This is a genomic window from Flavobacterium sp., assembly GCF_044339515.1.
GTDB lineage: Bacteria > Bacteroidota > Bacteroidia > Flavobacteriales > Flavobacteriaceae > Flavobacterium.
Map to the genome: position 1 here is coordinate 1 of NZ_JBIIVK010000015.1, position 57428 is coordinate 57428.

A 57428-nucleotide genomic window follows, 5' to 3' on the forward strand; every position below is an offset into this window, starting at 1 on the left:
TTAAAATGAAGTCTACAAGCTTCTTCACTTCCAAAATTTGCCGTAAAACTGAATAAATTCATCGCTTTTTTTTATCAAATATAAGGCTTTTTATTTAATTATGGGTAATTGCGGACAATCAATAAATAATTATATCATCACCAGCTTTTACACCATCTTTATTTACAACAAAACCTCTTGTGACACCAAATTTGGTCGGTAATAAATCTTGAAGTATATCGCATATAGCAAACTCAAATTCATCTCCTAACTCAAAGTTAAAATCAGTTTCTATTTCTTCAAGCCTTCGATTAAATTTTTCGGATAACTTTATAATGAAATTATCATATAAATATTTAGCCATTTGATAAGTTTAAAATTTCTGATAAATTATATACTAAGCCAACTGCTGAGCAATCACCTTATAAAAATTATCAGGATTAAAAGGCTTAGTGACCACATCGTTCATACCGTAGGAAAGTAACATTTCACGGTTTTCGTTCAGTGAAATAGCTGTTAAGGCTACAATGGGAAGTTCTTTGTTAAAAGTTCTAATTTGTTCGGTAGCAATCGTTCCGTTGATACCGGGAAGGTGAACATCCATCAAAACTAGGTCGTAGCCATTGTTGCGAATCATTTCAATAGCTTCTTCACCATTGTCAATCAGTTCACAAACAATTTCCTTGTTTTCCAACATTTTTTTGGTAATCATCTGGTTGATTTTATTGTCTTCTACAATCAATACTTTTTTGTTGGCAAAGACACTTTCGTCGTATTGTTTTTTAACTTCTACAAACGTTTGCTGACCCAGTTCAAAATCAACATCAAATGAAAAAGTAGAACCAATTCCTTCTGCACTGGTTAGCTTAATTTCGCCTCCCAGCAGGTTTACCAATCGTTTTACAATTGCCAATCCTAATCCTGTTCCGCCGTATTTACGGTTTATTTCAACAGAACCTTGTGAAAAACTTTCAAAAATTGTACCTTGTTTTTCCAACGGAATTCCAATTCCGGTATCCGCAATTTCAAAATGAACAGAGGAGATGTTATTTTCGTTTTTCAACATTTTAGCGGAAACATTTACTTTACCGTTTTTAGTAAACTTCAACGCATTATTAATCAAGTTGATGAAAATTTGTGAAAGTTTTGTCGGGTCACCGATTAAATTATCCGGAATCGTTTCGTCAAGTTCCAATTCAAAATCATTATTGTTTTTGCTGGCCAAATCTTTAAACGAATTGTGCAAATCACTCAATAACTGTTTCACATTCACATTAATGCTTTCAATTTCGATATTTTCACTTTCCACCCGGTTGATTTCTAAAATATCATTGATGAATGTCAGTAAATAATCTCCCGAGAATTTGAGTGAAGTGAGGTATTGCATTTGCGATTTCTTGGGACTTTCTTCAATCAACAAATGCGTAATTCCATTGATTGCATTCAATGGTGTTCGCAATTCATGACTTACGGTAGATAAAAATTCCGCTCTGGCTTTTGATGCTTTTTCTGCCTTTTCTTTGGCTAACAAAAGTTCTTGGTTTTTTTCCTGTAATAACTTGTTGGACTGACTGCGAATAATATTATTTTTATACAATGACAAACTCAATAACGAAAGAATTGAAATCAACGCAATACTTAAAATACTGATTAATTTTGAGAATTTATTGGCTCGTTGTTGCTCTTTGTTCTCACGGTCCATTTGTTCAATTGATTTTAAACGCTCGGCTTCTTTAAAACTCAAAAAATCTTCCGTTCCAATTCTCTTACTGTTTAATTCTTGTATGCTGTCTCTAATTCTCAAGTGCTGTTTCATGTACTTGAAAGAATTATTAACATCCATCATTTTTTCAGACACTTCACTGAGTGTGCGGGCCACTTTGGCTTTCAGTTCTAAATTTTTATTTTTAGAACTTAAATCGAGTGCTTTGTTCAGATAATTCAATGCAAGATTATAGCGGTTGTTTTCTGCTTCAATCAAACCAATTTGATATAATGCTTCTGCTTTGGTTCTGAAATGATCTTCTTCATCGGGATTGACAACGATTGTATTTAAAATGGATAACGCCAATTGACTTTCACCTTTGGCATGATAAACGATTCCTTTTTGTAAATTAATCATTTCGTTGGCCTCCGGAATATCAATCGTTTCGTAGATTTGTTCTGCTTCTTTAAAATAGAATTCTGCTTTGGAATATTCCTTTTTTTCAATAAAACACAAACCTAAATTATAGTAGGTGTATGCCTGATTTGACGAAGGTTTCTGTTTATTGTAGAGTGATATACTTTTATTGTAGGTTTGAATGGCGTCGGAATATTTTTTTAACTCAAAATAGACATTTCCTAAAAACGAGTAAGCATCAGCTTGTGCCTGATAATCTTTATTGGTTTCAGCAAATTCAATAGCCTTTTGAATGTAATCTTGTGAACTTCTGTAGTTGTTATTTTTTTTATGAAAATTGGCTAATTCAATAAAATAGTTAGTACTGTCTAAAGCTTCCACATTGGTTGTAGAAGGTTTCTTTTGCGAATAAACAGATATAGTTAGAAAAAGAATTACTAAAGTAAAATATTTCATACCAAAAAATGGTTGTTTTTAATGGCATAAAATTAACTATTTATTTGAAATATACCCAATTAAGTCGATAATTCTTGATGAATAACCAATTTCGTTGTCATACCACCCCACGACTTTTACCATTTTATCAATAACAGAAGTCAATTGGGCGTCAAAAAGACAGGAATTTGGATTGCCGATAATATCAACAGAAACAATCGGATCTTCCGTGTAGGAAAGGATTCCTTTGAGATTTGTTTGGGATGCTTTTAGAAAAGCGGCATTTATTTCTTCAATCGAAACCGCTCTGGAAACATAACAGGTAATATCGGTTAGAGAACCATCAGGAACCGGAACACGAATACCGCTTCCACCTAATTTGCCGTCTAATTTCGGGAAAATTTTAGTTAGTGCTTTGGCTGCTCCGGTGGTGGTTGGAACGATTGATTGAGCTGCCCCACGAGCTCTTCGTAAATCTTTGTGTGGTTGATCGTGCAAACTTTGGTCGGTGGTGTAGGAGTGAACGGTAGTGATGTAAGCTTGCTCAATGCCACATAATTCATCTATGATTTTAATCATTGGAGCCGCATTGTTGGTGGTGCAACTCGCGTTGGAAATAATCACCTCGGAACCGTCTAAAATGGAATCATTTACACCTAAAACTACTGTTTTTATTCGATCGTCTTCGGGCGGAGCAGACAGAATAACTTTTTTGGCTCCGGCAACAATATGTGGGTATGCTTCTTCGTAAGTTTTGAATTTTCCGGTTGATTCAATGACAACATCAACGGATTGCCAATTCAAATCGGATATATTTTTTTTTCTGAAAAAGGAAAAAGGTTTTCCATCCACAAAAATATGTTCTTCATCAAAAGTGACATCGTTAGGCAAAACACCATGAATACTATCATATTTTAATAAATGAGCCATTGTTCTTGTGTCGGCAATGTCGTTGACGGCTATCACTTCAATCGTGGGATGGTTGAGCAATAATCGGAATAAATTTCGTCCGATACGACCGAAACCGTTGATGGCGATTTTTGTTTTCAAGTTTGAAGTTTCAGGTTTCAGGTTTCAGGTTTTCGGGACTTAACTTGAAACCTGAAACTTGAAACAAATTTATTAAAGTATATGTTTTTGAGCATGATAAGAAGATCTCACCAACGCTCCACTTTCCACATGACGGAAACCAAGTTCTTTCCCGATTTCTTCGTATTTTTTAAATTGTTCCGGAGTGATGAATTCTTTTACCGGTAAATGTTTTTTAGTCGGTTGAAGGTATTGTCCAATTGTCACAATATCTACATTGACGGAGCGAAGGTCTTTCATAGTTTGAATCACTTCTTCCTCCGTTTCACCCAATCCTAACATGATTCCTGATTTAGTTCTACGAATACCTTTTTCTTTTAAATAACGCAAAACTTCTAAACTTCGGTCATATTTTGCTTGAATTCGCACTTCTCGTGTTAATCTGCGAACAGTTTCCATATTGTGTGAAACAACTTCAGGATTGGCTTCAATAATTCGGTCAATGTTTCGTTCTACACCTTGAAAATCAGGAATTAATGTTTCTAAGGTGGTTTCCGGATTCATTCTTCGGATGGCAAGAATGGTTTCATACCAAATGATGGAACCCATATCTTTTAAATCGTCGCGGTCCACACTAGTTACTACCGCATGTTTGATGTTCATGATTTTGATGGAACGGGCCACTTTTTCAGGTTCGTCCCAATCGACTGTTTCAGGACGACCGGTTTTTACTCCACAAAATCCACACGAACGCGTACAAATGTTTCCGAGAATCATAAACGTTGCGGTGCCTTCGCCCCAACATTCTCCCATATTAGGGCAACTTCCGGAGGTGCAAATGGTGTTCAATTTATATTTATCAACCAATCCTCTGAGTTCGGTATATTTTTGCCCGGTTGGCAATTTTACTCTCAGCCATTTCGGTTTTCCAACCGGTGGTTGAACATGGTCTAAAACAGTATTCATATCCTTTTTATTGAAGTACAAAGATAACAAAAAACGAAATGTAAACTCAAGAACTCAAAAATTAGGATTTCTTTATTATTTGTTGAATGAAGCGAACTTAATCAATAAAATCTAAATCGGAATTGTGCGTTTCTGCAATGGTTAACGTTGCATAAATTCCCAGTCCAAAAACAATTGCTCCAACAATAGCTGCGGACCAAATTACACCATAATCTACTTTGAAATAATCAAATCCGATGAGCATTACCGGTAATAAACCTCTCACCATATTGGGGACAGTGGTTGTGGCTGTGCTTCTAATATTTGTACCAAATTGCTCTGCCGCTACAGTTACAAACATGGCCCAATACCCGGTTCCTAATCCGAGCCAGCAGCAATAGAAATAATACATGTTTTCGGTTTTTTGACCACTAAACAAAAGGAGTAAAACACCAATAATGGTGAAAAGCATCATGTAGAATATGGCTTTTTTTCGTGAATGCAATGCATGTGAAATAAACCCACTGGCAAAATCTCCCGCAGAAATTCCGATATATGCCCACATGATCGCTTTTCCGGGTTGTATAGAATCAATTCCCATTACACCGGCAAATTGATTCGCCATGACAGCCAATATTCCAATGCAAAACCAAGTGGGTAAACCAATTGCAATGCATCGTAAGTATTTTTTAAATCTACTTTTATTGGTAAAAAAAGAGATAAAATTCCCTTTAGAAAGCTTGTTTTGATGTTGAATGTCTTTATAAATGCCACTTTCCACTACACCAATTCGTAGAAGTAAAAGTGCTAAGCCCATGGCTCCGCCAATAAAATAGGCAATTGTCCAACTTCCGGCTAGTTCAACCGTTAGTTGGGCTACAACTGCTCCTAACAAACCAAATCCCGCTACAATGGAAGTGCCAATAGCTCGTAATTCTTTTGGTAAACTTTCTGCTACTAAGGTGATACCGGCACCTAATTCACCCGCTAAACCCACTCCGGCTATAAAGCGTAAAACGGCATACAGCATGACTTTGTCTTCTATTGGAAATTGAGGTATAAATCCACACGCAATATTGGCCAATGAATACACCAAAATGGAACCGAATAAAACAGATAGTCTTCCTTTTTTGTCGCCAAGCACTCCCCAAAGAATACCGCCAACAAGCAAACCGGTCATTTGAAAATTTAGGATAGTCGTCCCATCTTGGTCAACATTCATCCCTAATTCAATAAGACTTGGTACTCGGACAATTCCGAAAAGTAATAAATCATAAATGTCCACAAAATAGCCTAAAGCAGCTACAATTACGGGAAGACTTAAAAGGTGTTTGAGTTTTTCAGTTCGGGTAAAAGTTGTCATTTTTTGTTTGTTGAGAAAAACAAAAATAACAAAATTGTATTATCGTTGTTGAATGATTTCAGCGAGTAATTTTTTTGCTCTAAGCAATTTCACTTTTACGTTGCTTAGCGGTTCATTTAACTGTTCGGCAATTTCCTGATAACTCATTTCTTGAAAGTACCGAAGTTGAATAACTTCCTGATAATGAGGTTTTAATTCCTTGATGTATTCTAACAAGCGAGATAAGTTTTGTTCGGTAATCAATTTATCCTCAGCAGATGGCGTAGTATCTGCAACGTTGTACGCTTGATGATCCTCTTCGTCTGTCATATCCACAAATAGCGAAATTTTCTTTTTGCGAAGCATATCAATATGTACATTTTTTGCAATCGCAATCAGCCACGTATTAAATTGAAATTCTGGATTGTAATGGGCTATTTTATCAAATGCTTTTGAAAAGGTTTCAATTGTAATGTCTTCGGCATCCGTTTCATTTTCTGTTCTTTTGAGCATAAAACCATAGACTTCGTTCCAATACATATCCAAGAGGGAAGTAAAGGCAACTTGGTCACCATTCGTGGCTTTTTCTATGATTTTTTTTATTTCCAATGCACAGGTTTTGAAAAAATATTGGTAAAAAACACATTCAAATGTGTAAAAATTAAGGTAATTTCCATTATTGGGAACCAATAGATAACGTCTTTTTCGTTCAATTTATTTGCTGCATAACCTAATGACGTCCAAGTAAATAGGTAACGAAATAAAACAATTGGCAACACAATCATCCATTGGTGTTGAAATGCCAACAAAATGATAGCAAGAATCAAAAATGATAGTTGTGAAAAGAAAAACAACGCCAATTGAAAACGGTCAAATGATTTGTAATAGGTTGCTGTGGAAACATGCCTTCTTTTTTGATCAAACCATTCTTTGAAACTGGTTTTGGGCATGGAATAGGTGAAACTTTCTTTAGAAAAACAAACGGTCGTATTTTCACCATTCGACGCTTGATTGACAAATAAATCATCATCACCGGAACGGAGTTTCATGTGGTCAATAAAGCCATTTACTCGAAAAAATTCATCTCTTTTATAAGCCAAATTGCGTCCGACACCCATGTAAGGTTTACCAATTTTTGCCCAACCAAAATATTGTGTGGCAGTTAATAAAGTTTCAAAACGGATAAGTTTGTTTAAAAAAGAGCCGGGTATTTTTTCATAGGCACCATAGCCAAGCACAATTGTTTTTTTGAGTGTAAAGTTTGAACTCATTTCTTTGATCCATTCTTTCGAAGTAGGGTAACAATCGGCATCAGTAAACAATAAATAATCGTTTTTAGCGGCCTTTATCCCCAAGGTCAATGCAAATTTCTTGTTGCCCCAAAAGGCTTCGTTGTTTTGCACTTTCACCAATTTGATGTTGGAATACTGTTTTTCAAATTCTTCAAAAAGATCTAAAGTATTATCGGAAGACGAATCATCGATTAACACAATTTCGAAATCAGGATAATTTTGTTCGACTAACAGCGGAACAAATTTTTGCACTTGTTCACCTTCGTTTTTGGCACAAACAATAACTGAAATAGGAATACGTTTTGGATTGCTTTTTTGAACTTTTGCAAACGAAAATTTTCCAAATACAATTACATAATACAGCAACTGAATGACCGTTACACCAATCAAAACATAAAACAATATGTCAAACATAATGTATCTTTAAATTTTTAAGAATGAGAAGGTTCTGAACAATCTTTCATTTGTTCAGGTGTTTTGCCACAAAAACTGCAGTTTTCTCCGTCTTTGTTTAAAAAAGGACTTTGGCTTGCACATGTTCCTGCAAATTTTCCGTCTTTTTTTGCCCAGATTTTAATGGCTATTCCGGCGAAAGCAATGGCTAGTAATCCGATAGTAAGGAGTATCAATTTCATCGTTCAATTGAATTTTTTTGTGCCACAAAGGTACAAAAAAGAGTTTGTTTAACAGTTTGAAATCGGATAATTTTAAATAATATTAACCTCTGCTTCAATTGCAATTCCGTAAGTTTCAAAAATCGTTTTTTGAATGTTTTTGGAAACTTCTAAAATTTCCTGACCGGTTGCATTACCATAATTTACTAAAACCAACGCTTGATGTTTGTGAATTCCGGCATCACCGAATCGTTTTCCTTTAAATCCGGCTTGCTCGATGAGCCATCCGGCAGGTACTTTCACTTCGGTTTCCGACACTACATAATGAGGCATGTCAGGAAATTTTTGTTGAATTTTTTCAAAATCACTTTTCAAAATCACAGGGTTTTTGAAGAAACTGCCGCTGTTACCTAGTTCTTTAGGATCTGGTAATTTACTTTGCCTGATGGCAATTACGGAATTACTAACATCTTTTAAGCTTGGGTTTTTGATGTGTTGTTTTTCCAATTCAGCCTCAATAGCTCCGTAAGAAGTGTTGAGTTTGTGGTTGCGTTTGGTTAATTTAAAAACAACGGATGTAATGATAAATTCGTCTTTTATTTCATTTTTAAAAACGCTTTCGCGGTAACCAAATTTGCATTTTTCATTTGTAAACACCAGCAATTCTTGTGTTTCAATATGAATGGCTTCGCATAAAACGAAAGTATCTTTGATTTCTACACCATACGCACCGATATTTTGAATAGGCGTTGTCCCCACATTTCCGGGAATGAGCGAAAGGTTTTCTAAACCACCAAAATTTTGATCGATGGTCCATAATACAAATTCATGCCAGTTTTCGCCGGCTTGACTTTCAACCCAGACAAAATCGTCGTTTTCATCGATAATTTTTTTCCCTTTTAAATCCAAATGAATCACCAAAGCATCAATATCTTGCGTAAGTAGCATGTTGCTTCCGCCACCTAAAATAAATTTTTTAGAGGTAGGGTGTTGTTGCAGAATTTCAATTAATTCGTCTGAAGAATGAACAGAAACAAATTCTTTTGCTTTGGCTTCTATACCAAAAGTATTGTAATTTTTTAACGAAAAATTAGTGTGGATTTGCATGACGGAAAGTTATTCAACAGTTTCTAAAGCTCTGTTTAAAAATTCATTTAAAGGTTTTAAGGCAATGAGTTTTTCGGTGATTTTTTTAGCAAAATCTTTATCGGTAAACAAATTATCGCTAATTTTTTGAGTGGCGGTAAAACTTTTTAATTTTAAAAATTCGATGGCGGGATGATTTGGATCATAATCTTTAGGTGCTTTTTTTAGCACATTGGTTTCGTCACGGTCTAAGGTTCCAAATTCTTTTTTGAAAGTGGCATTAGATGAAATTTTTTCCAAATCTTCGTAAAAAAAGGTGATTTCTTTACGCACTTTTTTCAACTCTTCTGCTTCCGGACAATACAATCCGCCGGCAATAAAACTGATTCCTTTTTCGTAGTGAATATAGTATCCGGGAGAATTTTTGTAATTTTTATTGGTCGAAAGCCAAATGCCCATATTGCTTTTGTAAGGCGATTTATCTTTAGAAAATCGAATGTCTCGATTAATTCTGAACGTACAGTTTTTTATTTCCAAATTGGCTAATGAGGCATCCAAAGGTTTCATTTCCTGAAGAATTTCGGCGATTAAATTTTGGTATTCTTTCTTAAAAAATTCATATCGTTTTTTATTTTCGTGAAACCATTCTTTGTTGTTATTGTTTTTTAAATCTTCAATAAATTGGAGTGCTTCTTTTCGTGCCATTTTATCTCTGTTTAGGTAATAGGTTATAACTTTTACAATAGTTTGGTAAAGATATTAATTTACAAATGAAAAAGTTTGTAACTCTGGTGGGTAGATTTTACAATTTTTTCAGTTCGTTCTGGATGCGTATCTGAAATGAATAATTGCCCGAATTCATCCTCATTCACCATTTCAACAATTTTGCCAACTCTGGTTTCGTCTAATTTGTCAAAAATATCATCTAATAATAAAATTGGTTTTTGTCCGCTTTCTTTTTTTAAGAATTCAAATTGAGCCAATTTTAAAGCGATTAAAAACGATTTTTGTTGGCCTTGCGAACCAAATTTTTTAATCGGATGACCGGAAATTTCAAAGGACAAATCGTCTTTGTGAATGCCAACGCTTGTATATTGCAACGCTCTGTCTTTAGCTAAATTTTCATCTAAAAGTGTTAGAAGATTTTTTTCGAAAAGATGACTTTCATACACCAATTGTACTTCTTCGGCAGAATTGGTAATGGTTTGATGATGTTTGTTGAAAATAGGCAAAAACTCTTCGATAAATTCTTTTCTTTTTTCAAAAATTGACTGACCCAACTCGTTTAATTGTTCATTATAAATTTGTAAAGTATCTTTTTCAAAAACCTTATTTAAAGCGAAATATTTTAACAAAGCATTGCGTTGTACAATTATTTTTTGGTAGTGAATCAATTGGTTCAAATAAACCGAATTCAATTGTGAAATTACGCTGTCCATGAATTTTCGGCGGGTTTCGCTTCCTTCAATAATCAAATCTGTATCAGCCGGTGAAATAATTACTAAAGGAATAAATCCAAGATGTTCGGAGAATTTATCATAGATTTTTCCGTTTCTTTTTAAAACTTTTTTTAGCCCTTTTTTTACACTGCAAACAATTTGCTCTGTTCGTTTGTTTTTTTCAAATTCGCCATCAATTACAAAAAAATCTTCGCCGTGCTTGATATTTTGAATCGCCGTTGGATTAAAATAACTTTTTCCATAGGCCAAATGATAGATTGCATCCAATACATTGGTTTTTCCTACGCCGTTTTTTCCCACAAAACAATTTATCTTACTGTCGAACTCAAATTGAGTTTCAGAAAAATTTTTATAATTAAAAAGTGAAATGTGTTTTAAAAACAAGGCGAATGGGTTTATACGTTTACGTAAATCTTATTTTAGCACTGCAAAAATAAACTGTTTTTAAGGAATAAATGCTGTTTAAATGTGAAGTGACAAAAATTATTCAAAAATATCCAAAAAAATGACTTTTATATATGAATAAAAATTTTATTTTTGCGGCTCATTAAATTAAATATAAATGGCAACATACAATAAAAGAGGCTTTAAAGCACCCAAACCAAAAGAGGTAGTAGATGATATTGAAGAGAATGTAGATATTGATGCAAAAGACAGTACTACGGCAGAAGTTTTCAATACATTAGACGTTGGAGCTTCTAAAGCAGAGGAGTGGGTGGTGAGAAATCAAAAGTATATTTTTGGTATTGTTGGTGCTATTGCTGTAGTTACAGTAAGTTTCCTATTATATCAAAAATTTATTGTTGAACCAAAACAATTGGAAGCTGCGGACGAAATGTTTGTGGCTCAACAAAATTTTCAAAAAGCGATTGATGCAACAACCGGTCAGGATAGTTTATTTAATTTGGCATTAAACGGTGCTGAGGGAAAATACGGTTTTGTTAAAATTGCTGAAGAATATTCAGGAACTGACGCCGGAAATTTAGCGAATTACTATGCCGGAATTGCTTATTTAAACACCGGAAAAAATACTGAAGCAATAACTTATTTGGATAAATTTTCTTCTGATGATATGATTTTAAGCACTTTAGCACAAGGAGCTATTGGTGATGCTTTTGCTCAAAAAAATCAATTGAAAGAAGCGTTGGATTATTACAAAAAAGCGGCTGAAATGAATGTAAACGATTTAACAACGCCACGATTTTTGTTGAAAGCAGGTCAAACGGCTTTCACATTAGGACAAAAAGCAGATGCGTTAAAATATTTTACAGAAATCAAAGAAAAATATGAATCGGCTCCAGAAGCTAGAAACATCGATGGATTAATCGGAATGGCTCAGTAAATTATGGCAACCGAAAATAAAAATTTATCACAATACGATAAAAATGCACTCCCAAACGTTAGTCAACTTTCGTTTGGGATTGTTGTTTCAGAGTGGAATGAAACGATAACCGAAGGTCTTTTTCAAGGAGCTTTAGACACACTTTTGGATTGCAACGTAAGACCTGAAAACATTATACGATGGAATGTTCCGGGAAGTTTTGAATTGATTTATGGTTGTAAAAAAATGATGGATAAATTTCCGAATTTAGCCGGAATTATTGCCATTGGAAGTGTGATTCAAGGTGAAACTAAACATTTTGATTTTGTTTGCGAAGGCGTTACACAAGGCATTAAAGATTTGAATATTTTAGGAAAAATGCCCGTGATTTTTTGTGTGCTCACCGATAATAACATGCAACAATCGCTTGATAGAAGTGGTGGAAAGCATGGCAACAAAGGCGTTGAAGCTGCGGTTGCTGCAATAAAAATGACAGGTTTGTAGAAAATATATTTTTTTATACTCTTAAGCCAAAGTCGTTTGATTTTGGCTTTTTTATAGTGAAAATTATAAATTGATGACATTTATACCTGACAGGTTTTTTAAACCTTTCAGGTATTGGGATAGCTAAATGATAAGCTTATCAACAATTGGAATTAAAAACTAACAAAACTTTCACACGGTTATATTTTCAAGTCATTTCAGAATTCATTAACTTTGAATGATAATAGTAAAAACATGATAAAAAGATCATTATTCAAATTGCCCAAAAACAAAACTTTTAATTATACTCCTCGTTATTACGAAGGAAAGGAGATGGGAAATTTATATGATTTTGATTCTAAGTTTAATAAAGCTCGCGAAACGATTAATTACAATGACTATCGTTCGCACTGGAATGAAGCAAGAAAAGAAAGTAGACACCGTGGAAATCGGGAAGTGAATTTCCGTTTAATTGCCATTGTGTTAGTGTTAGTACTTGTATTTTTGTTTATAATCGATTTCGATTTATCCATATTTAGAAGATAATGTCGAGCATTATTCAATTACTTCCCGATCACGTAGCCAATCAAATTGCCGCCGGTGAGGTCGTTCAGCGACCCGCTTCTGTAGTGAAAGAGCTATTGGAGAATGCTGTTGATGCTAAGGCAACCGATATTAAATTAATTGTAAAGGATGCCGGGCGTTCACTTATTCAAGTAATTGATAACGGTCTGGGTATGAATGTAATCGATGCCAGAATGTGTTTTGAACGGCACGCCACTTCTAAAATTCGTCATGCTGAAGATTTGTTTTCGCTTTATACGAAAGGGTTTAGGGGAGAAGCATTGGCTTCTATTGCGGCAATTGCTCATGTGGAACTCAAAACCAAACAAGAGCAAGACGAGTTAGGAACACATATTATCATTGAAGGGAGTAAATTTATCTCGCAAGATCCTTCTGTATTGCCAAAAGGAACTTCGTTTGCCGTAAAGAATTTATTTTTTAATATTCCGGCCCGACGAAATTTTCTTAAATCGGAAACGGTGGAGCATCGACATATTGTCGACGAATTTCAACGGGTAGCATTGGCTCATCCGAATATTCATTTTACGTTTATTCACAATGGTGGTGAATTATTTAATTTGCCATCTTCCAATTTAAGACAGCGAATCGTAGGGATGTTTTCGGGTAAAACTAACGAAAAATTGGTTCCTATTTCGGAAGAAACAGAGATTGTTAAAGTTCAAGGGTTTGTTTCTAAACCTGAATTTTCAAAAAAAAATCGAAGCGAACAATTCTTTTTTGTGAATAACCGATATATCAAAAGTGGTTATTTGCATCATGCTGTCATGGCAGCTTATGAAGGTTTGCTGAAAGATGGAATGCAACCCGGCTATTTTATTTATTTGGATGTGCCACCAAATACCATCGATATCAATATTCATCCCACTAAAACGGAAATTAAATTTGACGATGAACATTCGCTTTATGCGATTTTGCGTTCCACAGTGAAACATAGTTTAGGTCAATTTAATGTAGCTCCGGTATTGGATTTTGAACGCGATCCGAATTTGGACACACCCTATCATTATCAAGAAAAAGATGCTTCGGTGCCATTGATTCAAGTGGATTCAAATTTTAATCCATTTGCACAAGATAAGCCTACTAAAACGTATTCCGGTTCAAGTTTTCGAGATAGAAAAACAGAAACAGCAAATTGGGAAAGTTTGTATGTGGGTTTAAAAAACGACACACAAGAGATTGAGCATATCACGTTTGAACAAGATGCAGTTACGAGTTCTTTATTTAATGACAATGAAATTGAAGAAAGTAAGAACCGCACTTATCAAATTCATAAAAAATACATTGTCAGTTCGATTAAATCGGGCATGATGGTCATCGATCAACAACGAGCACATCAGCGGATTTTGTATGAACAGTATTTAAAAAATATCACGGTGCAACAAGCATCGAGTCAGCACTTGTTATTTCCGTTGGAATTGTATTTTTCTGTGAATGAAATTGAATTAATCAACGAGTTAAAAATGTCTTTGGAACACACCGGATTTGTTTTTGATTCGATTGAAAATGACAAATTAACTATTTCCGGAATTCCTGTTTCTGTTTCTGAAAGTGAAGTAGCTATTGTGTTAGAAGAATTGATGAACGATTTACACAGTGGCATTCCCGAAAGCAGCTTTAGTTTAAACGATAGTATTGCCAAGTCGATGGCTAGGAGTTTAGCCGTTAGAACGGGTACCTATTTAACCGAAAAAGAGCAGGAAAATATTGTAAACGGTTTATTTGCCTGCAAAGAACCGGATGTTTCTCCATTTAATAAACCCACTTTCATCACGATTAGCGTGGATGATTTAGATAAAAAATTTGCGATATGATGCGAATGACCGAAACAGTAAAGCAATTAGTGATAATTAATGTTATTTTTTACATTGGTTCCAATACAATTGCTCCTGCGGCCTATGATTATTTGGCCTTGCATTATCCTTTAAACGAAGGTTTTAGATGGTGGCAACCCATTACACACATGTTCATGCACGCTCAGATGCCTAATTTGATGCATATTTTCTTTAATATGTTCGGATTAATTATGTTTGGTTCTGCATTGGAACATTATTGGGGATGGAAAAAATTTCTATTCTTTTACATTTCCTGCGGATTAGGAGCTGCATTGCTTCATATGGGAATGACTTATTACGAAATCAATTCATTGCTATCGGAGTTGTCTGATTTAAATTTAACTGAAGCGGATGTAAATTACCTATTGAGTACTAATCATTTTCAACATTTTGATAGTGATAAAAAAATTGTAGCCGGAGAATTATATGAAATTTTGCAGCGAGTTAATGCAAACCAAGATCAATATAATATAATTGAAGCAGCAGCAAGAGAATACCAAACCACTGCAGTTGGGGCATCAGGAGCATTATATGGCGTTTTAGCAGCTTTTGCTTTTATGTTTCCCAATGCTGAATTGATGATGCTTTTTATTCCTATTCCAATTAAAGCGAAGTATTTTGTTCCGGCTTTGGTAGCCTTCGATTTGTTTATGGGAATTCAAGGAGGATCAATTTTTGGTGGCGGTGGCGGAATAGCTCATTTTGCTCACGTAGGCGGTGCTGTGACAGGATTTTTGATGATGTGGCTGTGGAAGAAAAATCAGTTTAATCATAAACGGTGGGATTAGTTCAGTAATTCGTAAAAGGTAGTAGTATGAGTATCTTAAAAGATTTGAAACAGCAATATCTGATGGGTGGCGTAACTGAAAAGTTAATCTACTGGAACATCGGTTTATTTGCGATTCCAATGATTTTTAGTGGAATTTTGTTTTTGTTTGGGATAAATTTTAATTACGCTCACTATGTTAGTTTGTCATCGAATCCTATGGATTTATTATGGAAACCATGGTCAATTGTTTCCTATGCTTTTTTTCATGCCGGCATTTTTCATATTTTATTTAATCTGATTATTCTCAATTTTGTCGGACGATTGTTTATGACTTTTTTTACTCAAAAGCAATTGTTGAGCTTGTATTTGTTGGGAGCTATTTTTGCAGGATTAATATACATTCTTAGCTATTTAATTTTTCCGGCTTTAATTAATCAAAATGCCCAGATGGTGGGTGCTTCCGGTGCAATTATGGCTGTTTTGTTTGCTGTTGCTACTTATGCACCTTACATGGAAGTAAGATTGTTATTGATTGGGAATGTAAAAATTTGGCATATCGCCTTTTTTTATTTAGTGGTGGATTTAATTAGTCTTCCTTTTTCAAATGTTGGTGGACATATTGCTCATTTAGGTGGTGCTTTATTCGGCTATTTGTATAGTAGACAACTTAAAAATGGGAGCGATATTACGAAACCGTTTACTTCTTTTGTGGATGGTTTAGTTAATTTGTTTAGAGGAAGAAAATCGGCACCGTTTAAAAAAGTGCATAAAAATGAAACCTATTCCAAACCAAAACCTGCTCCCAAAAATAAAACACAGCAACAAATTGATGAGATTTTAGACAAAATCAGTAAATCAGGTTATGATAGCTTGACGAAGGAAGAGAAGGAGTTTTTGTTTAAAGCTGGGAAGAATTAGAAAGTTGCGGGTTGCGGGTTGAAAGTTGTTGAGACTTGTGAAGTAGCATGGATTTTGCCCCCGATTGAAGCGGAAAGCATTTTGCAGGATTGGCGGACATTTTTCTTGCCAAAAAATTGCGACCTTGGAAGCACATTTTTGGGCTTAGAAAATGCCGACAAGACAAAAAATCTTGTAGTGGAAAGCGGGATTAGGCCCTAATTATTTTTGATTTTGATTAACGATTTTTGATTTTAGAAAGTTTAATAAAGCTCAATGAAGAACCTAGGATGGTTTAATAAAGTGATTTTGTTTTTTAATATAGTGCTCACTGTATTGACTTTTGTTGCTTATATTTTACCTTTTTTAGCTCCAAAGTTTTTTCCGATTCTTTCCGTTTTGACGCTTTTTTTACCATTGATGTTGATTTTGAATTTATTGTTTTTTGGTTATTGGGTCATTCAGTTTAAGCGACAAATGTTATTGTCGGGGATTGTTCTGTTGTTAGGAATTACGTTTATCAACAAGTTTTATAAATTTTCTGAAACGAATTTGCCTATTGAAGAAGACGATTTTATTGTGATGAGTTATAATGTTCGGCTTTTTAACCTGTATGATTGGATTGAGCGAGACGTGAGTTTGTCTATTTCTGATTTTATAAAAGAACAAACTCCCGATATTTTGTGTATTCAGGAATTTTCAAATCAAAATGAAGTTGATTTTCGTATATACAAACACAAATATGTTTTTATTGAGGGTAAGAATACCAAGCTCGGACAAGCTATTTTTTCTAAATATCCGATTGTAAATGAAGGCGTTATTCCGTTTCCGAATTCAACAAATAATGCTATTTATGCGGATATTAAACGCGGTAAAGATACCATTCGGGTGTACAGTATGCATTTACAGTCGATTAAAATTACACCGGATGTACATGAAATTGATGAAAATATTCAAGGTGTTTCGCAAGATAAATCCAAACGCATGCTACGTAGAATGAGTAGATCGTTTACGTCACAACAGAATCAGGCAGAAATTATAAAAAAGCATAAAGCGGATTGTACCTTCCCACTAATCATCTGTGGTGATTTAAATAATAGTCCGTTTTCTTTTGTATACCGAAGTGTAAGAGGCGATTTGAATGATGCGTTTGAGGAAGCCGGTTCCGGATTTGGATCAACGTATAGCTTTAAATACTATCCTGCCCGAATTGATTATATTTTTACGGATAAAAAATTTGAAGTAAAACAATTTAATTCTTTTCCGAATTTTAGAAGCTCTGATCACTTTCCTATTGTGACACGATTAGCTTTCGAAAAAGAAAAATAGATTATAATGTTTGTTTTTTCAAATAGTCAATTGCATATCGACCTTCGTTAAAAAGTAGGTCTAAAACGCTTAAATTATTTATAAAACCGTGTTTTTCATCGAACACTTGTGTGTAGGGTTCACATTGTGTGGAATCTTTTTTTCCATTGGCTAACAAACGAAAATCCTTGCAATCACTTACTTCATGAAAATATTCTACTGTTTTTTCGGGTGAAATGGAAATACCAAGACATTGATTGAGTAGTTCAAAAACTTCCCAATTCAAGTCCATTAAAAAAGTGTATTTTTTTTGAAAAACAAGAGCGATGTCGTCTTCAAAATATTCAAAAAAAGGCGAAGTACGATAGGCTGCTTCCAACGATTTGAAATGTTGTTTTTGCCAATTGAATTCCGGTTCAATTTTAACGTCTTTATACTTTTGATGAGCTACTTTGCTGTGCTTGACGGGAATGTTGAGTAGTTGAATTCCGTTCGGACTGTAAATGTACATTCGGTTGCGGTTGGTTTGTTTTTGGAAATTGTCTTCCATTTCAAACACAACTTGTTCGGCTTGCACCATCGCAGCATAATGACTAATAGACGGAAAATAGGTAGGATGAACAAGAACTTTCATTCGCTATGAATCAGCATTTTTTTTCTTTCTTTTTCGATAGAAATCAAAACCAAACCATCCGGCTAGAAGAACGACAAAGTATATGAAATAGGAAACCGGTTCACCACTTCCACCTACAGTTGTAAAAAGTCTGTTCCAACGAATTTTATCGATTGCTTTACTCCATGGAATATTTTGGTCTAAACTCATCCAAATGAATACCGGTTTTCCCACTATGTGATCGGCTGGAACATAACCCCAATAACGGCTGTCTTCCGAGTTATGGCGGTTGTCTCCCATCATCCAATAATAATCCATTTTGAAGGTATAGTCTTTGACAACTTTTCCGTTGATACGAATTTCATCACCATTTACTTGTAAATCATTTTTCTCGTAATCGGTAATGATCATTTTATAAAACGGTAATGTTTCTTTGTTTAAGGCCACAGTTTTTCCGGCTTGCGGGATGTAGATTGGACCGTAATTGTCTGTATTCCAATTTTTGGTATGCGGGAAAACGGTGGTAGTTCCTTCTGAATCAATTCTTTTGGTTACCGATTTCACAATTGGATTGTTTCTCAAACGATTAACATTTTCGTCGGTCAATGCAAAAAAAGTATATGAGTTTTGAGAATTTACACTAATTCCATCAGTAATTTGTAAATCATTGTAGATGTAATCAGGATTGAACTGTGTGCCATCAGTAATAACATCATAGGAATATTGCACTTTTTGACGGTCATGCATGGGTAGTATTTTTCCATTCACATAAACATCGCCGTTTTTAATTTGTAAACTATCCCCGGGAGTTCCTAAACAACGTTTTACATAATTGGATTTTTTGTCTAAGGGCTTATCGACTCTTTTACCGGATTTGTCTCTAAATTTGTAAACAGTATCAATGGGCCAATTGAAAACGACAATATCATTTTTTTCGATTGATTCAATACCGGGAAAACGGAAAGAGGGAAGTTGTGGCCAACTTAAATAGGATTTTGTACCAATAAAAGGAATAGAATCATGAACCATTGGTAAACCAACTGCTGTAGTAGGCGTTCTGGCACCGTAATGAAATTTACTTACGAAAAGAAAATCTCCAACTAATAATGACTTTTCTAAAGAAGATGTTGGAATCACAAAAGGTTGCATCACGTAGGTGTGAACTGTAGTTGCCACCACAATTGCAAATAATATTGAACTTACAAAATCTGCCGTTGCATTTTTGGGATGAAGTGATCGCTCTTTAATGTGCGTAACATCTTGAGTGTAATTTACATAATAGATATATAAACCGAAAGTTACAACACCCAAAATGGTATCCATTTGCGAATTTTTCCCGAAACTTCTCAAGGTTTCAACCCAAATGACAGGAAACATAATCAAGTTGACAATTGGAATAAATAACAGAAAAGTATACCACCAAGGGCGGTTGATAATTTTCATTAAAACGATGGAATTGTATACGGGAATAGCTGCTTCCCAGGATTTTCTTCCTGCTTTTTGATATAGTTTCCAAGTTCCTAAATAGTGAACGATTTGTATCACTAAAAAGAGAATAAACCATTGATATAATGTCATTTTTATGTTGTATTAATTTCGTTTTTGTAATAAACGAAGGTCAGTTTCTTAATTAGTTCTCAAAAATATAAAACGTTACCAATTTAACGTTAATTTATCATGTTTTTATAATGCTTATTTTAAATCTAAAACATCTTTCATCGTAAAAACACCTTTTTTGCCTATGATCCATTCTGCAGCAATTACGGCACCCAATGCAAAACCATCACGACTGTGAGCGGTATGTTTGATTTCGATGGTATCTACTTCTGATGCATAGAAAATACTATGCGTTCCCGGAACTGCATCAATTCGTTTCACGTCAATAAATAAATCATCTGCATTTGGATTTTCGATACTCCAATTGTTTTTGTCGGTATGATTGATGATTGAATTGGCTAATGATATTGCCGTTCCACTGGGTTTATCTAATTTTTGTGTGTGATGAATTTCTTCCATTGAAACGTTATATTGATTGAATTTTGCCATCATTTTGGCCAAATAATCATTCAATTCAAAAAATAAATTTACACCTAAACTAAAGTTTGAACCATAAATAAAAGCCGCGTTTTTTTCTTTGCAAAGATTCACCATTTTGTGGTAATCTTCTAACCAACCTGTTGTTCCTGAAACCACCGGAATTCCTTTTTCCAGGCAAGTGGAGATATTATTTACAGCAGAATCAGGCACACTGAAATCAATAGCAACATCGGCTTTTTCTAGATCTTCAAAGGAATCTGAGCTTCCTTTTCGCAACACAATTTCATGTCCGCGTTGCAAGGCAATTTGTTCGATTACCTTACCCATTTTTCCGTATCCGAGCAGTGCAATTTTCATTAAAATCTGTAATTCAAAGTTATTCCGATGTTGTATTTGTAATCAATTTCATTTTGGCTGAAGTCAGGGGCAAGCGATAAATTATCATTGACATTGAACTGCATTAAATGGGCATCCACATTAGCATCTATTATATTTAGAACATAAAACCCAATCATTACAGCAGTAGAAATATCGCGATTTCGTTCAAAAGTTCGCTGTGCATTAATCAAAACGGCATCAGAGTACACACCAAAGTAACGATCGTCTGTATATCCTTCGATGCGTCTTTTGTAGATGTTTCTAAATTCCTTGTATTTTTTGTTGTTATCATTATAAAAATAATAGCCGATGGCTAAACCGCCATAGACTATAGGAACTTTCCAATATTTTTTGTTGTAAACTTGTCCCAAACCCGGAATGACCGCTGAATAAAAGGCCGCTTTTGCAGGTGTTAGCGGGTCGATGGGTTTGTAAGAGGTAGAGTCTTTAGCAATAGTCACATCTTCAAACTGAACTTGGGCTACGGCAGTATTTATTCCTAAAAGGAAAAAAGAAAAAAGTATGATTCTTACAACCACCACTATCCTTTAATTAAGGCGATAATTCTTTGAAAATCAGCTTCGGATTTAAATGGAATCGTTATTTTACCTTTTCCTTTGGCATCAATTTTCACGTCAACTTTTGTCCCTAAGACGGTTCCGATTTCTTTTTTATCTGCATCTGAAATCACAAAAGCAGAAGCAACTTTTGTTGTTTTACCGGATTTTGGTTTTAAACCTTCCTGATAATTTTTTACCAAGGTTTCAGTATCCCTTACAGAAAGATTCTGGCTGATAATTTTATGATATATATCTGATTGAGCATCTTCGTCTTCTATGTTGATTAATGCTCGACCATGTCCCATCGAAATAAATCCATCTCGAATCCCGGTCTGAATAATTGGGTCTAATTTTAATAAACGAAGATAATTGGCAATCGTAGATCGTTTTTTACCTACTTTTTCACTCATTTGTTCCTGAGTTAACTGAATTTCATCAATCAAGCGTTGATAGGATAGTGCAATTTCAATCGGGTCTAAATCATGACGTTGGATGTTTTCCACCAAAGCCATTACTAATGACTCGTTGTCGTTGGCAATTCGGATATATGCCGGAATAACAGTTAATCCGGCTATTTTAGAGGCACGAAGTCTTCGTTCACCGGAAATTAATTGGTATTTATTAAAATCTAATTTTCTAACGGTAATCGGTTGAATGACACCCAATTCTTTGATAGAAGAAGCCAATTCCTGAAGTGTTTCTTCATTAAAATTGCTTCTCGGCTGAAACGGATTTATTTCAATGGCCTCAATGTCAAGCTCAATAATGTTCCCAACCACTTTGTCGGCATTTTTGTCGTTAACCGATTTAATGTCGTTTTCGGGGTCTTTCAATAAAGCCGATAATCCTCTTCCTAAGGCTTGTTTTTTTGTGGCTTGTGTCATAAAATCCTAGCTATTTTTTTTGATAATTTCTTCTGCTAAACTCAAATAATTGTTAGCTCCTTTACTGGTAGCATCAAAATTAATGATGCTTTCGCCAAAACTTGGAGCTTCACTTAATTTCACATTTCGTTGAATAATGGTTTTAAAAACCATATCGTTGAAATGTTTTTGTACTTCTTCCACCACTTGGTTCGATAAACGCAAACGAGAATCGTACATGGTTAACAATAATCCTTCAATATCCAAATCCGGATTGTGTAATTTTTGAACACTTTTAATCGTATTTAATAATTTACCTAAACCTTCTAATGCAAAATATTCGCATTGAATCGGAATGACCACACTGTCAGCGGCGGTTAAGGCATTTAACGTCAACAATCCCAATGAAGGAGCACAGTCAATCAAAATATAATCATAGTCATCTTTAATCGATACCAATGCTTCTTTGAGCATATACTCGCGATTTTCTTTGTCAACCAATTCAATTTCAATGGCCACCAAATCAATATGAGCCGGAATAACATCTACGTTGGGAGCTGAACATTTCACAACAGCTTCTTGTGGCGTATTGCTGTGTTCCAATACTTGATAGGAGCCAATAGAAACCGTATCCACATCAATTCCTAACCCTGAACTAGCATTCGCTTGCGGGTCAGCATCAATTAGTAATACTTTTTTTTCTAAAACACCTAATGAGGCGGCTAAATTCACAGTAGTAGTGGTTTTTCCAACGCCTCCTTTTTGATTCGCAATTGCAATAATTTTGCCCATTGATTCGATTAAATTTGAGCCGTAAAATTACGATTATTTACGGGTTTTTCAAGTTCAAGTTATTAACAAATGTTAATTGTTTTACACACAATAATTTATGGTATGGCAAATGTTTTACTTGCTTTTTTTCGCTTTAATCATGGCCTCCAACATATCCCACATTTGTTCCGGAATTTCTTCTAACAAATTGAATTGTCCAGCTCCTTTTAACCATTCTCCGCCATCAATCGTGATCACATCTCCATTGATGTAGGCTGAAAAATCAGAAACCAAATAAGCAGCCAAGTTGGCTAATTCCTGATGGTCGCCCACGCGTTTTAGAGGCACTTTTTTAGCCATATCAAATTTTTCGGCTAAATCACCCGGCAACAATCTATCCCAAGCTCCTTTGGTTGGAAAAGGTCCTGGAGCAATAGCATTACTACGAATACCATACTTTGCCCATTCAACGGCTAAACTTCTGGTCATCGCCAAAACACCTGCTTTTGCTGTGGCACTCGGTACTACATATCCTGAGCCTGTCCAAGCATAGGTTGTCACAATATTTAAAATTACTGAACTTTCTTGTTTAGTATCAATCCAATGTTTTCCGAAAGCTAAGGTGCAGTTTTTGGTTCCTTTTAAAACAATATCGATAATCGTATCAAACGCATTGGCGGATAATCGTTCGGTAGGAGAGATGAAATTTCCGGCTGCATTATTCAATAGAACATCCACTTTTCCGAAGGTTTTTATAATTTCATCACGCATGGCTTCCACTTGTTCATAGAGACGAACATCGCATTGCAACGGCAAACAGGTTCCGCCGGTTTCTTTTTCTAATTCGGCTGCGGTGTTTTTTAATTTATCTAAATCTCTAGAAGTAATGGCAACTTTGGCACCCAATTCTAAAAAGTATTTGGTCATTGCTTTTCCGAGTCCGCTACCGCCACCGGTTACCACAATTACTTTGCCTTCCAAGGCATTATCGCGAAGCATTTTTGCTGAAAAATTCATAGTATTATTGTTTTTTGTAAAGATACTATTTCGGAATTATTATTCTAAAGTTTTAGCATTAAACTAACAAAATTGTAACGAACAAGGTTATTACATCATTTACTGATTTATTTTTAACAAACGCTCTGCTGCTTGCAACAATAGTTCATCATCTTTAGCAAAACAAAAACGAATGCGTTTTAAGTCTAAATTATCACCATAAAATACCGAAAGCGGAATGGTTGCCACACCAAATTCGGTGACTAAACGTTTCGTGAAATCAACATCCTTTTCATTTGAAATGTTTTGATAGGATGCGGTTTGAAAATACGTTCCTTCGCACGGCAACAATTCAAAAGACGTTTCTTTTATAAGGTTTTGAAAGAAGTTTCTTTTTTGAAGATAGAGTTGAGCCACTTCATGCACATCGAAAATAGTCAAGTATTCATTGATGGAAGCTTGAGCTAAACTATTCACGCTGAAAACTAAGTATTGATGCACTTTTTTGACTTCTTTTAATAAATTTTCGGGAGCGATTAAGTAGCCTATTTTCCATCCGGTTAAGTGGAGTGTTTTCCCGAAGGAAGAAACGATCAAGCTTCTGTCTTTTAATTTTTCTCTGGTGTTGATGGAAATATGCTTGTTTTCAAAGGTAATAAATTCATACACTTCATCCGATAAAATCAATAAGTTGGGATAGTTTTCGATTATTTTTTCCAATTGAATAAAATCATTTTCTGTCCAAATTTTTCCGGACGGATTGTGTGGATTATTCAAAATCAACATTCGAGTTTTCGTTGATAAATGCTGACTAATAGCTTCAAAATCGGGAGAATAATTTTCTTTTAACGCAATCCGAATGGGTTTTGCATTACTCAAAACAATTGGCATTTCATAACAATCATAGCTTGGGTCGAGAATGATGACTTCGTCTTGCGGTTGCACGAATGCTTGAATGGCAGCAAAAATCGCTTCGGTTGCTCCGGCGGTGATTAAAATTTCGGTTGACGGATTCACTTTTCGTTGATAATGATCCAACGTCAATTGAGCAATTTTTTCCAATAGCGGCGGATAACCGGCCATCGGAGCATATTGATGAATATCGGTTTTGGATAAACGAGCTACAATTTCCGTTATTCGCACATCAATCGGGAAATTCGGGAAACCTTGAGAGAGATTTATCGCTTGATAATCGGCCGCCATTTTAGACATGACGGTGAAAATACTGATGGGCGTGTTGGGAAGTTTTAACATGGATTTTATTTTTTTACCATATAAGTCATATAAGTTATAAAGTGACTTAACTTATATGCCGCATATGGTTAAATTTAGTGATTTTTCTTTACAAAATTTCGTTTCAAAAGTGAAAAAACCACCGAATCCCAAAATCTCCCATCCCAATATTCATTTTCCAAAAAATGAGCTTCTTTTACAAAGCCGTTTTTTTCTAGTACTTTGGCAGAAACATAGTTTTCAGGATCAACCACCGCTTCCACAGAATGAAAATTCAACACATTAAATCCATAATCTAAAACGGTATTAATGGCTTCACTCACGATTCCTTGACCTTGGTATTGCGGCAACAACATATACCCAATTTCCGAACGGTAATTTTCGGGTTGAATGCGATAATGACCAATGACACCCAATAATTTCGGATTTCCTTTTAACGTAATGGCCCAATTGATGCCGGTATTGTTTTCAATTTTCTCGGTAATCATCGCAATCTGTTCCAATGCCATTTCCGGTGAAGTTATCAACGGTCGCGGAATAAATTTCATCGTTTCCGGATTGCCACGCAGTTCCATTACTTCGTTAACATCATCCACAGTGACCGCTCGTAACAACAAACGATTGGATTCGAGGATTGGGAAAGGGGTGAAGGAGAGGGTGAGCATTTTGTTTTTTTGTAAAAATAAATAAAAACACCAACCTCTCAGCCAGTGTTTTATAAAAATCTATTTTTGTGTCAACTGTGACTGCGACTGTAAACTAATCCCCCATCAAAACCTCCAAAATACTAATCGCCGCTTCACTAATCTTAGTCCCAGGTCCAAAAACGGCAACCGCTCCGGCATCAAACAAAAATTGATAGTCTTGGTGTGGTATAACACCGCCTACAATCACCATAATGTCTTCGCGACCGTATTTTTTAAGTTCTTCAATCACTTGTGGCACCAAGGTTTTGTGTCCGGCTGCTAACGAAGAAACACCTAAAATATGTACGTCGTTTTCAACGGCTTGTTTGGCAGCTTCTTGTGGGGTTTGGAATAATGGACCAATGTCCACATCAAAACCAACATCGGCATAACCGGTTGCTACTACTTTTGCCCCTCGATCGTGACCGTCTTGTCCCATTTTCGCAATCATAATACGGGGACGACGACCTTCTTTTTTTGCAAAAGCATCGGCTAATTGTTTCGCTTTTTCAAAGCTTTCGTCATTCTTAATTTCTTTACTATACACGCCGCTAAAAGTTCTAATTTGTGCTTTATAACGTCCGAAAACTTCTTCTAAGGCATCACTGATTTCGCCAAGAGTTGCTCGGTTTCGGGCTGCTTCTACGGCTAAAGATAATAAATTTTCCTGACCTGATTTTGCCGCTTCGGTCAATTTAGCTAAACTGGCTTTTACTTTTTCGGTATCACGAGTGGCTTTGATTTGAGCTAATCGTTCTAATTGCTGCTTGCGAACCATTTGGTTATCTACATCTAGAATCATCAACGGATCTTCTTTTTCCAAACGGTATTTGTTTACACCGACAATAATATCTTGTCCGCTGTCAATTCGGGCTTGCTTTCTGGCGGCGGCTTCTTCAATTCGCAGTTTCGGAATACCGGCCTCAATGGCTTTGGTCATTCCGCCTAATTCTTCCACTTCTTCCATCAAAGCCCATGCTTTTTGAGCAATTTCATTCGTTAAGCTTTCCACATAATAACTTCCCGCCCACGGGTCAACTGTTTTGCAGATTTTCGTTTCTTCCTGTAAAAAGATTTGTGTGTTTCGAGCAATTCGTGCAGAAAAATCGGTAGGTAAGGCAATGGCCTCATCCAACGCATTCGTATGTAACGATTGTGTTCCACCAAAAGCTGCTGCTGCTGCTTCAATGCATGTTCGAGCCACATTGTTAAACGGATCTTGCTCCGTTAGACTCCAACCCGAAGTCTGACAATGTGTTCGCAACGCCAATGATTTTTCGTCTTTCGGATTGAATTGTTTGAGCAATTTTGCCCATAACATTCGACCTGCACGCATTTTGGCGATTTCCATAAAATGATTCATTCCAATCGCCCAGAAAAACGAAAGGCGAGGAGCGAAAGTGTCAATATCCATTCCGGCAGCTAATCCGGTTCGAATGTATTCTAAACCATCGGCTAACGTATAAGCTAGTTCAATATCTGCGGTAGCTCCGGCTTCTTGCATGTGGTAACCGGATATCGAAATCGAATTGAATTTCGGCATATTCTTACTTGTATATTCAAAAATATCGGCAATAATTTTCATCGAAGGAGTAGGTGGGTAGATGTACGTATTTCGCACCATAAACTCCTTCAAAATATCATTCTGAATCGTTCCCGAAAGTAAATTTGGAGACACACCTTGTTCTTCGGCGGCAACAATATAAAACGCCATAATGGGTAAAACAGCTCCGTTCATGGTCATCGAAACCGACATTTCGTCAAGCGGAATTTGGTCAAACAAAATCTTCATGTCTTCCACCGAATCAATGGCGACTCCGGCTTTTCCAACATCACCAACCACACGTTCATGATCGGAATCATATCCTCGGTGTGTGGCTAAATCAAACGCTACTGAAAGTCCTTTTTGACCTGCAGCTAAATTTCTTCTATAAAAGGCATTACTTTCTTCAGCGGTAGAAAATCCGGCATATTGGCGAACTGTCCAAGGTCTGCGAACATACATTGTGGCATAAGGACCACGGAGATTGGGTGCAAATCCGGCACCAAAATCAAGATGTTCTAAGTCTTTTACATCTTCTTTTGAATAGAACGATTTGAGTTCGATGTTTTCTGCAGTGAGAAAGTGTTCAGTGTTCAGTTTTGAGTGGGCAGTTTGTGCTTTTAAATCGTTACTGCTCACTTCTAATTTTATATGTTGGATGTTTTTTCTCTTGGTCATAATACTCGTATTTTTTCCAAATATGGATCAAAATCAATAATGAATGCAGTTTCTAAAGTCAAAGCAAAACTTTTATTGTTAAAGCTTACAAAGTAAATTTGTTTATAATGTTCACTTTGGTTTTTCGGTACAGTTACTTGGTAAATTGCCTTAAAAATTTGAGCTTCTTTTGTGCCAAAAAATCGAGCTTCTTTTTTATTAAAAATTACTCCTGTTGAAGCATTGATTTCATCATGATTGTATCGAATTTGATTGAGTAACATTTGTGCATCTGATTTATTAAATTTTACATAGTCAGTTGGTATTACACTCAATATTGAATTTGAAGTGGTGTGAAGAAATAAATAAATTTCTCGACCGGATAAATAAAAATTTCTAAGTCTTTCATTTTCCAGACTTAACGCCATTGTGTCTGCTGACTGCTCAATAAGTTCTAAATATTCTGATTTCGAAAGTTTTTTAAACTCTTTGGGTAAAAACAATCGTATTCCTTGACTTTCAATCGGAAAAAATTTTCCTTCTAATTCAGGCTTTTTGTTTTCTAAAATTACTTTTTGAGTTTCTTTGACCGCTTCCATACAAGAAAAAAGGGAAGATATAAAAGCTAATACGATTAGTGGGAGCGTTATTTTTTTAAACATTTTGTTCTAGTTTTAAACGTTCCTGTTCCAATTTCTCAGCTAATCTTCTTTCAATAATCGGCGTAATCAATGTCTTTCTTGGACTAGTTTTCACAAATGGAAATAATTCCAAGTCATTCGCCATTTTGTCGTTTTTGTTCGGATATTTATTCGTACCCAACAAAACTTCTTTTCCGGAATCAAATAAATCTTGCTCCTTTTGAGCACTTTCATTAATCTTCCTTTGAATTGTTCCTTCAATTAATTGTGTAATGAATCCGCCGTTTGCTTCAATATCTTTGAATAATGCCAACGCTTTTTCAGCTAATTGTTCCGTTAAACTTTCAATATAATACGCTCCATCAGCCGGATTATGCACTTGATTAAAATAACTTTCGTGTTTTAAAACCAACAATTGATTGCGAGCAATTCGGTCTCCAAATTCATTGTCTTTGTGGTAAATAGTATCATAAGCTAAATTAGAAACCGCATTGGCTCCACCCAAAATGGCACTCATGCATTCGGTTGTGGTACGGAGCATATTCACATTATAATCGTATAAAGTTTTGTTGCGTTTTGTTGGTGTGACAAAAATATGGCAATCAACTGTGTGATTATATTCTTTGGCTAATGAACTAAAAAGTAAACGCAAAGCTCTCAATTTAGCAATTTCAAAAAAGTAATTTGTCCCTACTGAAACTTCAATAGTTATTGGAGAAGAAATTTTTTCTATACGATTAAAATATTCATTCACGTGAACCAATGAATAAGCCAATTGTTGCACGATATTCGCACCTGCATTTTGATATAAATCGGTTTTACAACTTAAAAATGGAATGTTTAAACCAGCGATTAATTTCAATTCGCTAAAATCTTTTTCCAAGGAAGCAAACCAATTTCCGTCTTTAGCCAATTGACCAATGGGATCTTGAAGAATAATTATTTTGTACTGATTTTGATTTGTAAAAGCGTCAATTTTTTTGATAAATTCACTCGATAAAAAAAGTAAATTAAAATAATATGTTACATTTTCTTTTGGAAGATTTTCCATCAAATCATTCAAAGAAACAGTTTCATTTTCTATTGTAAAACGAACAGATTCTGCTCCTCTTTGTAATGAATCAATCGCTCTTTCATTCGATTTTTTTACATCATAAACATAAATATTCTGAACAATTTTGAATCCGTTTGAAACAGGCGTTGGTAATTTGACTTCACTTTCATCACTGTGATAAAAAGGTTTGACTTTGATACCTTCCGGACTCTCCCATATAAGCGTTTCATTGTAGTCTGCACCTTTAAGATCAAACTGAATTTGTTGTTTCCATTGTTTGGATGAAATCGGTTCGAAGTCTTTAAATAAATGTGTTGCCATAATTATAGCGATTTGTGATTTTCTTCCTCTTCGAGCAGCATTTCTTCTTCAAATTCAATGATATAAATATCTTCGCTATCTCGTTTCATGTAGTATTTCTCTCGAGCATATTTTTCAATTTGATCGGGATTATTAAGGCGTTTGATGTCAAGACAATCTTTTTTAATTTCGTCTTGGTAGTATTCTTTGTTGGTTTCCAATTCATCAAGTTCTTTATTCAAAACCCGATGCTCCAAATAGGAATAATTATCTAAAAAAAGCATCCAAACCATAAAAAAAATAAAAACCAAAACATATCGATTTCCGATATATTTAAACCAAGGATATTTATTTTTTAGATTTTGGATGTAACTCATAATTTATAAAATTCGTTGATTGATAACCGCTCTTACTACATCAATAGCAACTGTATTGTATTTATCATTCGGAATAATTATGTCCGCAAACGCTTTGGTGGGTTCAATGAATTGTTCGTGCATCGGTTTCAAAGTGTTTTGATAGCGGTTAATTACTTCATCCATATCTCGACCTCTTTCGGCAATATCGCGTTTTAATCGTCTGATTAAGCGTTCATCAGAATCGGCGTGAACATAAATCTTAATATCAAACATATCCCTAAGTTCCGGATTAGCCAAGATTAAAATGCCTTCAACCAGCATCACCTTTCGCGGATGTGTTAAAATCGTGTCGTCCGTTCGGTTGTGCGTTACAAAAGAATAAACGGGTTGTTGAATGGCCTTATTCGCTTTCAATTCTTTCAAATGGGAAACAAGTAACTCAAAATCTATCGCTCTCGGATGATCAAAATTAATTTTTGTTCGTTCCTCATAACTCAAATTAAGCGTTTCTTTGTAATAAGAATCTTGAGAAATGATGCCCACTTCAGTTTCAGGAAGTTCATTCATGATTTGATGTACAACCGTCGTTTTTCCACTTCCGGTGCCACCTGCAATGCCAATAATCAACATGTTTTTTATCGTTTGTTTAAGTGTAACAAAGTTAAAAATTATAAATGCAGAAATATTGTTTTTTCAGGATTAATTTTTAATAAAATGTATTAAAGATTATTTTGAATTAAAATTGAATAGAATTAAACCAAAATATTCTTAAAAAAAATATTTTTTTGTTTCCAAAACCTATGAGTAAACTCGAAGGTTTAAAGACAAAAAATCCTTCCCAGTAAGTAGAAAGAATTTTGTTGGTCGGGGGGCAGGATTATTCCATGAACCTGACTATTGGAAATGTTGCTCACCAAAATCCTTTGAGCTTCGCTCTGAGTTATTTTTTGTTTCCAAACCTTACGAGCAAGCTCGACGGTTTAAAACAAAAAATCCCTCCCATGATGTGGAAAGGATTTTGGTGGTCGGGGTGGCAGGATTCGAACCTGCGGCCTCCTGCTCCCAAAGCAGGCGCGATAACCGGGCTACGCTACACCCCGCATTCAAAACTCGAATGAGGGTGCAAATATAGAACTAAAATTAGTTTTACCAAACCAATTTTTAAATAAAGTTAGGCTATTCAAAAATTATTAAAACTAATCAACAATTAAGGAATCTTTTTTATTTAAAACTTACATTTGTAATCAAATTTAGAAATCAAAATTATGTCTGATACAATAGAAAAAGTAAAGTGCTTAATCATAGGTTCCGGACCTGCGGGTTATACTGCTGCGATTTATGCTGCCAGAGCCAATATGTTTCCGGTTTTATACCAAGGAACACAACCCGGTGGTCAATTAACTACGACAAACGAAGTGGAAAATTTCCCGGGTTATCCTGATGGTGTGACCGGACCGGAAATGATGATTCAATTACAAGAACAAGCCAAACGTTTTGGAACGGATATTCGTGATGGTTGGGCTACTAAAGTTGATTTTTCCGGACCAATTCATAAAGTTTGGGTAAATGATACGAAAGAAATTCACTGTGAAACTGTCATTATTTCTACAGGAGCTTCGGCAAAATATTTAGGATTGCCTTCTGAACAACATTATCTTCAAATGGGTGGCGGTGTATCTGCATGTGCCGTTTGTGATGGATTTTTTTACAGAGGACAAGAAGTAGTAATTGTTGGTGCCGGTGATTCAGCTTGTGAAGAAGCTCACTATTTGTCAAAATTATGTAAAAAGGTAACGATGTTGGTTCGAAGCGAAAAATTTCGTGCTTCAAAAATCATGGAAGCTAGAGTCCGTAAAACCGAAAATATCGAGATTTTATTGAATACTGAAACCGTAGAAGTAAAAGGAGATGGACAAGTTGTTAGTTCAATCTTAGTAAAAGAAAGAACAACGGAAAAAGAAACTGAAATTCCTGCTACAGGATTTTTTGTCGCTATTGGCCATAAACCCAATACTGATATTTTTGCTGATTATTTAAAATTAGACGATACAGGTTACATCATTAATGTTCCGGGTCGAGCATTAACCAATGTAGAAGGTGTTTTTGTTGCCGGAGATGCTGCCGATCATGTTTACAGACAAGCTATTACTGCTGCCGGTACCGGTTGTATGGCGGCTTTGGATGCTGAACGTTATTTGGCAAGTAAAGAATAGATTAATTATAACTAAAACAAAAAAATCCGACTTTTCAGTTGGATTTTTTTTGTGTTCTTACTTAAGTAATTTTTTGTTTAAAGATGATTCGTCTGCAAATCGTTTGATTTCTATGGTGGCATTACCGTATAAATTTGTTTCGGCTTTACCCGAAGATTCTAAAACGAGTTTATTGGCCACTTGGATGCTATTTTTTGAACTTGCTTCGGCAATAATCGTAGCTGTTTGAGTTATTAAATTTTTCCCAACAAAATCGGAGGTATTATCCATTCTCAGTTGTAGGTCGTTGATGTCTCCTTCAATGTTTGCTGTTGCTTTTTGATACATATCGCATTTGAAATTGGCGGAGCGAATGAGGGCTTTCAAATTTGAATTTTTACTTAATTCAAAAATGATATCATCGGATTTTAGATTGAGTTCAATTTTTGATTTATCGTTGGCAATAAGCGTAAAATTGGCACAGTCTACATTTAAAAATAAGCGTGCATTGTCATAACATTTGAATGTAACTTGGCCAAGTTTTACATCGGCTAAGGCAGTGACATTGGCATCACCTTTGGCGACAAGCATCTTAAAATCGTCAGTATAAGTTATACGTATACTGGTTTTTTTTGCTCCTGAAATATTGTGCACTAATCCGATGCGAAGCGTTGTTCCGTTGAGTTTGATATCAAATGATTCATGGGTGTTGTCGTCTGCTTCAATTTCAATAGAAGGTTGGTCACCTTTAACGATAAAAACGTCAATTTCATCTTCCACTTCGAGGCTGTCGAAATTACCGATTTCTTTTTGTGTAATGGTTACAATTTTGGAGGCTTTAAGTTTTTCTTTCTTTTGACTCCAAGTTATGGTGGAAAAAAGAATAGCTACGAATAGGATTAGATTTTTTTTCATTTCGATCTGGTTTATAGAGCAAATATAAAAAAACATCCCGATTACTGTTCGGGATGTTTGTTAAGATATGATTTTTTCACGATTTTTTGTTATCGATAGAAGTGAAGCAAGGAAATCGATGTTAAAGATTCTCAAGCCAATCGTTTCTAATTAATCGGCTCGAACTGAACCACCTGATGAGGTGACTTTATTCAACGTTTTCGGTGTATTATGGAATTTGATGTCACTGCCGCTAGAGGCTTTTGCATCTAAACTCAAAATGGGATGAACGTCTATGGAACTTCCGCTGGATGATTTGGCTGTTACGTCGTTCGTAAGCAATTCACCGGCTTCAATATCGCTTCCGCTTGATGATTCTGCTTCGAGTTTAAGAGCTTTTCCTTTGACATCGATTCCACTTCCGCTACTAGTTTCGCAAGTAATTCTCTCGGCTTCAACAGTTAGTTTAATTTCACTACCACTAGATGCTTTTGTTTCCAATGAACGTACAATGAGTGTGTTTTTGCTTTCTAAAGAAGCTCCACTTGAAGTTCTTAAGGACTCAATAGTAGGTAGCGTCACAAAAACTTTTTTGGATTTAGTGTTTTTGACACTTTTTTCCATTGCAATTTTTAATGTTCCGTCAACTATATCTGTGGTTATGTATTCGATGATATTATCATCAGCTTTTACTTCAATTGATTTTGCATCGCTTTGGGTAATCTCCACGTCTATTCCGTTCGATACTTCAATGTTGGTGAATTCACCGGAAACAGGTCGGTTTACTGTTGTAACGTTTCCGCTACCTTTGACTGAATCGCCAATATCAATAGTATAGTTACAGGAAGTGAATAATAGTGCAGTTATTAATGCAACAATTGTTTTGGTAATGTAAACGATAAACTTGATCATGGTTAGTTTGTTTTTATGATTACACCTTCTTTATTGATTTCTAAACCTTTGAAATCTCTTTTTTCTTCAGACTTATTAGTCTCTTTAATATGTATACCATCGCGATTGATTGTTACAGTTGAAGTAATAGAATCTTCAGTAGAATTAATCTCAACGTCGTTGAATTCATTTTCTTCGATTGGACAGTTTAAACATTTAATTTGTTCTTTGGTAACATTATAAATGTACTCGTCGGAACTGTAATGAAGATTAAAAAAGCCATTATCGGAAACATCAAAACGTTCTACGGTATTATCCGGTCTTATAATAGTTCCTTGCGGCAGGTATAAATACAATTCTACTTCTTGACTTCTGTATTTGTTCTTTAAATCGGTGATGAAATAATTGTCTAAAATTAATTTATTTCCTTCAAATTTAAAAGCATAATTTATTTTTTCTGCTCTTTTTTTGGCCTCTGTAATTGATTTTCCCTCCGCTCTTTTTTCAATTTGCAAATACGGTTGAGCTTCATCGGTATAAATCAACTCAATACTGATTTGATTCGAATAGATGATATCATTGCCATTTTCGTCTTGCGTCACTTCAAATTCTTCAAAATGAAAATCTTTAGCATAATAATCATTAAATTTAAATTGAACATGCAAGGTGTCATTAGGCATCAAATTTAGTGTTTCTTTTTGCACAATTTTTCCATTGTAAGCTATTTCAGTCGCTTGTTTTAATCCGAATGAAATTAGGATGGCTACAGCAATTAACCACAAAGCTAACAAGGTATATTTTGCAACATTTCCGATGGATTTCATATTGGTAATCAAAAGTTTTAATCCTAAAATTAAAAGGAAGAAAAATGGGATACCAATCGCAAGAATACTCAATATAACCACCAACCAAATTGGAAATTCACTTACGATAACCGCATCATAATAACTTTGCCAAGGCATATCAACAAACGTGGTTGAACCAAATGTGATTCCACCTATTAAAATGAATCCTAACATAAAAATCGAGAAAAGTAGAATGATGGCTCCAATAAATTTAGCAAAAATATTGAAGATGGTCATAAACACTTCACCAATAGCAGAACCTACTTTTTCAGCTCCGGATTTGGCTGTGTTTCCCATTTTTTCATAATCAGCATTTTCTACTTTTTCTGAAAAGGAAGCAAATTCTTCACGAACTTTTTTTTCGATGTTACTCAAATTCACCGGTTCACCAGTCATTTGAAGTTTCTCGGTGGTGGTTTGTGCTTTTGGTATTAAAATCCACAATAAAATGTATAAAAAGATTGGAAATCCAACGCCGGCAATCACGATTAATACTAATGCCAATCGAATCCATAAAGCATCAATGCCAAAATAGTGACCTAATCCGGCAGAAACTCCTCCTAAAATATTTTTATCGATATCGCGGTATAGCTTTTTAGAAGTTTTTGAAGTGCTATTAAAATTTGTTTGCGTTGCTTCACCTTCTTCTTCAATGCGGTAATCTTCCGGTTGACCCATAACGGCAATCATGGCATCCACATCTTTCAGGTTAATAACATGTTTATCGGCTTCTTTCTTTTCGGTAAAAATTTCCGAAATTCTCATTTCAATATCTTTCATAATTTCATCTTGACCGGATGAATTAGAGAGCGAACGTTTTATCGCATCGAAATAACGATTTAATTTTTGAAAGGCATCTTCGTCGATGTGAAAGAATAAACCTCCTAAATTTATATTTACTGTTTTGTTCATGACGATTAGTTTTGATTAGTTATGGTGTTCACGGCGTTGGATAATTCTGCCCAAGTGCCATTGAGTTCTGTTAAAAATTGTTTTCCTATTTCGGTGAGAGCGTAATATTTTCTTGGCGGTCCCGAAGTTGATTCTTCCCAACGATAGTTGAGTAATCCGTCATTTTTTAATCTGGTTAGCAGCGGATAAACAGTACCCTCTACCACCAACAATTTTGCGTTTTTCAGGGTGTCTAAAATTTCAGAGGTATAGGCTTCTTTTTCTTTTAAGACAGAAAGTATACAGAACTCTAAAACACCTTTTCGCATCTGGGCTTTTGTGTTTTCAATATTCATAATTCATGATAAGATTTTTAGTTTAACTGATTCGTTTTTGATTTGATTGATTTGCCTTTCGGCGATGATTGATTGATGATTGAAACTCTTATTTGATAAAATTAATGGTAAGCGGATATTTATAAACAGTTCCTTCGTTGGCTCGAACGGTTCCTAAAATCACCAAAACGAATTCTGCAATGGTCCAAATTCCTAGAACCGATGCACCGATGATTCCAACTGTGATTAAATCAATTGGGATGACATCACCACCGGCATTTTCAATCTCGATGTAGTTTACTATTGAACCAATAAAAAATATTCCTACTACGATGGCAATTACAATACTGTAAGCCAAAATACTTAAATGAAAATTGACAACCGATTTTCCGTTTTCATCCACATACTGTGATTGATGTTTTTTAGTTTGCCAAATAATCAAGGGAACCACTATTCCTGCAAAAGGAATAAGATACTTTGCAAATGCACTCAAGTGCAATAATGCTGCTGTTGTTTTTTCGTTTTGTGTTGTCATAATTAAAAGTGTATAATAATATCCTATGCAAATATATGTCTAAAAGAAGGTATTATGTTACGCATAGTACTATTATTTAACAAAAAATTAACAAATAGAAAGTTTTAAAATAAAGCTTATATTTACCAAAAAAATCAATGTTTATGGAGTTTACAGCCGAAAAGATAAATACATTTTTGTTTTTTAAATTACCCTCTGCTTTTTGGTGTGGTGTACGAGCCAAAACTTTAGATAACAATCAATGTACAGTGACAGTTAAGCACCGATGGTTTAATCAAAATCCGTTTAATTCGATGTATTTTGCTGTTCAAGCGATGGCCGCTGAACTTTCAACAGGTGCGTTGGTGATGTATCAAATTAAAAAAAGCGGTAAAAAAATTTCCATGCTTGTAGCTAATAATAAAGGTAACTTTACCAAAAAAGCTACCGGAAGAATTACTTTTGTTTGCCAAGACGGGCATTTAATTGAGCAAGCCATACAACAAACAATCGCCACGGGCGAAGGTCAAACCTTTTGGATGAAATCCATTGGAAGAGATGAAAAAGGCGATCAAGTTTCCGAAATGGAATTTGAATGGAGTGTACGTATAAAACAATAATTCATTCATATTGTATTCGTTAACAACCCTTAAACTAATCCTAATTAACGTTACTTTTAGACCCTTTACCGCTAACTTTGCATAAAAATATGTTATGAAAATATTAATCACAGGTGCTACCGGGTTGGTTGGAAAGGAATTGATTGCCCTGTTATTAGAAAACGGAAATGAAATTCATTACCTCACTACTTCTCAATCAAAAATCGAAAGTAAACCACATTTCCAAGGTTTCTATTGGAATACGGAACAAAGTTTTATTGATGAAAATTGTTTAATGGGCGTAGATGCCATCATTCATTTGGCCGGAGCAACCGTTTCTAAACGTTGGACAACCAATTATAAAGAGGAAATCATTGAAAGCCGAACACTTTCCTCTAATTTATTATACACGTGTTTAAAAAATCATCCCAATCAAGTAAAACAAATTGTTTCTGCTTCGGCAATTGGAATTTATCCAGACAGTTTAACGCAAATTTACACTGAAGAAACAAAATCTGTTGATGACGGTTTTTTAGGACAAGTAGTTGTTAAATGGGAGGAAAGCGTAGATGTTTTCAGTCGATTGAATCTAAAAGTTTGTAAGCTGCGAATTGGTTTGGTACTCTCAAATAAAGGTGGAGCTTTATCCGAAATGATAAAACCAATCAAATTGGGTATTGGTTCTCCGTTTGGTTCCGGAAAACAAGTGCAGTCATGGATTCACATTCACGATTTAGCAGCAATGTTTTATTTTGCTCTTCAAAATCAATGGGAAGGAACCTTTAACGCAGTAGCTCCTAATCCGGTGACCAATACGGAACTAACCAAAGCCATTGCCAAAACAGTCGGGAAACCGGTTTTTATGCCAAATATTCCAAAATTTGCCATGAAATTACTTTTGGGAGAAATGCATCAACTTCTATTTTCCAGTCAAAACGTGAGTGCTGTCAAAGCTGAAAAAAACGGATTCAAGTTTAGGTACCGTGATTTAACCAAAACATTAGATAATTTATTGACATAAAAAAAGCTCCTCAAATCGAGGAGCTTCTTGTTATAAGTAAGATGAAGTAATAATTATTTTGTAGCGGTAACACTCACTTTCAATTCGATTTCGTCATCAACAAATTTATCTTTCAAATCATCAAAAACAGATTTGGAAGCGTAGTTTACACCCCACTGAGTTCTATTGATTTTGAATGATTCACTATTTAATGTTAACGTGTTTTCATCCACAGCAATTGTAGCAGGAAATGAAACCGGTTTTGTAACTCCTTTTAACGTTAAGTTACCGGAAACAGTAGTCACTGCATTAACCGTTTCAACTGATGTAATTTCAAATGTTCCTTCTGGGAATTTTTTAGTATTGAAGAAATGATCGGCATCTTCTTCTTTTCCTAATCCTTTCAAGTGACCTTCTAAGTCTTCTTTTCCGTCACCTGCTTTTAAATCCAAAACAGTAATACTGTTCATGTCGATGGTGAATTTTCCGCTTTCCACTTTTCCATTGTTTAAAGCCAATTCGCCGTTTGAAAGAGCAATGGTTCCGTTGTGTTTTCCGGCTGGCTTAGAACCAACCCACTCGATTGTAGATTTTGTAGCATCTACTTTATACGTTGTAGCTGTTTCTGCGGCAACTGCTGCATCTTCTACCGGTTCGGTTGTTTCTGCCTTGTCGTTTTTACAAGAAGTTAAAGAAAGTGTAGTTAAGACTACTAAGCTTAAAATGATTTTTTTCATAGTTTTTAGATTTAAGTTTGAACAAATGTAGAAAACCAACACACACATTTTTCTTAAGGAAATATTAAATTTTAGTTAGCACATTTTGAAAAAAATAGATTTAAAAAATTATTTACGCTGACAATTTGACATTTTTAAACAAATGGCAGTACTTTTGCAATCCAAAATCCAACAAGGAAATGTTTAAAAAAATGTTTAAAAAAATGAATCAGGAGAACACCGAAAATATGGAAAAGGAAATCATTGACAACGAGGTTTCATCAGCACAAAACCAAGAACAAGCTGAAATTCCTGTGGTAGAAATGACCAATGAAGAAAAGTTAGAAGAAGAATTAGCCAAAGAAAAAGACAAGTTTTTACGACTTTTTGCCGAGTTTGAAAACTTTAAAAAACGAACCGCCAAAGAACGAATGGACTTGTTTAAAACTGCCAATCAAGAGGTTTTACAAGCCATTTTGCCTGTTTTAGATGATTTTGACAGGGCTTTGATTCAAATTACTAAAAGTGATACTACCGAAGAACAAATTTTGTTGAAAGGTGTAGAATTAATTCATGAAAAACTAAAGTCAACGCTTGTATCGAAAGGATTAGAACAAGTCGAAATTAAAACCGGTGACGATTTTAATGCAGATTTTGCCGAGGCCATCACCCAAATTCCGGCTCCATCTGACGATTTGAAAGGTAAAATCGTGGATGTCATTGAAAAAGGATACAAATTGGGCGACAAAATAATCCGTTTTCCTAAAGTAATTATTGGTCAGTAGTGAACTTGTTCTCATAGAAAATAAATTGAAAAATTTCGAATTTTAGAAAATGAAAAAAGATTTTTACGAAATACTAGGCATATCCAAAAGTGCTACTCCAGAGGAAATTAAGAAAGCCTACCGCAAGAAAGCTATCGAATTTCATCCGGATAAAAACCCGGGCAACAAGGAAGCTGAGGAAAACTTTAAAAAGGCAGCCGAAGCCTACGAAGTGTTAAGTGATCCGGATAAAAAGGCAAAATACGACCAATATGGTCATGCCGCATTCGACGGAAACGGAGGATTTGGCGGTGGCGGAATGAACATGGACGACATCTTCAGTCAGTTTGGAGATATTTTCGGAGGAGCGTTTGGTGGCGGTTTCAGTGGATTTGGTGGCGGATTCGGTGGTGGTCAACGCAGAATGAAAGGAAGTAATCTCCGCATAAAAGTGAAATTGACTTTAGACGAAATTGCCAACGGCGTTGAAAAGAAAGTAAAAGTAAAACGTAAAATTCAAGCTCCGGGTGTTTCGTATAAAACGTGTGGGACGTGTAACGGTTCCGGTCAGGTTTTACGTGTGACCAATACCATTTTGGGTAGAATGCAAACGGCAACTACTTGTCCAACCTGTGGTGGAGCCGGACAATCGATTAGTTCTAAGCCGGCGAATGCCGATGCTCAAGGAATGATTTTGGAAGACGAAACCGTTTCTATCAAAATTCCGGCAGGAGTGGTAAATGATATGCAATTAAAAGTTTCCGGAAAAGGAAACGATGCTCCGGGCAATGGAATTCCGGGTGATTTGATTGTGGCCATTGAAGAAATTGAACACGAATTTTTGAAACGCGAAGGCGAAAATCTTCACTATGATTTATACATTAGTGTGGCCGAAGCAGCTTTGGGTGTTTCCAAAGAGATTGAAGCCGTGGGCGGAAAAGTGCGAATTAAACTGGAAGAAGGAATCCAATCCGGTAAGATTTTGCGATTAAAAGGAAAAGGTATTCCGAGTATTAACTCTTACGGGAATGGTGATTTATTAGTCCATATTAATGTTTGGACTCCCAAGACGTTAAACAAAGAACAACGCCAGTTTTTTGAGAAAATGCTTACGGATGATAACTTCATTCCGCACCCTGAAAAAACAGATAAATCTTTTTTTGAAAAAGTTAAAGATATGTTTTCATAATTTGAAAAAAATATTTACATTTGAACTTTACTAGGAAACTAGTAAATTCTTTTTCATAGCAATTTTTCCCATCCTTGTGCAAATAAGGGTGGGTTTTTTTTTGTTTTGCCACGAAGGGGGTAAGGAACAAAGTTTTTTGAGGATGAGTTTTGGGATAGTTTTGCCACGAAGTCCGCAAAACACAATAAGAAGTAAAGATAAATTAGAATTCTTTTAAAGTTTAATTCTCACAATTTTATTGTCTTGCATAATCACAAGTTCACTTTTACGCTCTTTTTTAAAAACAAGCATTTTTTCATAGGCTTTTTCAAGACCTTTTATAATTTTGTTTCGGCGATCTATTTTTGCTTCAGGTGTCATACGTAACTTTTTAATTCGTTAAACTTGTGTTCGTCTAGAATATTCAATTCATCGGTGCTTGATTTTTCAGCGATTAATTGATGCTTACCTTCTGAATTATCAAAGATAAGAACTTGGTCTGTAATAGGGATGTAAATGTCAAATAAGTTTTTAATTCCTTTGGTATATCTTCTTTCAATAACATCTTGAGGAATATTGTGACCACCTTCTAAAACTCTCGTTTTTACCCTTTCTTTAGCTAACTTAGGATTTTTTAACCAAAAGAATAACAATGTTACATTATAATTTTTGTTTTTCGCTTCAAGTACTTTGTTTTTATAACTTTTTGTAGAAAGAGTGGTTTCAAAAGCAAAATTTTCATTTTGTAGAAGAAGTTCATTGATTCGATGAAGCATAATTCTTCCGGCTTCAAAGGCAACTTTTTCAGGTTGGAATGGCGAAAGACCTTTTGCAATTTCATCGGCGTTTACAAACTCTTTACAATCTAAGATATCAGGTAATATTGTAAATGAAGCAGTTGTTTTTCCGGCTCCGTTGCATCCTGCAATTATATATAGATTTCTTTCTTCCACGACTACAAAGTTAATTAAAATAAAAAAATTATTTTTTCACAATTTTAACCGTAGAATTAGTGATGTCATTTACCTTTAAAAAATAAACGCCATCCGTTAAATGGGAAAGATCATGAAATGTTTTTAGTGCGTTGAGGTTTGCATTCATAACCATTCTTCCCGTGATATCAATTAAATAGAAGGATTTTCCAATGTATTCATCAGGAGATTCAATCGTTATGAAATCATGTGTCGGATTCGGGTAAATTTGTATTGCTTTTTTGGGATGATTTACTTCTCCCAAAGATAAAGTAGTCACTATAACTGTTTGAGCATAAGTAGCCGTTTTTCCACATGATTCTACCGTTAATTCAATGGTAAATTCTCCCGTAGCGGTATAAGTATGAGAAGGATTTGCCTCTGTTGAAGTCGTTCCATCCCCAAAATTCCAGAGATAGGAAGTAGCATTTTCGGAGGTGTTCGTAAGCGAAAATTGTCCGCTACCCAATTCTTCAACCACAAAATTAGCCATCGGGTCATATTCGCCAATGTGCCATTCTAACAATTGGTCAAAGACAATCACTTTTGCAGCCGTTCGAATAGCAGTGGCTACTTCAGTTGAAAGTCCGGCAGTAAAAGTAATTTGTTCAGGGTCTTTTCGGAATAAAGTGGCATAAAAACTACACGCTGCCGCATACGTTCCGGCCACAGAAGGGTGACTTCCATCGGAAGAGTATAATTCTATGGTTGGATAATTAGCTCTCATGTACCGCCAAACGGCTCCCACCGGAGAAAGAATCGCTTCATTTTCTTCCGCCATAAAACGGTAGCGTTCATTCAATAAATCATCCATGCCGGTATAGGTGCAAACCGGTGGCCAATTGGCACAATTAGAAGCATCACCGTTTTTTCTTCCCCACGTCATGTAAAAAACGGTTTCCGCACAGGGGTTTTGTTGGTTGATAAGATTATTCAACTGTTGAGCATACGGATATACTTGGTTTTCTACTTGTGCATTCGGAAAGGAGGGGAGTTGACTTTGTTCTTGCAGCACCACAAAATCCCAATTGCCTTGTGCTATTTTGTTGAGCGAAGTAGTATTGGTGCTGTGCCCCATAAAAGTATAACCGCCCGGTGTGTATCTGTCATAAATTAAATCATCGCCGGCGGAGTTGGCGACATTGTCAATCATTTGTGGTAAATTATTGGAAGCGGTATAACTGTTGCCCAAAAACAAGGTGCGTTTCGTACTGTTTTGTCCGCACAAAATGGAAAAACAACCTAAAAAACTCAACCATACTAAGTGTAATTTTATCTTCATGTTAAATGGATAAGCATTAACAAGGCGGAAGGTACAAAAAAATGGGTTGAAATGATTTGTTGATTAAAAATCAATGCGAAGCAGATTATTTCTTTGCTTCTCTTCCTTTATATTTTTTGTTTTCAAAAACTAGAAAATTTTGCATATTGAGGATATCTCGATTGTTTTTGATTTCAATTTCGTAATATTCTTGACCATCAATAATTAGAGGATTTAGCCAATCAATTTCAACAAAATCCGGTTGTGACTTTTTTACTGTTTCTATATCCGTTTCGATTTCCAAACTATCAGTCCATTCAATCGTTTCATTGTAGTAATTTTTACAACTAATAAAAGTTGAATAAATGAAAAAAAAGAATATCAGTTTTTTACACATATTTTAGAATATTATCTCGTTATCACTTGAATCACACCATCAACTCCTCTTTTTCCGAAAAGTGAAATGCTTTTTTGTTTTGGAATAATTTGAATGTCTTTGATGTCTAATTTTTCCAATGTTTCTAAAAGTGTGTTTTCTGAATAACTAGTTATTGAATTGTTAACTTGTAAAAGTGGGTTTTCACCGATTTCATTTTGCATTATTTTTTCTTCAATAAAAAGTTTTACGTTATATTTTTTTTCTCCTTTTTCATTGATGGTATAATGATTTAACGAATCAGCCTCGATTTGCTTTTGAGAAGTTTTGCAACTAACAAGAAAAAAAAGAATAATTGAGAGGATGTGATGAATATTTTTTTTCATGTTAATTGTTTTTACTCCGAAGTCGAGAGACTTTGGAGAGCGGAGACTTCGGAGAGCGGGGGGAGTTCGATGAGCGGAGTTAATATAAAAAGAGTTAGTCAAGAATTGTTGCTATAATACCAATTCCAATGATAGTAGCTATCAATACAAATATTATCATACAACCAGTATTCAAGGTTTGTAAAAAACACCCCTCTTTTGATTCTAAAACAACTTGAGTTGTTTTTTTTATAGGAAATGCACAATTTGGACACTTTTCTGCCTGGTCAGAGATTTTCTTATCGCATTCTGGACAATTTATTAAAGCCATAATAATTTTTTTACAATATTTTATCTATTTTTTATGTAGGATTCTCAATAAAATCTTTCCAAAATTCGATTGTTTTTAATAAACTTTCTTCAAAGTCAATTGAACTTCCATTTTTTAATTTAATTACAAATCGGGCAACATCAAAATCTTGTCTACTAAAATCTTTTGGATTATAATCTCCAATATGCGTTTCAGTTTTTTCACTATTATTTTTCTTGTTTGAAATACAATGTTTGGTTCCATTTGTAATTGAACGCATATATTTTAAATCAGGACATTTTTTAATCAAGTATTTTTGATACTTTAAAAGACCAGAAAATACTTTTTTTTCTCCATCAACAATTTCTATCGAGTTTTGAAATCTATTATCTGATTTAAAAAACTCCTGAAACGTCCAATCTGACAAATGCCAGGAATTAATTGCACAATTCATTGCGAATCTAGGGTTTAAATGATCTGTATCGAAATCCTTATATTCTTGTAAAAGTTTTTCAAAGAAACTCTTTGAATTGTTAATCTCAAATGTGTAATTAGGCTTAAAATCCAACATATAATTATTTTTTTACAACCAAAATACAATAATAATTAAAATCTATATTTAATAAAGTTAAAATTTTAAAATATTTGAAGATTTGGCTTTCTGAAATTAGAGTTCCTTCCTCCTTCACTCAATCCAAGTTAAGGGATGCAGCAGGATGCCGCGAGTTAGAGGTATTATATTTCAATCCTAAAGAAAACAATCTTTAATGAATTGATTACTTTTGAAAAACATATAGTAAAATAATGTATATATTTGTTTTTGAAAAAAATCATTGCCAACGCATTATTAATGTCACATAATAATAACATTATGAAAATTACCATTTTTGCATTTTTACTTTCATTTAGTATTTCAAACGCACAGTTTAATATTGGAATTAGAGGTGGATTAACATTGTCTAACCAAGAATTATCAACTCAATTTGAAAATTTTGGCGAAAATAAATACTCTCCTTACTTAGGTATAATTGGAGAATACAGGTTTGGAAAAATAGCAGTTGCATCCGACATAACATATCTTAATTTAGGATCAACCGGAAATGTAGAATTAAGAAATAATTTTGATGCACCGAGCACAAAACAAGGTGTTGAAATAAATCTTAACACTATCTCATTAAATGTATTAGGGAAATATTATTTTACTGATGAGTTTAATATTGGATTAGGAGGATATTATGGCTATATTTTTGATGCAGAATTTAAACCAAATTCAACATTTAGCAGATATTTTAAAGATAGCGATTTTGGATTAGTATTGGGAGCTGAATACAGGATTTATAAAGAGTTGTTTATCGAGGGACGTTACTCTTATGGATTGACTAATATTTTTGAAAACCCAACACCATTTATTAATAATCAACCCTTCGACCCAGTTATAACTTCTTCTGGTTATTCTGTTAAAAACAGATTCTTAAACATCGGTCTTGGATATAGATTTTAATACATAAATCCTAGTGTTACTATTTTAGTAACATAAATAATAACATTACAATCTACATTTATCAACTACTGTTCTGCTTTGGTAATTATTTCTATTTAAGTAATATTAGTGATAAATTCTCTCCCTAGCAGATACTCGCGTGAGGGATTGCAGCGGAAAGCCCACAGAGAGGAGGCACGACGAACGAGGACTTGCAGCGAAAAGCCCGACCCCGTTGCTGGCACTACTTTCTTTAGAACTTGGATTTCCTGCAACGGGGGCACGCCCAAACAAAAAAAATGTACTTTATTTACGGGGTTCTATTTCGGTTTTGGCTGTTATTTCTTATATTTACCCAAACGCAAAAATGAGTATGAGCAACATCTTAGAAGTTAGGAATGTAGTGAAAACATATGGCGATTATACGGCCTTAAACAATGTTTCGCTTTCAGTTCCCAAAGGAAGTATTTATGGACTTTTGGGTCCGAATGGTGCCGGGAAAACGTCTTTAATTAGAATTATTAATCAAATTACTATGCCGGATAGTGGCGAGGTGTTTTTGGATGGTGAGAAGCTGCAGCCGCACCACATTCAGCATATCGGCTATTTACCCGAAGAACGCGGTTTATATAAATCGATGAAAGTAGGCGAGCAGTGTTTGTATCTCGCTCAGTTGAAAGGTTTATCTAAAACAGAAGCCAAAAAACAATTGGATTTTTGGTTTGAAAAATTCGGCATCGAAGGTTGGTGGAACAAGAAAATTGAAGAACTTTCCAAAGGAATGGCTCAAAAAGTGCAGTTTGTAGTGACGGTTTTACACAAACCTAAATTACTGATTTTTGACGAACCGTTTTCAGGGTTTGATCCGGTGAATGCGAACATTATCAAAGACGAAATTTTGGAGTTGAAAAAGCAAGGTTCAACCATTATTTTTTCGACGCATCGGATGGAAAGTGTGGAGGAATTGTGTGACCATATTGCCTTGATTCACAAGTCGAATAAACTGATTGAAGGCAAATTAACCGATGTCAAACGCGAGTTTAGAACGCACCATTTTGAAGTGGGCATTTTAACCGCCAACGTAGAAGGATTAATGTATGATTTGACGCAAAAATTCACGGTGAATCCGGCTGAATTTAAATCGCTTAACGACGATTTGAAGTTAGAAATCGGTTTAGGAAATGCCAACCCGAATGAGTTGTTAAGTCTATTAACGCAACGCGGACAAGTGACGCATTTTGTGGAGAAAATTCCAACGGCCAATGATATTTTTATTAAAACTGTAAGTCAAAACTAATGAGTATTCTGAGCTTAATTATCAAAAGAGAATTTATTGCCAAGGTTCGCAACAAATCGTTTATTGTGATGACTTTTTTGAGTCCGCTATTGTTTGTTGGAATTGCTGTTTTTGTTGGGTTTTTGGCTTCCATGAAAGCCGATTTAAAACGCATTGCCATTCATGATGAAGGCGGTAATTTTGTCAAAGAATTTGTGAACGATGAAGAATATGCCTACTATGATTTGTCTAAACTCGACTTGCAATTGGTGAAAGACAGTGTGCTGGGCGAAAGTTATGAAGGGTTGATTTATATTCCGAAAACGGATAGTTTGTCCACCGTGCAAAACCAAGTGCAGTTTATCTCGAATGATAGTCCGTCGATGGATTATATTTTGGATGTGGAAGATATAATTGCCAAGAAAATCACCGACTACAATTATGAAAAATTATCGATTGATACGGCACGAATCAACTTGGCGAAAGCCGATGTAAATATTGTGTTGAAAAAAGCTTCCGGTGAAGAAACCGTAAAAGGGTTGAATGAAATCAAATTGTTTTTAGGGGGAATTTTCGGTTATTTAATTATGATGTTTATTGTGATTTACGGCAATTTCGTCATGCGAAGTGTGATTGAAGAAAAAACAAATCGAATCATTGAGATTATCATTTCTTCCGTAAAACCGTTTCAGTTGATGATGGGAAAAATCATTGGCAATTCGTTGGCGGGGATTTTACAATTTTTGATTTGGACGGTTTTAGGATTGATTTTGTTTTTCATTTTTTCTACTGTTTTTGGCATGCAAATGGGAGCCGGTTCTGCGGTTTCAGCTGAGGCGGTTGCACAAGCTAATCCTAGTGGTTTTGCTGAAAAATTACCGTTGTATATTAATGAGTTTAAACAATTGCCTTTGTTTACCTTATTGTTTTCATTTGTGATTTATTTTATTGGCGGATTCTTTTTGTATAGTTCTTTTTATGCCGCTATTGGTGCCGCAGTGGACAATGAAACGGATTCACAACAGTTTTTGTTACCGATTATTTTGCCTTTGATTTTAGGTGTTTACATCGGATTTTTTACGGTATTAAATGATCCACACGGAATGGTGGCAACGGTTTTTTCAATTGTTCCACTCACTTCACCGATTGTAATGTTGATGCGAATTCCGTTTGGTGTGCCTTGGTGGCAATTGGTTTTGTCGATGATTTCATTGTATCTTACTTTCTTTTTAGTGGTTTGGATGGCAGCCAAAATTTACCGTGTAGGTATTTTAATGTATGGAAAAAAACCAACATGGAAAGAATTGTATAAATGGATGAAGTATTAACTTAGTACCTCAGAACCTTAGCACCTTAGCACCTTAAAAAAGTTAAACATGCCCAAAATATTAATCATAGAAGACGAAGCAGCTATCCGCAGAGTATTAACCAAAATTCTTTCGGAAGAAAGCGATACCTACCAAGTAGAAGAAGCAGAAGATGGACTTTCCGGAGTAGAAAAAATTAAAAATGAAGACTACGATTTAGTGCTTTGCGACATCAAAATGCCTAAAATGGATGGGGTAGAAGTGCTTGAAGCCGTAAAAAAAATAAAACCCGAAATTCCGATGGTCATGATTTCCGGTCATGGCGATTTGGAAACGGCTGTCAATACCATGCGATTGGGAGCCTTTGATTATATCTCAAAACCACCCGATTTGAATCGATTGTTGAATACGGTTCGCAATGCGTTAGACCGAAAACAATTGGTGGTCGAAAATAAAATTCTCAAAAAGAAAGTCAGCAAAAATTATGAAATGATTGGTCAATCGGAACCGATTAACCATATCAAAGAAATGATTGAAAAAGTGGCTCCTACAGAAGCTCGAGTCCTTATAACCGGACCCAACGGTACCGGAAAAGAGTTGGTAGCTCATCAATTACACGAAAAAAGTGAACGTTCGGCTTTTCCTATAATTGAGGTGAATTGTGCTGCTATTCCGTCGGAATTAATTGAAAGTGAATTGTTTGGTCATGTAAAAGGAGCCTTTACTTCTGCTGTGAAAGACCGTGCAGGAAAATTTGAAGCAGCCGATGGCGGAACGATTTTTTTGGATGAAATTGGTGATATGAGTTTGGCTGCTCAAGCGAAAGTATTGCGTGCTTTACAAGAAAATTTGGTACAACGAGTTGGAGCGGATAAGGACATCAAAGTGAATGTTCGTGTGATTGCAGCCACCAATAAAGACTTGAAAAAAGAAATTGCCGAAGGTCGTTTTCGCGAAGATTTGTATCATCGTTTGGCGGTGATTTTGATAAAAGTGCCGGCTTTGAATGATAGGCGAGATGATATTCCGCTGTTAATTGAGCATTTTGCTAACAAAATAGCTGAAGAACAAGGCAATGTAGCCAAACAATTTTCTACTGCTGCAATTAAATTATTGCAAGAATACGATTGGACCGGAAATATTCGCGAACTTCGCAACGTGGTAGAACGCTTGATAATTCTTGGCGGAAGTGAAATTTCGGAGAATGACGTGAAGCTTTTTGCGAGTAAGTGATAAAAACCAAAAGAATAAAAAATTAAATATTGATTATAGGTTTCAATGTTAACAAGTATTTGTTAAGAATTGAAGCCAAAAATGATTGAATTGAAATGTAAAAATAAGTAATTTTGAATACTACATTCATTTATAAAAATTTCAAGTTCAAACATTTTGTGAAATGGTTTTATTAAAAATTTAGAAACTATAAATTTTGTCATCTTAAAATTATTTTGTGAAAATTAATATAGGATTGAATTGCTTCTTAAGAAGAAATTTTAATTTTATAAATTTAGTTTGTAGGTTATAAAAGCTAAACTCAGTAGATTGAAAATAAGTTATTAATATCTAATTATGAAGTCAGAATTTATAGAAAATATTGAAAGTAATGAAGTTCATGAACCTCAATTAGATTTTAAGTTTAATGTTAGTTCAATTAAAAAAACATTAGAGTTTAGACCAAATTCGAAACAAACTTTAGATGTATTATCCTTATTTTCTGGTTGTGGTGGAATGGATTTGGGTTTTGAAGGTGGTTTTTCAGTATTAAAATCTTCGGTTAATGAAAAAACTTCACCTAATTTCATAGATCAAAATCTAAATAATGGATTTGTTAAACTTAAAAAAACAAAATTTAAAACAGTTTTTGCAAATGATATTTTAAGTGATGCTAGAAATGCATGGGTAAATTATTTTGTAAAAAAAGGACATGAAGCTGATATATTCCACACACAAAGTATTGTAGATTTAGTTAAGCTTCATAAAAGTGGTATTGAAGTTTTTCCCAAAAATATTGATGTTGTAACCGGAGGATTTCCTTGTCAAGATTTTAGTATTGCAGGAAAACGAAACGGATTGAATTCACACAAAAATCATAATGGAAAAATTATTGACGAAGCTACTCCAACAGAGGAAACTCGGGGGCAACTTTATATGTGGATGAAGCAAGTTATAGAAATAACAAAACCGAAAATATTTATTGCCGAAAATGTAAAAGGATTGGTAAATCTCGAAAATGTTAAAGAAATTATTCAAAACGATTTTTCATCAGCTGGACGAAATGGATACATTGTTTTAAATCCTAAAGTTTTACATTCTGCAAATTATGGTGTTCCTCAATCAAGAGAAAGAGTGATTTTTATTGGAATAAAAAAATCAGAATTAAATAAAAAAGCATTACTGGAATTAGAAAAAGAAACTATTTCTGATTTATATAATCCTTATCCAAAGCCAACCCATTCTTATACTGCCAAAGGAGTTGATTTAAAAAAATTCGTAGAATTAAATGAAATTTTCAGTCAATTAGAGGAGCCAGAGAATACAATTGATTTATCACAAAAGTTCTATTCAAAGGCAAAATATATGGGAGCACATTGTCAAGGACAAACCGAAGTAAAAGTAAATGGAATTAGTCCAACAATACGAGCTGAGCATCACGGAAATATTGAATTTAGAAGATTGTCAAAAGAAAATGGTGGTAAAATTGATAGTGAACTTTCAAAAGGATTAATTGAAAGACGATTAACTCCGCGAGAATGTGCTTTAATTCAAACATTTCCTCCAGATTATGAGTTTGTTATTGAAAACAAAAATGGCAGAAAAGGTTCTTTTCTTGTTAGTCCTTCTCAAGCTTATAAAATAATTGGAAATGCAGTTCCGCCTCTTCTAGCCTACAATTTGGCAAAAAGAATTGAAGATGTTTGGGATTTATATTTTAAAAAATAATTATGATAATTTCAGCCAATTCAGAACCAAACAGAAAAGAGTTTGATATTTTGTTAAATTCGACGTTAGATGAATTAAATGTTCAAGCAGTAAAATCATCAAAATTAATTTCAACCCTTAAAGGAAATAAACTTGAACCATATATTGGTGATGTAATGTCTGAATTAGCAGTTGGAACTGTTTTTGAAAATTCAATTGAGGTAGTCGGAGGACAAAAATTTCCAGATATTATTGCAAAGAAATTTTATGGTGTTGAAGTGAAAACAACTACACAAAATCATTGGAAAACCACTGGGAATAGTGTGTTGGAAAGCACAAGGGTGAATGATGTGGAAAGGATATTTATGCTTTTCGCTAAATTGGTAAATCCTATTGAATTTAAATGTCGTCCATATGAAGAGTGTTTATCAGAAGTAGTTGTTACTCATTCACCACGTTATTTAATTGATATGAATTTGCCTATTGGAAAAACCATTTTCGATAAAATGGAAACACCATATGATACTTTGCGAAAAAAAGAAAACCCATTAAGTTATGTTGTAGATTATTATAAAAGTAAACTTAAGCCAGGAGAACAACTTTGGTGGATTGATAACAACAATATGAGTAATCTATCGATTAAGATGTGGAGAAATATTGATAGAGAAAAACAAAAAGAAATCATAACAAAAATTATGGTTTATTTTGTTGAAATTTTTGGGAACACCCCCAAGAAATTTGAAAGAATCCCCGCTTGGTTAGTTGCTAGAGAAGGAATTGTAACGCCAAATATTCGAGATTTATTTTCTTCTGGGGGAAAAGGAGATTTATTAATCGGCAATAAATCATATAATAACATTCCAAGAATATTTTTAAATTTATTTCTTAATTTGAGCTTTGCAATAGAATTTTTAAATCAATCTTCTGCAATTGAGCTTTCAGAATATTGGGGTATAAAAACGACTGATAAGAAAAAAATTAATGATTGGATAGAATTAGTATCGGAACAATCAAAGAAAATTGCAGATGCAAAGCATCTTAATATCAAACAAATAATGATTGAAATAATTGCGAGTAAATAAAAATGGTAAAAGGTAATTGGTAATAGGAGAAAGGAAATCCCATTAACATTTACACATCACCCATCACCTTTAATAAATATGCAACTAAAAAAAATAAACCCAAAACTTCAACAAGCACTTATCGAATGCGGTTTGACGGATGCGAATGAAATGCAACAAGAAACCTTTTCTACGTTAAAAAGTGGGGCAGATGCGGTTATTCAATCACCAAACGGAAGCGGAAAATCAACAACTATAGTTTTGAATGTGATTCAGCGATTAGAAAAACCGGTTGGTGAAAGCACACGAGCATTAATTATTGTAGAGAATAAAGAGAAGGTGGTGGAAATGGTTGAACTATTTCAAAAGCTAGGAAATTATACCGATTTGCGTGTGATAGGCGTACATGAAAAAGGAGATATTGATTATGATAAAAATCAAATTTCACTTGGAATGGATGTGTTGATTGGCACACCAACCAAAATTAACGATATGTTTTCGTCAGCCGGATTCAATATGAATACCATTAAAATGTTTGTAGTGGATGATACCGATGTTTTATTTCGAAACCGAATGGATGCCATTATTCTCCGACTTTCCTTAAGTGTTGAAAAAACACAGCGTCTTTTCTTTTGTTCCACTATCACCGAAAGAGTAGAAGTTTTAGCCGATAAAATCATGATAGAACCAGTTTTCTTCGAGGCGGAATAGTTGCCAGTTGTCTGTTGTCTTTTCGCAGAAATAATAACTAAGGAATTGTAAATCGTTTTTTTAATTGCTTTACGAACTAGTCACTAATTACTAATCACTAATTACTATAAAAAATGGGAATGATGAAAATATTCTCCGGAAGTGAAATTTTAGCTTCCGCATTAAAAGAAAAAATAGAAGAAGTTGGAGTAGAAGTACTCCAAAAAGACAACATTCAATCTGCTCGTTTGGGTGGTTTTGGCAACTTGGATTTGGCGGTGGAATTGTTTATCGATGAACGATACTTTGGAAAAGTAAATGAAGTGGTGGAGAAGTTTAGGATGAGTATTTAGTAGTACTTTAAACAGACAAGTGTTAAAAACCTGTCAGGTCTAAAACATCACCTAAAAATCCTCAAATAATAAGCTAAAACCGAAATAAACACCCCAAATACCCCAATAAATCCAAACGAATGCCGCAAACTAGTTAATTCTGCAATATGTCCAATAACCGGTGGTCCGAGTAAAAATCCAACAAAACTTATACCGGTAACTATCGTTAAGGCTTCTCCTGTTGGGATGGTTGTACTTCTTCCGGTTGTACTATAAATGATTGGAATTACATTGGAAACACCAAAACCTACCAGCATAAATGCTAACATAGAAGGAATCAATAAGGGAAATGCAACGGCCGTATACAATCCGGTTGAGATAGTAATACCGCTAATGATTAATATATTTCTGGCTCCAAATTTTCGAACCAAAATATCACTTAAAAATCTTCCTGTTGCCATGGTAATCATGAAAGAAGTATAGCCCAAAATAACAAGTGCTCCCGGTGCTTTGACGATATCTTTGAAGTAAACACCACTCCAATCAAACATGATTCCTTCGCTTGCCATACAGCAAAAACCAATTATGCCAAGCCAAATTAAATTTTTATCAGGTATTTGAAACTTGAATTTGGGTCCAGAAACTTCTTTAGCATCTGATTTAACTTTTACTAAATGACGATAGTTTGCCCATATTAAAAAGCCTACTAAAAGAAAAACGATGATAAAATGTTGATGCGGAGTTAGTTTAAGAGCCATCATACCCAGCCCAACAAGAGCACCGCAAAATCCTGCTAAGCTCCACGAACCATGAAAAGAACCCATGATCGGTTTTTTAAAAATTTGTTCGGTATAAACGCCTTGAGTATTCATTGAAATATTACAAAATTGACTACATATTCCAAATAAAAGCAAAGTTAGAGCCAATTGCCATGCTTGTGAAACCAGACCGATGTTGGTTAGACTAAAAGCATAAAATGGTAAGGAAATGAGTAATACTTTACGACTTCCTAAACGGGTGACCAATTTTCCTGAAAAAGGCATTGCAATAACTTGTCCGATGGGAAGAGCAAAAAGCAGAGTGCCCAATTCGCCCTCACTAAGGTGAAGTGTAGCTTTTATATCCGGAATTCTACTGGCCCACGAAGCAAAGCAAAATCCCATTCCAAAATAAAAAAAAGACATCGCCAAACGGATACGGTTCAAATACGTTTGTTTCGCTTTTCGATAGCTTTTTTTATGCTTTTGTTGAGGAATAATCTTTCCTAAAAAACTATAATCAAATAAAGGCATATGTTGAATTCGCTGTTTGAGAGAACAAAATTAACCAAAAAATAATGTTTTGTCCTCATTTTGATTAGATTGGCGAATGAATTGCTTATTTTTCAAGAATTGTAAAAGCATTTTATCAATTTCAAAAATAATTGTCTTACAAATTATCATTTTCAAACTTCAAGATTACGCAAATCGATTATCTTTGCACCTTAAAATTTTGAAGATTCAACTGACTTCCAGCTTCTATCTTCTAACTTTCAACTAAAAAAAATGATTACAGTAAACGATATCTCCGTTCACTTTGGCGGAACCACTTTGTTCAGCGATGTTTCTTTTGCCATCAATGAAAACGACAAAATTGCCTTGATGGGTAAAAATGGAGCCGGAAAATCTACATTATTAAAGATTATTGCCGGCGTTTCTAAACCTTCTTCGGGAACAATTTCTGCTCCAAAGGAAGCGGTTATTGCCTATTTGCCACAGCATTTGTTGACCAAAGACGAAGCAACAGTGATGGAAGAAGCTTCTAAAGCCTTTGCAGAAGTGTTTGATATGAAAGCAGAAATCGATTCACTGAACGATCAGTTGACCACTCGTACCGATTATGAAAGTGACGATTACATGAAGTTAATCGAACGTGTTTCTGAGCTTAGTGAAAAATTCTATTCTATTGAAGAAGTGAATTACGAGGCCGAAGTCGAAAAAGTGTTAAAAGGCTTAGGTTTTGAAAGAGAAGATTTTACCCGACCCACTTCTGAATTTTCGGGCGGATGGCGAATGCGAATTGAGTTGGCAAAAATTTTGTTGAAAAAACCCGATTTAATATTGTTGGATGAGCCCACCAACCACATGGATATTGAAAGTATTCAGTGGTTAGAAGATTTTTTGATAAATTCAGCCAAAGCAGTGATTGTTATATCACATGATAGAGCTTTTGTTGACAATATTACTAATCGAACCATCGAAGTCACAATGGGACGAATTTATGACTACAAAGCCAAATATACACATTACCTGGAACTGCGTAAAGACCGACGAATTCATCAGCAAAAAGCCTACGATGAACAACAAAAAATGATTGCGGAGAACATGGAGTTTATTGAGCGTTTTAAAGGAACGTATTCCAAAACACTCCAAGTGCAATCACGTGTAAAAATGCTCGAAAAATTAGTTCCGGTAGAAATTGATGAAATTGATAATTCGGCATTAAAACTTAAATTTCCCCCTTCTGTGCGTTCCGGTCAATATCCGGTAGTTGTAAAAGATTTGCACAAAAGTTATGATGATAAAGTAATTTTCAAAGATGCCAATATTGTGATTGAACGCGGACAAAAAGTTGCGTTTGTGGGTAAGAACGGGGAGGGTAAGTCTACCATGATCAAAGCCATTATGAAAGAAATCGAAATTAACGGCGGAAGTGTTGAGATTGGTCACAATGCACAAATTGGTTATTTTGCACAAAACCAAGCCTCCTTATTGGATGAAAATGCTACAATTTTCGAAACTATAGATTCCATAGCAGTAGGCGAAATTCGGACGCAAATTAAAAACATACTTGGTGCGTTCATGTTCCAAGGGGACGACATTACCAAAAAAGTAAAAGTACTTTCCGGTGGCGAAAAAACCCGTTTGGCAATGATTAAATTATTACTCGAACCGGTGAATTTACTCATTCTCGATGAGCCTTCCAACCACTTAGATATGAAAACCAAAGACATCATCAAAGATGCGTTGCGGGATTTTGACGGCACGTTAATCCTCGTTTCCCACGACCGTGATTTTCTCGACGGCTTGGCAACCAAAGTTTTTGAATTCGGTAACAAACGTGTGAAAGAACATTTTGAAGACATCAAAGGATTCTTGGCCATGAAAAAAATGGAAACCCTTCGCGAAATCGAGAAATAAGCTATAAAAGTAATTTGGGCGTGACCACAAGGGTCGGGCTTTTCACTTCAATCCCTCACGCTAAATACTCAAAAACCCAATCATAGCAAAAGACTTAAAAAAAAACATCCCGCTAAATTTAACGGGATGTTTTCGCAATGTAATCTAATTAACAAGTATTTATAAAGCAGTAATAATGAATTGGCTTCTTCTGTTTAATTGGTGCTCTTCTTCGGTACATTCTACGCCGTCGGCACATTTGTTTACCAATTGTGTTTCACCATAACCTTTCGCAGTTAAGCGTTCCGGAGCAATACCGTTTTTAATTAACCAATCACGAGTAGATTTTGCTCTGCGGTCTGATAACTGTTCGTTATAACGGTGTGATGCACGACTATCTGTATGTGATCGGATATCAATTTCCATGTTTGGATATTGGTTCAATACATCTAAGATTTTAGCGATATCAATTGCTGCATCAGGACGAATATTCCATTTGTCTAAATCGAAATAAATAAGGTTGATTCCAAAAATATCGGCTAAGTCACCACCAATTGGAATTTTCTTAACTGAACTATCCAATTCAATTGGTAATTCTGTAGTTCCACTTTCTTTTCCAATGATAACAGCCACCTCTTTAGTGGTATAATTTTCCTTATCAGCACGAACATAATGCTTTTTCTCACATTCAACCTCACCAAAATCGTATCGTCCATCCGGACCGGAATAGATTTCTTTTAATTTATTGAATTTTTCATCAAAAAGAGTCAGTTTTGTGTTAGGTAAAATTTCACCGGTTTCTGCATCGGTTACAATACCAACTAGTAATTGTTCACAATTAAATTGAATTTCTTTTGTTTCAAGGAATTTATAAATATCATCATTCCCAACACCATTAGGTCGATTTGAAGATAAAAACCCTC

61 protein-coding genes and 1 tRNA gene (1 of these 62 running past the window's edge) are annotated in these 57428 nt (G+C 34.9%); 21 read left to right on the plus strand and 41 right to left on the minus strand.

Annotation, left to right across the window (positions count from 1 at the left end):
- Positions 1–118: 118 nt before the first annotated feature.
- The 11 genes from ACIQ0M_RS05780 to recF all read right to left on the minus strand — a co-directional run bounded on the left by ACIQ0M_RS05780 (position 119) and on the right by recF (position 10688).
- Positions 119–343 (minus strand): DUF6602 domain-containing protein, encoded by a 225-nt coding sequence (locus tag ACIQ0M_RS05780; RefSeq protein WP_396150646.1) that lies wholly within the window; start codon positions 341–343, stop codon positions 119–121.
- A 33-nt stretch (positions 344–376) separates the two neighbouring features.
- Positions 377–2557: a response regulator gene (locus ACIQ0M_RS05785; RefSeq protein ID WP_396150648.1), complete on the minus strand. Its 2181-nt coding sequence runs from the start codon at positions 2555–2557 to the stop codon at positions 377–379.
- 36 nt (positions 2558–2593) lie between these two features.
- A complete protein-coding gene (gene gap / locus ACIQ0M_RS05790; RefSeq protein WP_396150650.1) occupies positions 2594–3586 on the minus strand; it encodes a type I glyceraldehyde-3-phosphate dehydrogenase in 993 nt (330 codons plus the stop codon).
- 72 nt (positions 3587–3658) lie between these two features.
- Entirely contained in the window at positions 3659–4531 is an 873-nt protein-coding gene (lipA, locus tag ACIQ0M_RS05795) for a lipoyl synthase (protein ID WP_396150652.1), read from the minus strand.
- Positions 4532–4628: 97 nt separating this feature from the next.
- Positions 4629–5873: an MFS transporter gene (locus ACIQ0M_RS05800; RefSeq protein ID WP_396150654.1), complete on the minus strand. Its 1245-nt coding sequence runs from the start codon at positions 5871–5873 to the stop codon at positions 4629–4631.
- Positions 5874–5912: 39 nt separating this feature from the next.
- Positions 5913–6461: an RNA polymerase sigma factor gene (locus ACIQ0M_RS05805; RefSeq protein ID WP_396150656.1), complete on the minus strand. Its 549-nt coding sequence runs from the start codon at positions 6459–6461 to the stop codon at positions 5913–5915.
- Entirely contained in the window at positions 6452–7558 is a 1107-nt protein-coding gene (locus tag ACIQ0M_RS05810) for a glycosyltransferase (RefSeq protein ID WP_396150658.1), read from the minus strand. Before ACIQ0M_RS05810 ends, ACIQ0M_RS05805 begins: the two co-directional genes overlap by 10 nt.
- Before the next feature lie 17 nt (positions 7559–7575).
- Complete coding sequence (locus ACIQ0M_RS05815) at positions 7576–7779, minus strand: membrane or secreted protein (RefSeq protein ID WP_396150660.1); 204 nt, start codon at positions 7777–7779, stop codon at positions 7576–7578.
- 72 nt (positions 7780–7851) lie between these two features.
- Positions 7852–8865: a UDP-N-acetylmuramate dehydrogenase gene (murB, locus tag ACIQ0M_RS05820; protein ID WP_396150662.1), complete on the minus strand. Its 1014-nt coding sequence runs from the start codon at positions 8863–8865 to the stop codon at positions 7852–7854.
- A gap of 9 nt (positions 8866–8874) precedes the next feature.
- Positions 8875–9549 carry a DUF2461 domain-containing protein gene (locus tag ACIQ0M_RS05825; protein WP_396150664.1) on the minus strand — a complete coding sequence of 225 codons (675 nt, stop codon included), beginning with the start codon at positions 9547–9549 and terminating at the stop codon, positions 8875–8877.
- A gap of 59 nt (positions 9550–9608) precedes the next feature.
- The gene (recF, locus tag ACIQ0M_RS05830) at positions 9609–10688 is read right to left on the minus strand and encodes a DNA replication/repair protein RecF (RefSeq protein ID WP_396150666.1); all 1080 of its coding nucleotides are present in this window, start codon (positions 10686–10688) and stop codon (positions 9609–9611) included.
- Positions 10689–10866: 178 nt separating this feature from the next.
- On the opposite strand from recF, the gene ACIQ0M_RS05835 reads away from it, so the two are divergent.
- The 7 genes from ACIQ0M_RS05835 to ACIQ0M_RS05865 all read left to right on the plus strand — a co-directional run bounded on the left by ACIQ0M_RS05835 (position 10867) and on the right by ACIQ0M_RS05865 (position 17520).
- On the plus strand, positions 10867–11646 hold the full coding sequence (locus ACIQ0M_RS05835) for a tol-pal system YbgF family protein (RefSeq protein WP_396150668.1): 780 nt from the start codon (positions 10867–10869) through the stop codon (positions 11644–11646).
- Between the two features lie 3 nt (positions 11647–11649).
- Positions 11650–12129: a 6,7-dimethyl-8-ribityllumazine synthase gene (gene ribH, locus ACIQ0M_RS05840; RefSeq protein ID WP_396150670.1), complete on the plus strand. Its 480-nt coding sequence runs from the start codon at positions 11650–11652 to the stop codon at positions 12127–12129.
- Between the two features lie 234 nt (positions 12130–12363).
- Complete coding sequence (locus ACIQ0M_RS05845; RefSeq protein ID WP_396150672.1) at positions 12364–12654, plus strand: hypothetical protein; 291 nt, start codon at positions 12364–12366, stop codon at positions 12652–12654.
- Positions 12654–14504 carry a DNA mismatch repair endonuclease MutL gene (gene mutL, locus ACIQ0M_RS05850; protein WP_396150674.1) on the plus strand — a complete coding sequence of 617 codons (1851 nt, stop codon included), beginning with the start codon at positions 12654–12656 and terminating at the stop codon, positions 14502–14504. Before ACIQ0M_RS05845 ends, mutL begins: the two co-directional genes overlap by 1 nt.
- Positions 14501–15313: a rhomboid family intramembrane serine protease gene (locus tag ACIQ0M_RS05855; protein WP_396150676.1), complete on the plus strand. Its 813-nt coding sequence runs from the start codon at positions 14501–14503 to the stop codon at positions 15311–15313. Before mutL ends, ACIQ0M_RS05855 begins: the two co-directional genes overlap by 4 nt.
- A 26-nt stretch (positions 15314–15339) precedes the next feature.
- Entirely contained in the window at positions 15340–16212 is an 873-nt protein-coding gene (locus ACIQ0M_RS05860; protein ID WP_396150678.1) for a rhomboid family intramembrane serine protease, read from the plus strand.
- Between the two features lie 255 nt (positions 16213–16467).
- Positions 16468–17520, plus strand: a complete 1053-nt coding sequence (locus tag ACIQ0M_RS05865) for an endonuclease/exonuclease/phosphatase family protein (protein WP_396150680.1) — start codon at positions 16468–16470, stop codon at positions 17518–17520.
- Position 17521: 1 nt separating this feature from the next.
- On the opposite strand, the gene ACIQ0M_RS05870 is transcribed toward ACIQ0M_RS05865, so the two are convergent.
- The 15 genes from ACIQ0M_RS05870 to ACIQ0M_RS05940 all read right to left on the minus strand — a co-directional run bounded on the left by ACIQ0M_RS05870 (position 17522) and on the right by ACIQ0M_RS05940 (position 31290).
- Positions 17522–18133 (minus strand): WbqC family protein, encoded by a 612-nt coding sequence (locus ACIQ0M_RS05870; protein WP_396150682.1) that lies wholly within the window; start codon positions 18131–18133, stop codon positions 17522–17524.
- 3 nt (positions 18134–18136) lie between these two features.
- Complete coding sequence (gene lepB / locus ACIQ0M_RS05875) at positions 18137–19690, minus strand: signal peptidase I (protein WP_396150684.1); 1554 nt, start codon at positions 19688–19690, stop codon at positions 18137–18139.
- A 114-nt stretch (positions 19691–19804) separates the two neighbouring features.
- Positions 19805–20506: a 4-hydroxy-tetrahydrodipicolinate reductase gene (gene dapB / locus ACIQ0M_RS05880; RefSeq protein WP_396150686.1), complete on the minus strand. Its 702-nt coding sequence runs from the start codon at positions 20504–20506 to the stop codon at positions 19805–19807.
- Positions 20506–21066, minus strand: a complete 561-nt coding sequence (locus tag ACIQ0M_RS05885; protein ID WP_396150689.1) for a DUF5683 domain-containing protein — start codon at positions 21064–21066, stop codon at positions 20506–20508. Before ACIQ0M_RS05885 ends, dapB begins: the two co-directional genes overlap by 1 nt.
- Positions 21067–21068: 2 nt before the next feature.
- Positions 21069–21971: a ParB/RepB/Spo0J family partition protein gene (locus ACIQ0M_RS05890; RefSeq protein WP_396150691.1), complete on the minus strand. Its 903-nt coding sequence runs from the start codon at positions 21969–21971 to the stop codon at positions 21069–21071.
- Between the two features lie 6 nt (positions 21972–21977).
- On the minus strand, positions 21978–22742 hold the full coding sequence (locus tag ACIQ0M_RS05895) for a ParA family protein (protein WP_396150693.1): 765 nt from the start codon (positions 22740–22742) through the stop codon (positions 21978–21980).
- A gap of 114 nt (positions 22743–22856) precedes the next feature.
- The gene (locus tag ACIQ0M_RS05900; protein WP_396150695.1) at positions 22857–23738 is read right to left on the minus strand and encodes an SDR family oxidoreductase; all 882 of its coding nucleotides are present in this window, start codon (positions 23736–23738) and stop codon (positions 22857–22859) included.
- 99 nt (positions 23739–23837) lie between these two features.
- Entirely contained in the window at positions 23838–24971 is a 1134-nt protein-coding gene (locus tag ACIQ0M_RS05905) for a methionine aminotransferase (RefSeq protein ID WP_396150697.1), read from the minus strand.
- Positions 24972–25045: 74 nt separating this feature from the next.
- Positions 25046–25615, minus strand: coding sequence for a GNAT family N-acetyltransferase (locus tag ACIQ0M_RS05910; RefSeq protein ID WP_396150699.1), 570 nt, complete (start codon positions 25613–25615; stop codon positions 25046–25048).
- Positions 25616–25709: 94 nt separating this feature from the next.
- Complete coding sequence (gene scpA / locus ACIQ0M_RS05915) at positions 25710–27857, minus strand: methylmalonyl-CoA mutase (RefSeq protein ID WP_396150702.1); 2148 nt, start codon at positions 27855–27857, stop codon at positions 25710–25712.
- Positions 27854–28498, minus strand: a complete 645-nt coding sequence (locus ACIQ0M_RS05920; protein ID WP_396150704.1) for a hypothetical protein — start codon at positions 28496–28498, stop codon at positions 27854–27856. The genes scpA and ACIQ0M_RS05920 overlap by 4 nt, the downstream gene beginning before the upstream one ends.
- The gene (locus tag ACIQ0M_RS05925; RefSeq protein WP_396150706.1) at positions 28491–29852 is read right to left on the minus strand and encodes a methylmalonyl-CoA mutase subunit beta; all 1362 of its coding nucleotides are present in this window, start codon (positions 29850–29852) and stop codon (positions 28491–28493) included. Before ACIQ0M_RS05925 ends, ACIQ0M_RS05920 begins: the two co-directional genes overlap by 8 nt.
- A 2-nt stretch (positions 29853–29854) precedes the next feature.
- Positions 29855–30208: a septum formation initiator family protein gene (locus tag ACIQ0M_RS05930; RefSeq protein WP_396150708.1), complete on the minus strand. Its 354-nt coding sequence runs from the start codon at positions 30206–30208 to the stop codon at positions 29855–29857.
- A 3-nt stretch (positions 30209–30211) separates the two neighbouring features.
- Positions 30212–30820, minus strand: a complete 609-nt coding sequence (gene udk, locus ACIQ0M_RS05935) for a uridine kinase (protein ID WP_396150710.1) — start codon at positions 30818–30820, stop codon at positions 30212–30214.
- A gap of 392 nt (positions 30821–31212) precedes the next feature.
- A tRNA-Pro gene (locus ACIQ0M_RS05940) sits at positions 31213–31290 on the minus strand.
- Between the two features lie 165 nt (positions 31291–31455).
- Here ACIQ0M_RS05940 and trxB point away from each other — a divergent pair.
- Entirely contained in the window at positions 31456–32403 is a 948-nt protein-coding gene (gene trxB, locus ACIQ0M_RS05945; RefSeq protein ID WP_396150712.1) for a thioredoxin-disulfide reductase, read from the plus strand.
- A gap of 57 nt (positions 32404–32460) precedes the next feature.
- Here trxB and ACIQ0M_RS05950 read toward each other — a convergent pair whose 3' ends face one another.
- The 5 genes from ACIQ0M_RS05950 to ACIQ0M_RS05970 form a co-directional block, all read right to left on the minus strand.
- Entirely contained in the window at positions 32461–33297 is an 837-nt protein-coding gene (locus ACIQ0M_RS05950) for a GIN domain-containing protein (RefSeq protein WP_396150714.1), read from the minus strand.
- A 150-nt stretch (positions 33298–33447) separates the two neighbouring features.
- Positions 33448–34188 (minus strand): head GIN domain-containing protein, encoded by a 741-nt coding sequence (locus tag ACIQ0M_RS05955; protein ID WP_396150716.1) that lies wholly within the window; start codon positions 34186–34188, stop codon positions 33448–33450.
- Between the two features lie 2 nt (positions 34189–34190).
- A complete protein-coding gene (locus ACIQ0M_RS05960; protein ID WP_396150718.1) occupies positions 34191–35924 on the minus strand; it encodes a PspC domain-containing protein in 1734 nt (577 codons plus the stop codon).
- Positions 35925–35929: 5 nt separating this feature from the next.
- On the minus strand, positions 35930–36259 hold the full coding sequence (locus ACIQ0M_RS05965; RefSeq protein ID WP_396150720.1) for a PadR family transcriptional regulator: 330 nt from the start codon (positions 36257–36259) through the stop codon (positions 35930–35932).
- 88 nt (positions 36260–36347) lie between these two features.
- Positions 36348–36773, minus strand: coding sequence for a DUF4870 domain-containing protein (locus ACIQ0M_RS05970; RefSeq protein WP_396150722.1), 426 nt, complete (start codon positions 36771–36773; stop codon positions 36348–36350).
- A gap of 143 nt (positions 36774–36916) precedes the next feature.
- On the opposite strand from ACIQ0M_RS05970, the gene ACIQ0M_RS05975 reads away from it, so the two are divergent.
- Together ACIQ0M_RS05975 and ACIQ0M_RS05980 are read left to right on the plus strand one after the other, a co-directional pair.
- Positions 36917–37372 (plus strand): DUF4442 domain-containing protein, encoded by a 456-nt coding sequence (locus ACIQ0M_RS05975; protein ID WP_396150724.1) that lies wholly within the window; start codon positions 36917–36919, stop codon positions 37370–37372.
- Positions 37373–37466: 94 nt separating this feature from the next.
- Entirely contained in the window at positions 37467–38372 is a 906-nt protein-coding gene (locus tag ACIQ0M_RS05980; protein ID WP_396150726.1) for a TIGR01777 family oxidoreductase, read from the plus strand.
- A 53-nt stretch (positions 38373–38425) separates the two neighbouring features.
- Here ACIQ0M_RS05980 and ACIQ0M_RS05985 read toward each other — a convergent pair whose 3' ends face one another.
- Positions 38426–39088 (minus strand): YceI family protein, encoded by a 663-nt coding sequence (locus ACIQ0M_RS05985; RefSeq protein WP_396150729.1) that lies wholly within the window; start codon positions 39086–39088, stop codon positions 38426–38428.
- 203 nt (positions 39089–39291) lie between these two features.
- On the opposite strand from ACIQ0M_RS05985, the gene ACIQ0M_RS05990 reads away from it, so the two are divergent.
- Positions 39292–39852 carry a nucleotide exchange factor GrpE gene (locus ACIQ0M_RS05990; RefSeq protein ID WP_396150730.1) on the plus strand — a complete coding sequence of 187 codons (561 nt, stop codon included), beginning with the start codon at positions 39292–39294 and terminating at the stop codon, positions 39850–39852.
- A 49-nt stretch (positions 39853–39901) separates the two neighbouring features.
- The gene (dnaJ, locus tag ACIQ0M_RS05995) at positions 39902–41020 is read left to right on the plus strand and encodes a molecular chaperone DnaJ (protein WP_396150732.1); all 1119 of its coding nucleotides are present in this window, start codon (positions 39902–39904) and stop codon (positions 41018–41020) included.
- Between the two features lie 213 nt (positions 41021–41233).
- On the opposite strand, the gene ACIQ0M_RS06000 is transcribed toward dnaJ, so the two are convergent.
- From ACIQ0M_RS06000 to ACIQ0M_RS06030, 7 genes are all read right to left on the minus strand, one after another.
- Complete coding sequence (locus tag ACIQ0M_RS06000) at positions 41234–41380, minus strand: hypothetical protein (RefSeq protein ID WP_396150734.1); 147 nt, start codon at positions 41378–41380, stop codon at positions 41234–41236.
- Complete coding sequence (locus ACIQ0M_RS06005; RefSeq protein ID WP_396150736.1) at positions 41377–41952, minus strand: zeta toxin family protein; 576 nt, start codon at positions 41950–41952, stop codon at positions 41377–41379. Before ACIQ0M_RS06005 ends, ACIQ0M_RS06000 begins: the two co-directional genes overlap by 4 nt.
- A 28-nt stretch (positions 41953–41980) precedes the next feature.
- Positions 41981–43252 carry a PKD domain-containing protein gene (locus ACIQ0M_RS06010; protein WP_396150738.1) on the minus strand — a complete coding sequence of 424 codons (1272 nt, stop codon included), beginning with the start codon at positions 43250–43252 and terminating at the stop codon, positions 41981–41983.
- Positions 43253–43337: 85 nt separating this feature from the next.
- Complete coding sequence (locus ACIQ0M_RS06015; protein WP_396150740.1) at positions 43338–43628, minus strand: hypothetical protein; 291 nt, start codon at positions 43626–43628, stop codon at positions 43338–43340.
- 11 nt (positions 43629–43639) lie between these two features.
- Entirely contained in the window at positions 43640–43993 is a 354-nt protein-coding gene (locus tag ACIQ0M_RS06020; protein WP_396150742.1) for a hypothetical protein, read from the minus strand.
- A 94-nt stretch (positions 43994–44087) separates the two neighbouring features.
- On the minus strand, positions 44088–44303 hold the full coding sequence (locus ACIQ0M_RS06025) for a hypothetical protein (RefSeq protein ID WP_396150744.1): 216 nt from the start codon (positions 44301–44303) through the stop codon (positions 44088–44090).
- A gap of 31 nt (positions 44304–44334) precedes the next feature.
- Positions 44335–44853 carry a hypothetical protein gene (locus ACIQ0M_RS06030; protein ID WP_396150746.1) on the minus strand — a complete coding sequence of 173 codons (519 nt, stop codon included), beginning with the start codon at positions 44851–44853 and terminating at the stop codon, positions 44335–44337.
- 279 nt (positions 44854–45132) lie between these two features.
- Between ACIQ0M_RS06030 and ACIQ0M_RS06035 the strand changes: the two genes are divergently transcribed.
- The 8 genes from ACIQ0M_RS06035 to ACIQ0M_RS06070 all read left to right on the plus strand — a co-directional run bounded on the left by ACIQ0M_RS06035 (position 45133) and on the right by ACIQ0M_RS06070 (position 53368).
- Positions 45133–45783, plus strand: coding sequence for a porin family protein (locus tag ACIQ0M_RS06035; RefSeq protein WP_396150748.1), 651 nt, complete (start codon positions 45133–45135; stop codon positions 45781–45783).
- Positions 45784–46135: 352 nt separating this feature from the next.
- Positions 46136–47059, plus strand: coding sequence for an ABC transporter ATP-binding protein (locus ACIQ0M_RS06040; RefSeq protein ID WP_396150750.1), 924 nt, complete (start codon positions 46136–46138; stop codon positions 47057–47059).
- Complete coding sequence (locus ACIQ0M_RS06045; protein WP_396150752.1) at positions 47059–48366, plus strand: ABC transporter permease; 1308 nt, start codon at positions 47059–47061, stop codon at positions 48364–48366. Before ACIQ0M_RS06040 ends, ACIQ0M_RS06045 begins: the two co-directional genes overlap by 1 nt.
- Before the next feature lie 48 nt (positions 48367–48414).
- Positions 48415–49578: a sigma-54-dependent transcriptional regulator gene (locus ACIQ0M_RS06050; RefSeq protein WP_396150754.1), complete on the plus strand. Its 1164-nt coding sequence runs from the start codon at positions 48415–48417 to the stop codon at positions 49576–49578.
- Positions 49579–49914: 336 nt separating this feature from the next.
- Positions 49915–51285, plus strand: a complete 1371-nt coding sequence (locus ACIQ0M_RS06055; RefSeq protein WP_396150756.1) for a DNA cytosine methyltransferase — start codon at positions 49915–49917, stop codon at positions 51283–51285.
- 2 nt (positions 51286–51287) lie between these two features.
- Entirely contained in the window at positions 51288–52346 is a 1059-nt protein-coding gene (locus ACIQ0M_RS06060; RefSeq protein ID WP_396150758.1) for a hypothetical protein, read from the plus strand.
- 78 nt (positions 52347–52424) lie between these two features.
- A complete protein-coding gene (locus tag ACIQ0M_RS06065; RefSeq protein WP_396150760.1) occupies positions 52425–53036 on the plus strand; it encodes a DEAD/DEAH box helicase in 612 nt (203 codons plus the stop codon).
- A gap of 113 nt (positions 53037–53149) precedes the next feature.
- Positions 53150–53368 (plus strand): putative signal transducing protein, encoded by a 219-nt coding sequence (locus tag ACIQ0M_RS06070; RefSeq protein ID WP_396150762.1) that lies wholly within the window; start codon positions 53150–53152, stop codon positions 53366–53368.
- Positions 53369–53415: 47 nt separating this feature from the next.
- Here ACIQ0M_RS06070 and ACIQ0M_RS06075 read toward each other — a convergent pair whose 3' ends face one another.
- Positions 53416–54639 carry an MFS transporter gene (locus tag ACIQ0M_RS06075; protein ID WP_396150765.1) on the minus strand — a complete coding sequence of 408 codons (1224 nt, stop codon included), beginning with the start codon at positions 54637–54639 and terminating at the stop codon, positions 53416–53418.
- A 252-nt stretch (positions 54640–54891) separates the two neighbouring features.
- Between ACIQ0M_RS06075 and ACIQ0M_RS06080 the strand changes: the two genes are divergently transcribed.
- On the plus strand, positions 54892–56526 hold the full coding sequence (locus ACIQ0M_RS06080) for an ABC-F family ATP-binding cassette domain-containing protein (protein ID WP_396150767.1): 1635 nt from the start codon (positions 54892–54894) through the stop codon (positions 56524–56526).
- Between the two features lie 159 nt (positions 56527–56685).
- On the opposite strand, the gene ACIQ0M_RS06085 is transcribed toward ACIQ0M_RS06080, so the two are convergent.
- Positions 56686–57428, minus strand: partial view of an OmpA family protein gene (locus ACIQ0M_RS06085; RefSeq protein WP_396150769.1) — the 3' portion only. It continues 1198 nt past the right edge of the window; only the last 743 of its 1941 coding nucleotides appear in the window; the start codon falls outside the window, past its right edge — the gene reads right to left on this strand; its stop codon occupies positions 56686–56688.

What these genes read in the sequence shown, in the direction of transcription:
- ACIQ0M_RS05780 (WP_396150646.1), bottom strand. Translation starts at nt 343, where the DNA reads ATGGCTAAATATTTATATGATAATTTCATTATAAAGTTATCCGAAAAA.
- ACIQ0M_RS05785 (WP_396150648.1), bottom strand. Translation starts at nt 2,557, where the DNA reads ATGAAATATTTTACTTTAGTAATTCTTTTTCTAACTATATCTGTTTAT.
- lipA (WP_396150652.1), bottom strand. Translation starts at nt 4,531, where the DNA reads ATGAATACTGTTTTAGACCATGTTCAACCACCGGTTGGAAAACCGAAA.
- ACIQ0M_RS05800 (WP_396150654.1), bottom strand. Translation starts at nt 5,873, where the DNA reads ATGACAACTTTTACCCGAACTGAAAAACTCAAACACCTTTTAAGTCTT.
- ACIQ0M_RS05810 (WP_396150658.1), bottom strand. Translation starts at nt 7,558, where the DNA reads ATGTTTGACATATTGTTTTATGTTTTGATTGGTGTAACGGTCATTCAG.
- ACIQ0M_RS05815 (WP_396150660.1), bottom strand. Translation starts at nt 7,779, where the DNA reads ATGAAATTGATACTCCTTACTATCGGATTACTAGCCATTGCTTTCGCC.
- murB (WP_396150662.1), bottom strand. Translation starts at nt 8,865, where the DNA reads ATGCAAATCCACACTAATTTTTCGTTAAAAAATTACAATACTTTTGGT.
- ACIQ0M_RS05825 (WP_396150664.1), bottom strand. Translation starts at nt 9,549, where the DNA reads ATGGCACGAAAAGAAGCACTCCAATTTATTGAAGATTTAAAAAACAAT.
- ACIQ0M_RS05835 (WP_396150668.1), top strand. Translation starts at nt 10,867, where the DNA reads ATGGCAACATACAATAAAAGAGGCTTTAAAGCACCCAAACCAAAAGAG.
- ribH (WP_396150670.1), top strand. Translation starts at nt 11,650, where the DNA reads ATGGCAACCGAAAATAAAAATTTATCACAATACGATAAAAATGCACTC.
- ACIQ0M_RS05845 (WP_396150672.1), top strand. Translation starts at nt 12,364, where the DNA reads ATGATAAAAAGATCATTATTCAAATTGCCCAAAAACAAAACTTTTAAT.
- mutL (WP_396150674.1), top strand. Translation starts at nt 12,654, where the DNA reads ATGTCGAGCATTATTCAATTACTTCCCGATCACGTAGCCAATCAAATT.
- ACIQ0M_RS05855 (WP_396150676.1), top strand. Translation starts at nt 14,501, where the DNA reads ATGATGCGAATGACCGAAACAGTAAAGCAATTAGTGATAATTAATGTT.
- ACIQ0M_RS05860 (WP_396150678.1), top strand. Translation starts at nt 15,340, where the DNA reads ATGAGTATCTTAAAAGATTTGAAACAGCAATATCTGATGGGTGGCGTA.
- ACIQ0M_RS05865 (WP_396150680.1), top strand. Translation starts at nt 16,468, where the DNA reads ATGAAGAACCTAGGATGGTTTAATAAAGTGATTTTGTTTTTTAATATA.
- ACIQ0M_RS05870 (WP_396150682.1), bottom strand. Translation starts at nt 18,133, where the DNA reads ATGAAAGTTCTTGTTCATCCTACCTATTTTCCGTCTATTAGTCATTAT.
- lepB (WP_396150684.1), bottom strand. Translation starts at nt 19,690, where the DNA reads ATGACATTATATCAATGGTTTATTCTCTTTTTAGTGATACAAATCGTT.
- dapB (WP_396150686.1), bottom strand. Translation starts at nt 20,506, where the DNA reads ATGAAAATTGCACTGCTCGGATACGGAAAAATGGGTAAGGTAATCGAA.
- ACIQ0M_RS05890 (WP_396150691.1), bottom strand. Translation starts at nt 21,971, where the DNA reads ATGACACAAGCCACAAAAAAACAAGCCTTAGGAAGAGGATTATCGGCT.
- ACIQ0M_RS05895 (WP_396150693.1), bottom strand. Translation starts at nt 22,742, where the DNA reads ATGGGCAAAATTATTGCAATTGCGAATCAAAAAGGAGGCGTTGGAAAA.
- ACIQ0M_RS05900 (WP_396150695.1), bottom strand. Translation starts at nt 23,738, where the DNA reads ATGAATTTTTCAGCAAAAATGCTTCGCGATAATGCCTTGGAAGGCAAA.
- ACIQ0M_RS05905 (WP_396150697.1), bottom strand. Translation starts at nt 24,971, where the DNA reads ATGTTAAAACTTCCCAACACGCCCATCAGTATTTTCACCGTCATGTCT.
- ACIQ0M_RS05910 (WP_396150699.1), bottom strand. Translation starts at nt 25,615, where the DNA reads ATGCTCACCCTCTCCTTCACCCCTTTCCCAATCCTCGAATCCAATCGT.
- scpA (WP_396150702.1), bottom strand. Translation starts at nt 27,857, where the DNA reads ATGACCAAGAGAAAAAACATCCAACATATAAAATTAGAAGTGAGCAGT.
- ACIQ0M_RS05920 (WP_396150704.1), bottom strand. Translation starts at nt 28,498, where the DNA reads ATGTTTAAAAAAATAACGCTCCCACTAATCGTATTAGCTTTTATATCT.
- ACIQ0M_RS05925 (WP_396150706.1), bottom strand. Translation starts at nt 29,852, where the DNA reads ATGGCAACACATTTATTTAAAGACTTCGAACCGATTTCATCCAAACAA.
- ACIQ0M_RS05930 (WP_396150708.1), bottom strand. Translation starts at nt 30,208, where the DNA reads ATGAGTTACATCCAAAATCTAAAAAATAAATATCCTTGGTTTAAATAT.
- udk (WP_396150710.1), bottom strand. Translation starts at nt 30,820, where the DNA reads ATGTTGATTATTGGCATTGCAGGTGGCACCGGAAGTGGAAAAACGACG.
- trxB (WP_396150712.1), top strand. Translation starts at nt 31,456, where the DNA reads ATGTCTGATACAATAGAAAAAGTAAAGTGCTTAATCATAGGTTCCGGA.
- ACIQ0M_RS05950 (WP_396150714.1), bottom strand. Translation starts at nt 33,297, where the DNA reads ATGAAAAAAAATCTAATCCTATTCGTAGCTATTCTTTTTTCCACCATA.
- ACIQ0M_RS05955 (WP_396150716.1), bottom strand. Translation starts at nt 34,188, where the DNA reads ATGATCAAGTTTATCGTTTACATTACCAAAACAATTGTTGCATTAATA.
- ACIQ0M_RS05960 (WP_396150718.1), bottom strand. Translation starts at nt 35,924, where the DNA reads ATGAACAAAACAGTAAATATAAATTTAGGAGGTTTATTCTTTCACATC.
- ACIQ0M_RS05965 (WP_396150720.1), bottom strand. Translation starts at nt 36,259, where the DNA reads ATGAATATTGAAAACACAAAAGCCCAGATGCGAAAAGGTGTTTTAGAG.
- ACIQ0M_RS05970 (WP_396150722.1), bottom strand. Translation starts at nt 36,773, where the DNA reads ATGACAACACAAAACGAAAAAACAACAGCAGCATTATTGCACTTGAGT.
- ACIQ0M_RS05975 (WP_396150724.1), top strand. Translation starts at nt 36,917, where the DNA reads ATGGAGTTTACAGCCGAAAAGATAAATACATTTTTGTTTTTTAAATTA.
- ACIQ0M_RS05980 (WP_396150726.1), top strand. Translation starts at nt 37,467, where the DNA reads ATGAAAATATTAATCACAGGTGCTACCGGGTTGGTTGGAAAGGAATTG.
- ACIQ0M_RS05985 (WP_396150729.1), bottom strand. Translation starts at nt 39,088, where the DNA reads ATGAAAAAAATCATTTTAAGCTTAGTAGTCTTAACTACACTTTCTTTA.
- ACIQ0M_RS05990 (WP_396150730.1), top strand. Translation starts at nt 39,292, where the DNA reads ATGAATCAGGAGAACACCGAAAATATGGAAAAGGAAATCATTGACAAC.
- dnaJ (WP_396150732.1), top strand. Translation starts at nt 39,902, where the DNA reads ATGAAAAAAGATTTTTACGAAATACTAGGCATATCCAAAAGTGCTACT.
- ACIQ0M_RS06000 (WP_396150734.1), bottom strand. Translation starts at nt 41,380, where the DNA reads ATGACACCTGAAGCAAAAATAGATCGCCGAAACAAAATTATAAAAGGT.
- ACIQ0M_RS06010 (WP_396150738.1), bottom strand. Translation starts at nt 43,252, where the DNA reads ATGAAGATAAAATTACACTTAGTATGGTTGAGTTTTTTAGGTTGTTTT.
- ACIQ0M_RS06015 (WP_396150740.1), bottom strand. Translation starts at nt 43,628, where the DNA reads ATGTGTAAAAAACTGATATTCTTTTTTTTCATTTATTCAACTTTTATT.
- ACIQ0M_RS06020 (WP_396150742.1), bottom strand. Translation starts at nt 43,993, where the DNA reads ATGAAAAAAAATATTCATCACATCCTCTCAATTATTCTTTTTTTTCTT.
- ACIQ0M_RS06025 (WP_396150744.1), bottom strand. Translation starts at nt 44,303, where the DNA reads ATGGCTTTAATAAATTGTCCAGAATGCGATAAGAAAATCTCTGACCAG.
- ACIQ0M_RS06030 (WP_396150746.1), bottom strand. Translation starts at nt 44,853, where the DNA reads ATGTTGGATTTTAAGCCTAATTACACATTTGAGATTAACAATTCAAAG.
- ACIQ0M_RS06035 (WP_396150748.1), top strand. Translation starts at nt 45,133, where the DNA reads ATGTCACATAATAATAACATTATGAAAATTACCATTTTTGCATTTTTA.
- ACIQ0M_RS06040 (WP_396150750.1), top strand. Translation starts at nt 46,136, where the DNA reads ATGAGCAACATCTTAGAAGTTAGGAATGTAGTGAAAACATATGGCGAT.
- ACIQ0M_RS06045 (WP_396150752.1), top strand. Translation starts at nt 47,059, where the DNA reads ATGAGTATTCTGAGCTTAATTATCAAAAGAGAATTTATTGCCAAGGTT.
- ACIQ0M_RS06050 (WP_396150754.1), top strand. Translation starts at nt 48,415, where the DNA reads ATGCCCAAAATATTAATCATAGAAGACGAAGCAGCTATCCGCAGAGTA.
- ACIQ0M_RS06055 (WP_396150756.1), top strand. Translation starts at nt 49,915, where the DNA reads ATGAAGTCAGAATTTATAGAAAATATTGAAAGTAATGAAGTTCATGAA.
- ACIQ0M_RS06060 (WP_396150758.1), top strand. Translation starts at nt 51,288, where the DNA reads ATGATAATTTCAGCCAATTCAGAACCAAACAGAAAAGAGTTTGATATT.
- ACIQ0M_RS06065 (WP_396150760.1), top strand. Translation starts at nt 52,425, where the DNA reads ATGCAACTAAAAAAAATAAACCCAAAACTTCAACAAGCACTTATCGAA.
- ACIQ0M_RS06070 (WP_396150762.1), top strand. Translation starts at nt 53,150, where the DNA reads ATGGGAATGATGAAAATATTCTCCGGAAGTGAAATTTTAGCTTCCGCA.
- ACIQ0M_RS06075 (WP_396150765.1), bottom strand. Translation starts at nt 54,639, where the DNA reads ATGCCTTTATTTGATTATAGTTTTTTAGGAAAGATTATTCCTCAACAA.
- ACIQ0M_RS06080 (WP_396150767.1), top strand. Translation starts at nt 54,892, where the DNA reads ATGATTACAGTAAACGATATCTCCGTTCACTTTGGCGGAACCACTTTG.